Here is a 57,671-nt window from a genome sequence, read left to right on the forward strand (position 1 = left end):
TCTGCAAAGTTATCATCGTAGATAACAAGGTAATCTGAGAATCTGTCTGTCTCGATTGTCAGTGTCTCATCGTTATCATCAAGGTCTCTAAGGATTGTGCACTCGCCATCATGGTTTCTGATGATGAAGAATGTTCTTCCGCTCTGTACAAGGTTTGCAGGTACATCGATTGCGATTCTTACTGCATCCTCTGTCTCAGGAATGTACTGCCAAGCACCGTTGTTACGACGCTTCTCAAGTGAAATGTCAAGGTATTCGCCCTTTGTAAGTCCTGCAAAGCTGTCCTGAACTGCTACCATTGCATCGTCAAACTGGTTCTTGTGCTCCTGGGAAACATTCTCTTCGTTAGGATTGATACGAAGTCTGATCTCCATTGTATCGCCGTTGTTTACGTAATTGAGCTCTGATGCTGTAAGAACTGATGCTGCAAGTCTGTCTGCGTTCTCAAGTGTGTAGCTTACCTGTGACTCGTTTGCTGCAAGGTTCTTATTTCTTGCACTTGAATCTGTCCACATTCCCTCACCTGACTCTGAGTTTGCAAGCCATGACTGAACGTTGATGAGGATTGCGCCGTTACCTAATGTAGCCTTTGCTGTCTCTGTGATTGAAGAAGCAATCTGGTTTACAGTCTTCTCAAGCATTGCAAGAACATCTGTCTTCTCGTTTTCTTTCTTTGTAAGGTTGTTGAATATTTTCTCTAATGCATTATCATTCTCTTTGCGAAGCTTAGAGTCGTCAGTTGTTTTCTTTGATGAGCCGTTTTCGGTTGAATGCTTCTTTGTGTTGTGTTCTGTCTTTGTCTCTACTACTACAGGCTCTTCCTTCTTAACTTCTTTCTTAGGAAGGAATACAGGGTACACTTCCTCTGGTCCATCGTATGTATCCTCATATGCTACATAAGCCGGTCTGTTGAGCCAATCCTTCTTTCCAAGGCTTGATAAGTCAACCTTAATAGTCTTGATTGTATTTCCGAACCTGATGGAGATTGTATCGTCGCCATTTAAATAATCAAGAGTTCCGTCTTCAACAGTACATCCACCTACTAAATAGTCTTCATTGCCAATTTTAAGACTAACATCCAGATAAGTTGCGATATCCTTATCTGAAAGTTCTAAGCCCTCTAATCCAACCTTGTCAAAAGCACCTTCTTTAGCTTTTGCTGTTAAACTATCTGCTGTTACTTCAGTCTTAAGATATGTATAGACTCTTCCGAAGATGTTACCACTAAAAGCCTTCGCGCCTGCGTAGCCACACCAGTATCCCATTAAACCATTTATCTCATATGTGACACCATTAGTTGTTACCTTATAACTACCATCTTTTCCCCAATCAAGCTGATATAATGCTCCAACTCTACAGCCATCAAATCCTGTACCCTTTTCCAGAACAAAAACGTTGTTTACTTCGCCACCCTTGCTAATGTGCTGGTCATTTAACTGATCATGTGCATATGAGTTTGAAGTTTTAAATTTAGCCGGATCACCTTCACGAACAGTGTATCCTGATCCTGTCGGGAGATTTGCTGAACTTGTTGAAAGCCTTGCTGTTCCGGTTGGTACACCTATCATTGCATTTTCATCTGTAAGTGCATTATATGTATATGGTACAAAATAATATTCATTCACTTTGGTTGTATCAATCTCATGCACTTCTGTAAACTCATAGTATACTGTTGTAGATGCTTCCTTAACTTTTACAATATTTATTTTTCCGCAATCAAGGTCATATTCTACTGTATAGCCTTCTCCAATCCCTGAAAGATCGAAGTCTTCCTCTTTAAGAGTTATATTTGAATCATCATTGGTATGAAGAAAAATAGTTGTTATATCATCGCCTGTTGTTGATGTGTAGTGATTAACTGTTGTTGTATATCCTGCAAGCCTGCCTGTTCCTTCTGTTCCGTCACTTACTGTTGCGCCGGACTCTGCAGTAGTATCCCATGCAAACGTAATCTTAGGTGCCGGAGCTGGCTGCTGGACATTATTCTGATCATTATTATTTATGTTGTTCTGGTTTTCATTACTCTGATTATTATTGTTTACATTGTTCTGATTCTGGTTGTTCTGTTCATTATTGTTCTGATCGTTATTATTTGTATTATTCTGATTCTGGTTGTTCTGATCGTTATTATTGTTGTTCAGATTCTGGTTGCTCTGATCGTTATTATTAGTGTTGTTCTGATTCTGGTTGTTCTGATCGTTATTATTTGTATTGTTCTGATTCTGGTTGCTCTGATCGTTATTATTTGTATTGTTCTGATTCTGGTTGCTCTGATCGTTATTATTGTTGTTCAGATTCTGGTTGCTCTGATCGTTATTATTGTTGTTCTGATTCTGGTTGCTCTGATCGTTATTATTGTTGTTCTGATTCTGGTTGCTCTGATCGTTATTATTGTTCAGATTCTGATTGTTCTGATCGTTATTATTTGTATTGTTCTGATTCTGAATATTCTGTTCATTGTTGTTTGTATTGTTCAGCTCATCCTCGCCCACAGCGTAAGATGTAACTGATCCTGCAAACATAAGACCAAATGAAAGGAAGAAAGCAGCAAGGATATATGCAAATGTAAGCTTGCCGGTTCTTCCATTATTTGTTCTTGACTCTTCTCTACCGTTTGATGATAAATACTTCATAATGTGTTCTCCTTTACTAGGTCCTCATCCGTGAGTGAACATGTTTCGTAAACCGATGAGAACACATTACAACTGTGACAGTCACAAAAGAGTCATAAAATAGTGTGTTTTTTGTAATTTGGGGTTGTTTTTATGATTGTTTTAGAATTAGGATATTTTTTGGAAACAGATTCTGACATTCTGTTTATAAATTTTAGAATTTGATTAGTTTGAGAGCTCTACAAAACGTCCAAAAACCAAAATATGATTATAACCTTCACGACTTTTTTCCTTATACCCCACAAAATCATCGTATCTGTAGCTTGTATAAGGCTCGGCGCAATCCGTAGCAAACTCAAGTATATCGCCGTCTGCAGATGCCCCATAGCAACATCCGTCCTCTGATATAAAGAAACATCTCTGGGTATAGGAATCCCACAGAAGAGAAATCGTTCCCTTTTTAGTCACCTTTCCAAATACAGCGCTCTTACTGCCGGTTATCATATCTACCATATAGACCTGTTCTTCATTACTGTCGTAATACCACAGAACAGATCCGTCATCATTTATGGCATATCCGCCGGGATATCCTTCGCCAATGGGATTTATGGTAGTTATATTGCCATCAAAGTCCACAATATTATATGAAAGCGCATTCCCATCATAATAAACGCAGATATCCTTATCCTCCAACCTGTTTACCAGAAGCGCTCCATAGGTATCATCATCAACATACACGGTCTCCATATTGTCTTTTAACATATAAAGGCCATCAGTGTTCTCAATCATAGCCCCGGTAAGGGTCTTAGAGGCATACAGGTACTTATTCACATGCTTTGGTGATACTCTCTGCCTTTTTCCGGCAATGCGAAGGCTCAAAGCCTGGCCGTCTACCAGCATTTTGGGCTCATCCATCCCGGGTTCAAAGCAGTATACACCATTTTCTCTTTCATATAAGAAGAAACTGCAATCCCTGTTAAAATGCATGGAGACAACAAAATCATCCGCCAACTGCACGATATTGCCATCATCCCAGCAAAGCAAAGTCCTGTTTCCATCCATATAAGTACTGTAAACGATCATCTTTCCATCATCGGAAACAGCATAGATTTCGTCCACATCCCCCGTCAGAACCGCAGGCTTTAAGCCCCATCCGCTGATAGTAAGGAGCTTTTTGTTATAATCAAGCTCGTCATGCTTGATGTACGCAATATATTCACCGCTGGGAGACATGACCATTTCTGTGGTATCTGTTTCCTCAACTTTATATTCATCACCTGTTTCAACATCATATAAGTAGAGATATTTATTAAATTTCTGATCTATTATTTTGTAAAAGACATAATCCCCGCTGTAGGAAAGTCCTGCATCGTATACGTTCTCTGCCAGCGGAACCGTATTCAGATCCGGAGTTATGTAAAGGCAGATTTTTCTTGAATCGTAGAGCACACCGGCACTTTGGGCCTCATTGACGTAAAAATCTCCAACCCTTGATTCTCCGTCATAAATCCCTGTAATCACTCCACCCTGATCATTGTAAATGATCTCATCAACCATCATGAGCTTATCGCCGGGTTCTCCCAATGCACTTAGGCCTTGGAATTCTTCCTCCTCTGTCTCTTCATCCTCCTCATCCTGAACTTCCACAGCATTCATCTCAGACTTAAACTGCTTTTCCACAATCATATATTTAATAATCTGAGGCAGGATATACGCAGTAACCAATAATCCCAGCAAAACAAATAGAGCCGCCAAAAGTAGCACGACTCCTTTTCTCTGTTTAGGCACAGTTTCTGTAATCTCTACGATCTCATCTTTAGGCACGATAAAGAAACCACACACGTTGCAGTATCTGGCTCCGGGTTCAATTTCATTTCCACAGTTGCTGCATTTCATCCGGTAGTCCCCTCATCGCATCATTACAAGCATTACTATCAAACAGTCCCCTGATAGCCCTTATCCTTAAACAGCTTCATCATCTCATTGGTCAGGCTGTAATCCATGGGCTGCAGAACTATCTCCTCAGGAGCATTCCACTCAGCATATTTCAGCTCCTGATTATCCATCTTTATCTCTTTATCCCCTGTCACATCACAAAAAAATCCCGCCAAAATGTCACTGGCAATGCCCCAGGGCTGTGACTTGTAATACCTGATATTGGCAACCTCAAGGCCCACTTCCTCCATAACTTCACGCTTAACGGTTTCTTCCAGAGTCTCTCCGATCTCCGTAAATCCCGCCACCAACGCATTGTGACCAAATCCGGTCCTGTACTTGGTGAGGATCAGCCTGTTGCTCTCCTTATCTGTGACCCCGATTATAACTGCCGGATTTATCCTCGGATATATCTTGTTTCCGCACTTAGGGCATACTCTTGCCCTCTCGGCCTTGTCATTTTCATTTTTCGCGCCACATTTTCCGCAGAACCTTGTGACATCGTACCATTCCGCGAGCTGATACGCTGTGAATGCCGCATACACATATTGTTTCGGGGAAAAGAGCTTACTCCTTACCTCCGCAAAGCCGGCAAAAGCAAACTTCTCCTCATCGAAAGAAATTGAATCCACTTCGCCAAGATACATGAAAAACTTCTCTTCACCTATCCCGAAGATGTATACAAGTTCCTCTAAATTAGTACCCGTTATCTCCGGAAGGCGCGGATATGCCATCTCTCCGGTCTCTTCATTTAAATGTAGTAAAATGTCTTTTCCCTTAAAAACAACAATAAGACTCTCATCATCCGCCTTAATTGCCGGGTCATAGTGGTTATTTAGCTGCATCGGACTGATATCCTGAATCATATATGTACCTCTTTAATCAAAATCTGCGTAATCATCGGAATCTTCACGCTCGTCATGTTCCTGCCTTCTTCCGCCGTCAGCCTTCTTTTTCTTGATAATATGATAAATCTGGCGTCCGTGATGCAGCGCAAACACTGCGATCAGCAGGAACACATGGGTATAGAACACGCCAACTATATAGTAATTTCGCTCCAGCAGATATCCGGCGCTAAATCCAAAAAAGCTAAGGCCTCCAGAAATCGCCAGCCCCAGCACCAGGAGCGGCGTTCTTACTATAGTTCTCTTCATTGCCGCGATAAAATCCATGAAGGATGCATCAAAATAGACAAAGCGACCGACCATAAGCCCCAGATAGTACATCATTACGGGGGCGTACTCGCTCTCATCACCGATAACATTAAGATACAACAGTACTATGATCGCGTAGAACATACCCAGCATCCTGACAGACGCAATCTGGTCTCTTGTAAGGCCTTTGACAGGTATGATGAATTTATCAAGCAGCGAATTCAGCACACAGGAGAGGCAGATCATAAGAAGAAGCACAAAGTCCTTCCAGTTCTCCCATGCGTAGAGAAAGGTTCCCAAAAGTCCCGGCTGATATGATCCGTGGTACAGGTTGTACACGTGGTTTAGCACCACATAAGCACAGGCAAAAGACATAACGGAAGTAGCGGAGATTATCAGCTCGTAAAAGTACTCAGACATGCGGTAGTAATTGTCTTTTCTGCGTCTGTCCGCCCCTTTTCCCTTGCCCGGCTCTGCTATCTTGTTCCATGCCAGGATCAAAAGATTTCCAACTACTATGGCCAAAACCGCCACAATAAAGAAGATCAGCTTCTTGGGCCACGTAAAATCAGGATTCATATAAGCTTCAATTGTCATTTCAAATCACGTCCTTTATATAGAAGATATACTTAGTCCATAACCTTCATGGGCTTAAATTTCAGATAATCCCCGGAAACCAGGCTGTACTTGACACCGCCTACCTTCCCCAAAAGGCTGTCATGGAATCTCTCCTCCCCGTGACAGTGGGCATAAATCACCTGCTCCACCCCGTAGGCCGATGCCATAAAGGTAAACCGGCTTGTCTTTTCCCCGATTCCGGTGGGCGGATAGTGCAAAAACATCACAAATTTCTCGAATCCGTCGGCTCTTGCTGCCTCAAAGGACTCTTTTAACCGCTTTGCCTCACGCTCAACCAGCATGGCAGCATGTTCGCGGGTATCAAATCCCTCATAGCAATAGCCCTTGGTGCCAACTATTGCGTAATCCCCGTAGGGGAAGTAGTTGTTCTGTAAAAAGAAAAGTCGCCCCTTGTACATTTCATTGAGGCGATTTGTCTTTTTTGCCTGCCAGAAGGTGTCGTGGTTGCCCCTTATAAGCACCTTTTTCCCGGGAAGGTTTTCAATAAACTGAAGGTCCAACTGGCAGTCTTCAAGCCTTCTGCCCCAGGTGTGGTCACCAACAAGGACCAGGGTATCGTCGTCTGTTATAAGCTTGTTACAGTTCTTTTCTATCTGCTTGTCATGATTTCTCCAGACCTTGCCAAAGATGTCCATGTTTTTGTCGGACTGGAAGGACAGATGCAGATCTCCCAGGGCATATAAAGCCATCAGGTTTCTCCTTTATCAGAGTATCTTCTTGACCTTGAAGAAAGTAAGGCTTCCAACAACAATGAGAATACTCAGGACAATAACTATCGGATATCCGAGCTGAGATTCCAGCTCAGGCATGTATTTAAAGTTCATTCCATACCAGCCAACGATGAGGGTCAGGGGCATGAAAATTGTGGTAACCACGGTAAGCACAGTCATGATGCGGTTCTGACGCACATCGAGCTGTGACTGGTAGAGGTCGTTCAGCTGAATGGTGTAGTCACGAAGGTGAGTGGCTGTATTGTAGAGTCTGTCCACACGGCCCGAGAACATGCTAAAGTATCTGAGGTTCTCCTCTTTAAAGAAGCCGTTCTCATTCTCCTCAAACTCCTGAGCAAGGTCCAGCAGCTGCTCATAATGGATACGAAGGTCTCGTATATCGCCTCGAAGCTCGTTGTTTCGCTGTATCTGAGCTTCCTCAGCGTCATTCATTATCTGTTTCTCAATCTGATCAAGCTCCAGCTCGTATTTTTGCATTATCTGGAGATCATTATGGATTATGAGTTCCAAAAAGTCATATAAAAAGCGCTCAAGACATGGCTTTTTCCATTTCTTGAATCTCTGGATCTTCTTGATTATGTTAAGTACAGTTTCTCCCCGATCGATAAAGACAATTCCGGTTTCATCCAGAACATAAGAGAATCTCTGCAGTTCTGACGCCCCTGAGGATTGTGTGGGAATCACAAAGGTTCCTGTCAGTGAATCGTAGTTAACCTCTGCCTTGGTGGTCATGACCTCGTCATTGTTGAGGTCAAAGTCAATGCCCATGTCGAAGTTTTCACTCTCACTTGCCCACTGTTCCGGAGTAAGTACGGCCACAAATGCGGAATCAGCATCGTGACACTGTTCTGCGCTGCATTCCTCCAGTATGTTTCTTATTAAAAAATACATCCCGTTCTTCCCCTTTCATACACATATACTTTATAATAGCATAATATGGAGAAAAAGGAGGTCAAAGTATGAATGAAGTAGCAGCAAAGAAGGTTTACTCAAGATTCGGATTCAGTTATACCGCCCTCTATCTTGTATATGTGGCGTTCATAGCTCTTTTTCTGCTGATAAGCAACGTTGCATTTTCTGAGGGTGCACTTAGCGGACAAACTCAGATGATCATCTATTTCCTGATCAGATTTGTCATTATATATCCGCTGATGTTCCTAGCTATCAGTAAGCTTCCCAAGTTTGAGATAAAGAAAAACAAACTCGGAGTCGGGGGATTTATTGCCTGCGTATTCATAACTTACTTTGTTATGGTAGCAGCCAACGTAGTCGGAATGGTACTTAACTCCCTTATAGGTGGCGCCACGGGGAATGGTGCTGTCAATCCTCTTATGGATGTAGTGGAAAATATGTCACCGGTCATGATGGTACTATTTGCAGCGATCATTGCACCAATATGGGAAGAGCTGCTGTTTAGGAAATTTCTCATCGACAGGGTAATAAACTACGGCGAAGTAACAGCAATGCTGATGTCCGGAGTTATGTTCGGACTCTATCACGGGAACCTCGCGCAGTGTTCCTACGCATTTGCAATAGGATGCTTTTTCGCCTTCATTTACATGAGAACAGGCAAGATTGGCTATTCCATCGCAATACACATGATAGTCAACGGATTTAGTACCTATTTGAGCAAGTTTATGCTTAGCGGAGTCAACATCTCTGAGATGCAGGGATATCTTCTAAACGGAGATACTGAAGGCTATATGAATTTTATTCAGGAAAATTTGGCTGCTCTGGCAGGCATGGCTACTGTGGGATTATTTGTTATCGTAGCTGTTTTCGCAGGCCTGATCCTGACAGCACTGCTGCATAAGAAATTTGTGTTTGAATACCACGAAGAAGAGATTGAGAAAGGCAAAAGATTTAAAACTGCCGTCCTCAATCCCGGAATGATAGTGTATTTTATCTACTGGATCGGAACAATCATCCTGACCCAGCTTGGTATCAGCTTTGTAAATACATTTTTGGCAAAGCTTGGCGGTTAATACTTATAGACCCTCGCTTCGTAGGGTTTAAGCCAATTGTCCTTAAGAGGTTCATCGGAGTAGTTGCAAAGAACCATCTCTCCGGTGCATCCCTTGTAGGAATCAGGGATCCTCATCCTGTGCGGAAGCCTTGAAAATGAGCACACTATAAGATATCGCTCGTTATTTAGAACTCTCTCATAGGTATAGAGTTCCTTGTGTTTAGGGAAGTACTCGTTGTACTTGCCGTATATAAGTGTTTCAGAGCTCTTTCTGAGGGCGATGCAGCGTCTGTAGAAGTTTAAGATGCTGTCATCGTCCTTTTCTTCTGCAGCAACATTTACCTTCTTATAGTTGGAATTTACAAAAAACCAGGGTTCTACTGTGGAAAATCCTGCGTGTGGACTGTCATCCCATTGCATAGGTGTCCTTGAGGAGTCTCTGCTGGAGACATGGATCCTCTGAAGTCTCTTTTCTACGCTCTCCTTTAGATGATAAGTGTTGTAATTGGTCTTGCTGGAAACATCCACGTACTGATCAATTGAGGTCAGCCTGATGTTCATCATACCGATCTCCTGCCCCTGATAGATAAAAGGCGTTCCCTGCTGGAAAAGATATGAAACAGCCAGCATAGTTCCGCTCTCGCGCCAGTGATGCTCGCTTCCGTAGCGGCTGATGATCCTTGGATGATCGTGGTTCTCGATATAGAGCGCATTCCAGCCCTTTCCATCAAGAGCTTTCTGCCACTTGGTAAAGGCTTTCTTTAGTTTGACCAGAGAAAATGGTCTGTGCATGTACTCTGTGAAGAAACAGTCAGCCATCATATGGTCAAATGAGAACATCATGTCGAGGGACTTTGTTGGTCCTGTTAAATAATTAAGTGCAGATTTAACAGTTGTCATTGGCCCTTCGCCAAGCTGGAAACAATCATACTCATCACAGACTTTTCTGAATTCTGCAAGGTACTCATGGATGTGAGGACCGTCTTTGTAGTGAGACATTCCTTTTGCTGCCGGCAAAAATGGCAGACCATTTGGAAGACCCTCTTTTTTGGAAATGAAGTTGATGACATCCTCTCTGAAACCATCAACACCCATATCCAGCCAAAACTTCATTATAGATTTAACTTCTTCCCTGACCTTAGGATTATCCATGTTCAGGTCGGGTTGCTTCTTGGCAAAAATATGCAGATAATACTGTCCTCTTACCTTGTCATACTCCCAGGCTTCGCCCTCAAAAAGGCTGTCCCAGTTGTTAGGCTTATCGCGCCAGATATAGTAATCGCTGTAGGGATTGTCCTTACCCTTGCGACTCTCTATAAACCAGGGATGTTCATCTGAAGTGTGGTTGACCACCAGGTCCATTATTACCTTAAGTCCCAGTTCATGCGCTCTTGTCAGAACCTTCTTAAACTGATCCAGATCGCCGTATTCCGGATGAATATTCTTGTAGTCTGAAATATCGTAGCCAAAATCGGCGTTGGGAGAAGGATAAATCGGCGAAAACCAGATTCCGTCCACACCCAAGCTCTTTATATAATCAAGCTTGTCGTATACGCCGTACAGGTCTCCGATACCGTCTCCGTTACCATCAGCAAAGCTCCTTATCCATATCTGATAGAAGCTCATTCTCTTATACCAGTCTCTATTCCTGACCTCTGTCGATGAATTCATCGATCTTCTCCCTTATTTCCTGAAGTCCATCCCGAATCTCACTTTTTACATCGTGAAGTCCGTCATGAATCCCATCTCTTACATCGTAAAGTCCATCTCTGACTTCACGAACCTCGTCTTTAAATTCTGCAAAGTTCTCTCTCATACCCTCCTGAATACTTCTGGAGGTGTTAAATATCTCTCCTGTTCCGCTTATTATCTTGGATGCAGAATCAAGAAGGAGCTCAGTTCCGGACCATTTCTTTCTTGGAAGTGTGCCGTCTCTGAACATCTTTAGGATCTCATCATACCGGTTTCTTGCATCCCTGACGCTTTCATCCCAGGAAATGTAGATCTCATCCATTGCGTTTTGACCGACCTGAGCCAGGTGAGATAGGTCTTTTGACGCCTCTTCCAGTAATGCAGCCATGGAATGAGGATCTTCCTCGATGATAAAGCCGTTTCTGTCATGGGTTATACCCTCGGCAGCGCAGGAATCCTTGATCAGGACACTTGCAAGTCCGCAAGCTGCAGCTTCTCTTACAACAATTCCATTGGTGTCATAGACAGAGGGGAACAAAAACAGATCAGCCCTGGTGTTCCAGGCTCTTAGTTTGTCTCTCTCGTGAATGGGACCTGTAAAAATAACATTGTCCGAGATGCCATATTCGCGAACCTTTTCCTGCATCTCTTCCGCATCAGCTCCGCCTCCCACAAATACCATGCGATATTTTATGTCTTTATCCGACAGCTCTTTCAGCGCATCAATGATAAGGGGAATTCCCTTATATTTCATGATTCTTCCCACGAAAAGAAATACCGGAACTCCCTCAGGGAGATCGAAGCCGGCAGTAGTCTCTTTTACCAGCGCATCACTTGTCTTTCCTTTCTGGAAATCCACACCGTTGGAAACAACACGGTATTCACCTTCATAGCCAAGGGACCTCAGATTCTCTCCGGCGCCTTTTGATACAACCCAGACATCGTCGCAGGCAGAGATATTGGATACCATAGCTTTTATGGTCTCCTTCTTAAGAAAGCCCTCGCCCACTGCCCTGGCAATATCAACATCAAATTTGGTGTGGTAAGTAAAGACAATCGGCACATCCAGCTCTTTTTGAAGAACTCTTGCCATGATTGTAGAAGAAGCCGGACAGTGAGTGTGTATTATCTCCGGCTTAAAGTCCGAGAGCCTGCTCACTCCGCTTACAGAAAGCGGATTTCCTGTCCTGTAGCCCTTAACAAGATCTGTGGTATCTACACTAGAATAGGCTACCACCTCGTAGGGGTAGCCTGTATAATCAACATCCGGGTAGCGCGGAGTTCCGACAATCACCTGATCACCCAGGTTTTCAGTCATTATCCTCGCATAATTCATTACAACATTTGCAACTCCGTCTATGATAGGCGGAAAAGAGTCATTTAAAAGACAAACTCTCACCTTATTTTCCCTCCAGATCAGCCACTCTCACAGGTTCTCCGTTAAGAAGGATGTATCCCTTTGGAAGTTTGGACGCATCAGCCATTGAAGTATAATGATTCTTCTCATGCTTATGAGGCATTGTACCGGAATCATTTCTTGGAGACTTCTTGTTGTAGGTCTCATATACATTGGCCGGCTTGTGCTGATGGGGCATAGCGCCGGGGTTACTAGTATTTATCTTATTAAACTTTTTCTTCCTGCCTATGATCACAACAGCGATGATCACTACATATACGGCTAAACTTAATAAGCCTTCCATCTCTTATCCTCCCTGCGCCTTCAAAATCCATGCAGTTACTTCATGGCATCTTCTTCAAGGTCGTAGCTTATCTCATCCAGCTCAGCATGATAGAATTCAGACCAGCTGTACTGGTTCATGTAATCACCCATGTATTTGTATTTCGAATCGTTGCCGTTATCAAGCCAGTCATAGAGATCGCACTCTATCCTGTCCTTGGCAATAGCCATGCTTCCGCGCTGCTTTAAAAGGATACCGTCAAGTTTCAGCTTATTAAAGGTGTTCTGAAGATCCTGACGGAGATTGCAGAGGTATGAAAGCTTCTTCTCGGGATCGCCGTCATCCTCCCACAAGGAAGCGATGATCTCGCCGTTTGTGGTCTGGGCTCCTCTATTGTTGATAAGAAGCGCCACAATCTCTTTTGTCCTCTTATACTTAAATTCTACCGGCTGTCCGTCAACGAAAAACTCGAAGTTACCAAAGGTCTGGGCAAAAACTCTCTTGAATTTCTTGCGCATCTCAGGATAGCGCAGAGATTCAAGCTCGCCCTTAACATCCTTGTCGTTTCCGGGTTTTTTCAGGTATCCACTGGCATGAAGCTTCATAGCCTCATACGCATAGTTGGTATCCTCAGTGAGGTATATTAAGTTGACATAAGGATTAAGCTCTTTTAGATATCTTCCAAGATCTATTCCTGAAAGCTCCGGCATTTCCACTTCGAGAAAAGCCACATCTATTTCTTCCTCACGAGCCTTGGCAAGAGCTGCCAGAGATTCGTCGTAAAAATAACATGTGGTATCAGGCAAAGCCTTTGCCAGGATATTCTTAATCTTTTTTAAGGAGGTATTGTCGTCATCTACTGCCAGAATTGTCACTGTGCACCTCCTGAAGGAAATGAAACTGATTTAACCTTCTGGTTCTTGCGCTGCTGAGCAGTCATGTGAAGAGGATCAGCCTCTCCAACCACCAGAGTGTCTCCATCATTAAGAGCAGCATCATGAAGCGGGCCACAGTTCATGTCGGCCAGCACCAGTGCTGCGAATCTGTCATAATTATCGTCGTCGATAACCGGGAAATGGTACTTCATACGATACCAGTGCTCCGGATCGTAACCTGTTCCTCCGATATAGAGCCTGTCGGCTGTATCAGCAACCTCGTCCACCCCCGCTTTATCGCCGGGCTCAAGACCTGCTTCTTCGCAAAAGAGAACGCCGTAAGCCTTTAAGATTCTGTCTCTTACGGTCTCATCGCTTCCGCTCTTATTCTTCCTTCCGGTCGGAGTATCCATGACTTGATAATAGAATTCTTTGGCTTCATCACTCTCGTCAAAGTGAACTATCGCATCATAAAACAGCTTAGGATCAAGATCTTTTGCAATCGATGCCATTTTTTATCCCCCTTTATGCCCAAGAGTAACCCATGCTAAAGATATTTTTGTTATCCTTTCTTTCATAGGCTGTCTTGTCCATACTTTTTTTCACGATAAATATACCCAATCCGCCAATCTCTCTTTCCTCAGCGGACAAGGTTACATCCGGATCCTCTTTTGCCAAAGGATTGTAGGGGATTCCCTCATCGGTAAAAGTAATCGTTACATACTGATTTCCAGAGTCAACATCCACCTCAATCTTGCAGTTGCCTTCTTTGCCTTCATAGGCATAGCTTGCAACGTTGACGAAGATCTCCTCCACAGCAACATCAATCTGCATCATGCCCTTCATGGAACATTCGGCTTTTTCAAGCTCCTCATCCACAAATGAAAGGACCTGAGGCAGGTTATCGACTTTTGCATCTAATACGATTTCTTTCATATCGTTATCCTATTAAGAAATAGGCAAAAGACATAAACATGCCTTTTGCCTGTACCATATGCAACAAAATTATTCGATTGTAAGAATATCTACGAAACCTGTTACTTCAAAGATCTCGTTGATCTCCTCGCTAACGTTCTTAATAACCATGCTCCCCTGCTTATTCATGGTCTTCTGAGCTGAAAGCAGCACTCTGAGTCCGGCAGATGAGATGTACTCAAGATCAGTAAAATCGAACTCAAGCTTCTCTACTCCGTCAAGGCCCCCCTTAAGCTCATCATCAAGCTGCGGTGCAGTTGTAGTATCAAGCCTTCCTGCTAAAGAAATAATGAGATCCTTTCCATTTGCTACTTTGTTAATTGTCATTGTGCTATTTCTCCTCTCTTGAAACTCATGAATTGAGCCCATATACCATTGTAATATCTATTCTATCACCTTTTACGCCAACAAGTACGTCCTTGGCAAGACTTGCAACGATAGATTTTTCAAGCTCATCCCAAGCCTCTTTTGCACTGGGATCATTCTCCTGATCGTTTCCAAGTGACTCCCTGTAGTCGCTCAGTGACCACATAACTCCGGGATCGGAGCTACCTTCCATGATACCATAAATACCCATAGAGCCAAAGCTCACATATCCGGTTCCGTACTGCTGCTGAAGCTTCATAACCTCAGAGTAGTTCAAAAGTCCGTTCTCAACGACATCGCCGATCTTGCTCATAAAGCCTTTAACAGCGCTGTTGTCTCTGTCTGAAGCCACCTGGATCAGGTCTTTCTTCTTGCCTGCATCCATTAAAGTCTTCGCTGTAAGCTTAAGGCAGCATACGTTCTTGTATTTCTCAAACCAGAGCTCTGCCCTGAAGTCTGCTGTCATTGCCTTGAGCATTCCAATAGTCTCTTCAAACAAAAGCTTTAAGTGCATTGCATCCTTGGCGGATACATCAAGCTCTTCGATAAGTTCGTCTGCTCTTGCGTATACCTTGCCTTCATCGATCTTTTTGCTGTCAACAAAGGTAAAGTCGCTCTTTGCAACAGGAACTCTTGATCCGATAGCTCCCAGAGCCTCTGAGAAGTCCTTGGTAACTATCATCTCGATATTGTCCTTGCCAACGCCGACTTCGATATCATCTGCAAGGTTGGCTACCAGTGATCTTTCAAGATCATCCCAGGCTTCCTGAGAATATTTATCCTCTTCCTTCCTGCGTCTTAACTCTTCCTGATAGTCCTTCAGTGACCACTTTGATGTGGTTGGAGCATTTACTACAAAGAGTGATCTGAGCTTTCCAAAGAACCCCTGCTCAACCTTGTTCTCTCCTGTTGATGATACGGAGATCAGCTCGTCCTCTTTGCTCTTATCCATATGGTTCTCGGCTGTGAGGTAGATCTTGGTTACCCTTGAGTTACCCTCAAGCCAGAAATTCATGATTCCATAACCTATAATTGATTTGGCCAGACGAAGCACTTCTTCTGAGAGAAGCCTAAGTCTTAAGGCATCCTTGCCCTTTATCCCTGTATCAAAGATGTAGTTCTCAACAACTTCCTGAGCCACGTCCATCTTAGACTCAAGATTGGCAATTTTAATCTGCTCTGATTGAACGAAACGCATTTCCCCCTCCTCTTAACATGGATACTTACTATAAATTGTACATCTCTTTTCGCAATTCTGCCACACTTAAATCATGCTCTTCCTGGTCTGTTTGCCCTTCTTGCTCTTCTCTTATATTTTACAAGATTTACGAAGCAGATTATCGCAAGAATAAATGAAATAAATGCCACTATAACAATTCTGAGTACAAGCTTGTTTACATTTATTGCTTCATAAGCAATAGCATATTCTGAGAATCTGTCGGTTCTGAATGTGATTGTATCAGGGTCATTTCCTACATCTTCAAGAATATCAACCACGCCGTTGTGATTTCTTATCACGAAGAACTTTCTGCCGTCCTTTTTGTACTGCTCAGGGATTGGTACTACTACTTCGAGATCTGTCTTTGTCTGGTTGATCACTGTGGTTGTACCATTGCTGGTCTTCATGATGAGGAAGTCAAAGTAGCTTACCGGCTTATAACCGATCTTTTTCTGCATAAGCTCTTTTGTTCCCTTATCAACGGTATCTGTATTCTCAGTAATGTCGATATTGAAGGAAATAGGAGTTCCTGTAAGAACCTGGTATTTTTCCTCCGATGTAAGAGTCTCAGCAATTACATCTTCAAAATTCACAAGTGTCGGCTGGCTGTAATAAAGCTGAACTGCTGTCTCCTGCTGATCTGCAGCATATGTGTTATTTACTGTGATCTGAAGAGTTCCGTCCTCAAATGCCTCTCTGAGCATCGGAAGTACAGCGTCATCCTCGATGAGAATTCTAAGAGTAGTCTCATCCATGTTGTGCTTTGCCATTACGCTGCTTGATATAGCTTCTGAAGTATCTGCCATAGCTTCAGCTTCTGTAGCTTCGGTGTATACATCCTCTGCATGCTGCTCATCATCAAGAACCTCTACCTGCTCAGGAATCTTCTCCTCAACAACCTTCTGCTCTGTAACAGCTCCTTCTGCAGCTGTCTTTTCGTTGAATTCAGTCTTTTTCTGAGCCCCTGCTACAGCCGGATTATTGTCTGAGTTCTTCTTGGTGGTCTGGCCGGTTGTATTTGATTTCTTGGGAGCTTCCGGAATCTTCTCAAAGCTTGCTGTTATGCTGTGCCCACCTCTTACATTGTTGAAGGTGTAGCTTGTAACAGCACCGATGTTCTTGCCATCTACCATAACTGCAGTGATCCTGTATCCTGCCTGAGCCATGATGTTGTAAGTTACACTGCTTCCCTCTGGGATGTTGAAATCACCGCTTGGAGAGATTGTTCCGCCTGTAGTTGCAATTCCTGCAGTTACCCTGTAGGTTGTTGTGTTTATCTTCATGAAGTTGGCAACTACGTTGAGATCGCCCTTGATATGATCAATTACATACTTATCATCTTTTGAAACTATCTGGCTGTTAACGCTCCATCCTACAAACTGATATCCGTCATAAGCCTTTGCTCGAAGTGCTACCTTATCACCCTTGTTGTAGGTTCCGGCGCCTTCGTACTTACCTGTATCCTGAGGATATACGGACACGTTAACTGTGCACTTTTCACGATTGAAAACAGCTGTTATGTTTCTGTCTGTTGTAATATTGTTAAGCTCGATTGAAGAAGCGGTGCTGATGGTCTTGTTGTCCTCAACAAATCCTGCAAAGCTGTATCCGTTGTTAGCCTTGGCTGTTATGGTCATTTTTCCGCCGTATGGTACGCTCTGGCTTGCTGTGATTGTTCCGCCGTCTCCGTTGTTAACTCCTGTTCTTATGTAGCAGGACTGTCTCTCAAACTTGGCAACAAAGGTGTGATCTGAAGTTATATTGTTGATGGTTGTCTGTCCGGTGCTGGAAATAAGATTTCCGCCCTCGTACCAACCTTTGAATACGTAGTTGTTATTAGGTGAAGCTGAAATTGTACAGTTTCCGCCATCTCTTACTGCTCCGCCTCCGGCAATTGCTCCGCCCTCGGCAGGGTCTGCCTTGATGCTGATAACATGATCAACAGTTGCTACTGTTATGACTCCTCTGTCTGATTTTGAAGGATCCTGAGCGGATGTAGCTACTACTGTGAAAGAAGATGCTGTCTCATTGGGACTTACATATACTGTTCCGCTTCCGTCAACAGTTGTTCCGGTACTCTGGTTTCCTGCCAAAGACCAGATTACGGAAGGATCATAATTATTTCCACCACTTACATTTGCATCGAAGTCAAAGCTCTTTCCTGTAGGAACTGTTGCTGATGCAGGAACTACATCAACGCTTGTGATATATGGTGCAGCGTCAACAACTGTGATTGTTACGTCAACAATTGCTGTATGGTGTCTTCTATAATCGTTCTCTGAAAAGAATGTATATCTTGCTGTATATGTTCCGGGCTTAAGTCCTTCGTTTGGAGCTACAGAGAAAAGAATTGAATCCTGAGGCTTCATAACATTGGTTGGAGATATAGATCCAACATCAAATGCTGTGTATGGATCAACTTCTTCCCAGGTAAGAGGGAAAGTTGTGGTTCCAATATTAACGATCGCAAACTGTCTTGCATAAACCACATCACCCTGATTTACCTTGCCGAAATTGACGCTTGGAGTGTAGCAGACAAGGTTATAGTCAAAAGGATCCGGCTGTACAGGATCGGGATCCGGATTCGGGTCAGGATTCTGATCAGGACTTGGATCAGGATCTGCTACAAATCCCGTATCCTCCTGCTCAAATGTCTCATTCTGATCTTCTTCAGCAAAGACCTTTACGATCTGTACTGCTGTTGCGCTTGTCAGTACAAAACAGATAGTTAAGAGCACTGCACAAACTTTCAATAAAATCTCGCTTTTCTTCATAATTCCCACCTCTTCATTTAATCTGTTATTTTCATGATTTACTTTATTCTACTAAAGGCTCTATCACAGTTTTGTCACACTGTGGTAAGATAATGAAAAAGAGCTTTCGGAGTCTTAACATGTATATAAGTGTCAAAAAACACATTCTATCTAAAGCAATAATGTCCGTAGCCGTGATCAAGCTGATTGCCGCCGTCGTTGAAGGAGTATTACGCTTTTTCATCCAAAGGGCCAATACCTCAAGTCCCGATATGCTGGACCTTAAGCTCTGGCACAGCCAGCTTGCGATTTCTTTGGTTCAAATTTTAATAACGGCAGTTATTTTCTATGTTACCTGGGACAGACTCAATCGCTATGTAAGCGTTGTTCCCCCGGAAGATCGCAGAAGTATGGGCGATCTTCAGAAGGAAGTTTTTGGCGATAACATCGCTTCTTTGTCTGTTTCTTCCGTAAACAGGCTTCTTCAGCTTTGGGCCGTTATTTTCGTAGGAGCTGAGCTCATCTATCTGTTTACATCCATAATGTACAGAAGATTCATCGGAATGCTCATGGATGCCCTATCCTCAGGCGAAGGCATGACCGATGGTACTTTTATCATGCTCTACAACATGACTCACGGCTTTAAATACCTGGAGATCCTTTCCGCCATACTTCTCGGAGTGGTAATGACAGGTATCTTTTTAAATGACCGCTATATCAAGCTGGGGTCGCTGGCAATTCTTTTGCTGTTTCTTGTTTCTTTTGGGGCCATCCAGATGCAGACTGTATATCTGATGGGAAGAGAGATCGGCATAGTGTGGACATCCCTTATCTATCACATAACTGAAACCTTGGGACTGTTCCTTCTTTCACTCTACCTGTCTATAAGATATAAAGGGCTTTAAGCGCCCTGTATCCCCTGTTCTTTTTCCATAGTCAATTTCTTTATCATTTTTGCTGAACGCAATATACCAACCAGCATTATTATTACCGTCACATCAACCATAAATGCTGCTATAGTTGTGTCATCAAGGCTGAAATTCGACAGATCTCCGACCTGCCCACCATATCCCAATAAATTGATTATGCCGAATATCAACAAAACGACCGTCACCCAGAGATATCCTCGTTTTTTACTTCCACTGCTTGCTCTTATAGCTCCAAGTCCTACATAGAGATGCAAAAGAACTACAGCAACAGCAGCAATACCAATAAGGGTGAAATAAAATGCTTCGAAAAACACCAAAGCTTCCGGCTCTATTTCATAAGTGTCAACGATTTTTTTGACGGATAATTCCCCTACAAAAACGCTCATAACAACCTTGATGGCTGACCATATTCCAAAAAGGATATAGCCACCCCCCGAAGTAGAGAGCTCTTTTTTATAGCGCCTTAGTGAGACGTCAATAGCACTGTTTTCTGCCGTTAGCAATTTTATTTCTCCCCTGCGGTTGTTTTTGACAATAAAATTTTAACACAGTTAATGCACCAAACTTGCAGTTTAGAATAAATTAAGAAATGGACGCCCTCGAAATGTCTTCATTCAAGGTCGTCCATTATTCTCTCCGCCGCTCTGCGCCTGGATATTCCCTCGTTCATAGCCTCACTTCCGATAAATCTGTGGGCTTCATCCTCGGTCATACCCTTCTTTTCGATCAAAAGAACTTTTGCACGGCTTATTATCTTAACTTCCTCCAGCTTTTCTTTTGCCTGGGAAATCTCTTTTGAAAGCTTCTGCAGCTTATTCTGCACAGAAATCAGGTATCTTATGGATTTATTCAAAAGACCTCTCTGAAAAGGCTTCTGAATAGCCAAAACCCCGACGTCTGTGACTCTCTCCAGCACATCTCCATATATATCCGGCGTGGTTACGATCAGAACGCTGATGTTGGTGTCCTCAGCAATGTCCAGAGCCAGATCAATTCCGGAATCATCCGGCAGAGGCGTATTTATCACGACAATGTCGTAGTACCTCTCTAAGATGTTTCTCCTGGCCGAACTTGCGCTCCTAAGAAAGTCCACCGTCATGTAGTCCCCTTCAGGGAGCGACCTTTTCACCACCGGGTCAAACTGCTCCGACCCTGATACCACTAATATGGAGTGTTGAAAGTCATCCTTTCTCGGCATAACAATCCTCCAATCAGTGGCCCATATACGCTCCTATCAGGTCTTCAGGTACAAATTCTTTTACGAAATCGCTCTTACTTGCAAGCTCTTCAGCTTCCTTCTTGGACTTTGGCAAAAGAAGCCCTTCCTCATTGGTCTTCTCCGACAATTCCATACGATTTTTGATGCCGTAAAGCCCTGCCCTTATCAGCAGTGCATACACTAAATAGGGGTTACTCAGCGCATCCGGTGATCGCAGCTCCACGTGGGTTCTGCCCTTGTAGGTCTCAACAAACATAAGCTCGGATTCTCCGGCATCTGACCAGTTTACTTTATCAGGAGCCATGTTATTTCCAAGTCTTGCGTAGGATTCATTACTGGGATTCAGGAAAAGAGTGATCTCTCTTATCTTTTCCATGATTCCTGCCGCAGCAAAGCCCGCCACATCATTGCCGTCCTTATCAACGGCATAAATGTTGATGTGATAACCGTTTCCGGGCTTTCCGGGAAGTGGTACCGGCGAAAAATCCGACACCAGTCCGTATCTGTCAGCTATGGTACTTACCACCATCTTGAAGGTTGTCATCTGATCTGCAGCCTTTAAGGGCTTTCCATAGTGGAAATCTATCTCGTTCTGTCCCGGTCCATGCTCGTGATGGCTTCTCTCAGGAGTAAGCCCCATCTTTTCTATAGTCAGGCATATCTCACGCCTTATGTTCTCGCACCTGTCAGCCGGAGCAATGTCCATGTAGCCTGCAGTATCATAAGGAATCCTGGTGGGATTTCCGTTTTCATCCTTGTTAAAGAGGTAAAACTCCGTCTCAGAACCGAACCTGAACTCAATTCCGGCTTCCTTGGCAGCATCGACAGCCTTTTTGAGGACATTTCTGGTGGATGATAAAATCTCCTCTCCATCAGCGGTATAAACATCGCAGAACATACGCAGCACTCGTCCGCTGTCAGGTCTCCATGGAAGAACCGCCAGCGTTGAAGGATCCGGCTTTAAGTACAGCTTGGCATAAGGGCTTCCTCTGAATCCCGCAATCTCCTTGGCACTTATGGGTGCTCCGTCCTCAAAGGCCTTCTTGAGCTCCCCCGGCATTACCGAAATATTTTTCTGCACGCCAAAAGCATCGCAAAATGCAAGCCTTATAAACTTGGCATCTTCCTCCTCAACGTACTTAAGAACATCTTCTACTGTGTACTGCATGAGTCCTCCTTAAAGCTTCTTTATTCTCTCTATTGCCTCTAATGTATTCTCTCTGCTTCCAAAGGCTGTAAGCCTGAAATAATGCTCACCGTGAGGTCCAAAGCCCGATCCGGGTGTTCCTACAACGTTAGCTTTTGTCAGGAGATGATCAAAGAATTCCCAGCTGGTCATGTTATCCGGCGTATGGAGCCAGATGTAAGGCGCATTTACACCGCCTGATACCTCGTATCCGGCGCTCTTTAAACCGTCGTAGATGTATCTCGCATTCTCCATATAGTATGCAATCTGGGTCTTTATCTGCGCTCTTCCCTCTTCTGAATATACAGCTTCTCCTGCCTTCTGCACAATATAGGGTGCTCCGTTATACTTGGTTCCGTGCCTTCTTGCCCAGAGGTCCCAAAGCTTAACGCCGCCTGCCTCGAGCTCTTTTGGAATAACGGTAAATCCGAGCCTTAAGCCAGTGAAACCTGCGGTCTTGGAAAAAGACCTGAACTCGATAGCGCAGGTTTTTGATCCCTCGCACTCATAGATGCTGTGTGGAACGTCTCCTTCCGAAATATATGCTTCATAGGCTGCATCATAGAGAATGATGGCCTTGTTCTTGTTTGCATAATCAACCCAGGCCTGAAGCTGATCCTTTTTGATCACAGCTCCTGTAGGGTTGTTTGGAAAGCACAGGTAGATAAGGTCCGGAGTCTCATCAGGGAACTCGGGAACGAAGCCATTATCTGCTGTACATGGCATGTATACTACATCTTTGTAGCTCTGTGCGATCTCATCATAGATTCCTGTCCTTCCGGCCATAACGTTTGAATCCACATAAACCGGGTAAACAGGATCGCAGACAGCAACCTTGTTATCAAGGCTGAATATCTCCTGAATATTGGAGCAGTCGCACTTTGCGCCGTCGGAAACGAATATCTCATCAGGAGAAATATCACATCCCCTGCCCTTAAAATCAACCTCGGAAATCTTTTCTCTAAGGAAGCTGTAGCCCAGATCAGGCGCATATCCCTTAAAAGTCTCAGCGCTTCCCATCTCATCAACCGCGCTATGAAGTGCCTTTATAATGGCAGGTGCAATGGGCTGTGTCACATCACCGATTCCCAATCTTATCACCTTAACCTCAGGGTTTTTATCCTGGAAGTCCCTTACCTTTTTCCCAATTGTGGAAAAAAGGTAATTTCCGGGTAATTTTAAATAATTCTCATTAGCTTTAACCATTGTATTTATCTCCAATCAAAGATTAGTATATCCCATGAGATATTCATCTATCTCTTTTGCACACTCTCTGCCCTCGCAGATGGCCCAAACAACAAGAGACTGGCCTCTGTGCATATCACCTGCGGAAAAGACCTTGCTCTCACCCACACGGTAGCTCTCAGCGCCTGTAACTACAGTACCTCTCTTGTTTAACTCAAGCCCGAAATCATCAGCCACGTAATTCTCGCATCCTATAAATCCGGCTGCAATAAGCAGAAGATCGCACTTTAAAGTCTTTTCAGTACCTGGAACTTCAACAAGTTTACCGTCCTTAAACTGTACCTTCACGGTCTCAACCTGCTTGATATGTCCCTTTTTATCTGTCTTTACGCTCTTTATCGTGGTTTCAAAGACTCTTGGGTCCTCTCCATAGAGGTAGATTGCTTCCTCATGGCCGTAGTCGGTCTTAAGGACCTTGGGCCACTCAGGCCATGGATTGGAAGAAAGCCTCTCTACAGGCGGCTTTGGCATCATCTCGATGGCTGTAACGCTCTTTGCTCCGTGTCTTATAACGGTTCCGATACAGTCATTTCCCGTATCGCCACCACCTACTATAATAACATTCCTGCCCTCTGCATCGATATACCCTTTTTGAGTTTTTAAAGCAGCTACAGACCTGTCTCCTGCTTTTAAAAGAGCTTTCGTATTCATTGTAAGGAAATCAACGGCGTTATATACACCCTTTATCTTCTGTGGATCAGCAACTGCAAGGGGTCTTGCCTTCTTGGCTCCGCAGCACAAAACCACTGCGTCAAAACCATCAAGAAGCTCCTTCGAATGCTTGTCCTGCCCGATATTTACACCTGTGTGGAAGATGACACCCTCCTGCTCCATAAGGTGCTTTCTGCGAAGGACAACGCTCTTATCCAGCTTCATGTTGGGTATTCCATACATGAGAAGACCACCGATCTCATCTTCCCTCTCAAACACCTCAACGCTGTGACCTCTGTGATTGAGCTCATCGGCAACTGCAAGGCCTGATGGTCCGCTTCCGATAACTGCCACCTTTTTGCCGCTTCTTATCTGCGGTATAACAGGTGTTATGTATCCTTTTTCATAGGCCTTTTCTATAAGATAGAGCTCATTGTCGTGTACGGTTACGGAGTCTCCGTTCTGTCCGCACATGCAGGCCTTTTCACAAAGAGCCGGGCAGACCCTTCCTGTAAACTCAGGGAAATTGCTGGTCTTATGCAGCCTTGCAAAGGCGTGCTTATCATGCCCTCTGTAGATCTCATCATTCCACTCGGGGATGAGGTTGTGAAGGGGACACCCTGTAACCATTCCGCCAAGGTTCATAGCCGACTGGCAAAACGGAACTCCGCAGTTCATGCACCTTGAAGCCTGTTTGCGCCTTTCTTCGGAATCGAGAGGGACATGAAATTCCTCAAAGTTTTTTATCCTTTCCTGTGGCGGAACATCTTTGTTGTTTGTCCTGTTATATTCAAGAAATCCTGTTTCTTTTCCCATCTTAAACTTCTCCCATTATTGATAACGTTTGTTATGCCAATTCCTTGAAAGCCTCTAATACAGCGGTTTCATGGTCTATTCCCTGTTCTTCAAACTTGCTGATTGCCGACAACATACGGTGATAATCGTTTGGCACGATCTTCTTGAAATCAGGGATGTATTTATCAAAGTTTTCCAGGATCTCTTTTCCGAACTGTGAACCTGTCTCTTTTACATAATCCTCAAGGATTGTCTGAAGCTCAGCGATATCGTATTTCTCTGTGAGCTCGGTAAGACTCGCCATATCCTTGTTCATGCGAAGGTAAAGAGTGTGCTCCTTATCGAGAACGTAGGCGATTCCGCCGCTCATTCCCGCTGCAAAGTTCTTGCCTGTCATACCAAGGATAACCGCTCTTCCGCCGGTCATGTACTCAAGGCCGTGGTCTCCGCAGCCCTCTGAAACTGCCAGAGCACCGGAATTTCTGACGCAGAACCTCTCTCCTGCAATTCCGCAAACATAGGCTTTTCCTGCTGTTGCTCCGTAAAGTGCAACGTTACCGATGATGATGTTCTCGTGGGCCTTATAAGTAGCTTCCTTGGGAGGTGCAACGATGACCTTTCCGCCGGATAAGCCCTTTCCGAAGCCGTCGTTGGCATCGCCTGAGAGCCTTAAGGTTATTCCCTTGGGAAGGAATGCGCCAAATGACTGTCCGCCGCCTCCTGTTGCCTCAACAGTGATGGAATCGTCAGCAAGTGAATCTGCAAAATCCTCAGTTACCCTACTTCCGAGAAGTGTTCCAAAGCTTCTGTCCGTGCTGGATATATCCACTTTTACACACATCTTGGAATCAGGTTTTTTCTTAAACTTCTCGTATGCAGGTAAAAGAGCCTTATGATCAAGTGTCTTTTCCAGACCAAAATCATAAACATCCTTGGGATCAAAGTGGTTCTTGGCCTGTCCCACATAGCTTGTATCAAGGATTCTTGAAAGGTCCGCAGCATCCTTGCAGCGCGCATTCGGAATGGTCCTCATCTTAAGGCAGTCGGTTCTTCCCACCATCTCCTCGATAGTTCTAAAGCCCAGCTCGCTCATGATCTCACGGAGCTGTCTTGCAACAAAGAGCATGAAGTTCATGACATGCTCGGGTTTTCCTTTAAATCTCTTTCTGAGTTCCTCATTCTGGGTTGCGATGCCCACGGGGCATGTATCCTTGGAGCAGACGCGCATCATCATGCAGCCCATGCATACAAGGGGCGCTGTGGCAAAGCCGAATTCCTCGGCTCCGAGAAGTGCTGCTATGGCAACATCCCGTCCGGTCATGAGCTTACCGTCAGTCTCAAGAACCACGCGGCTTCTAAGGCCGTTCTGCAGAAGAGACTGATGAGCTTCGCTAACTCCCAGCTCCCAGGGAAGTCCTGCGTGATGAACAGATGAGGAAGGAGCTGCTCCCGTTCCGCCATCGTAGCCTGAGATCAGAATTACCTGAGCTCCTGCCTTGGCAACACCTGAAGCTATGGTACCAACACCTGCCTCAGATACCAGCTTTACTGATATCCTTGCCTTATCGTTTGCATTCTTAAGGTCGTAGATGAGCTGTGCCAGGTCCTCAATGGAGTAAATGTCATGATGAGGCGGCGGTGAAATAAGGGCTACGCCCGGGGTTGAGAAACGTGTGCTTGCAACCCATGGGTAAACCTTCTTGCCTGGAAGATGTCCGCCTTCACCGGGCTTTGCACCCTGTGCCATCTTTATCTGTATCTCTTTTGCACTCTGAAGATATCTGCTGGTGACACCGAATCTTCCGGATGCAACCTGCTTAACTGCGCTGTTTCTCTCTGTTCCGAATCTTGCAATGTCCTCTCCGCCTTCGCCGGTGTTACTCTTTCCGCCAAGCCTGTTCATGGCTGTAGCAAGAGTCTCATGGGCCTCCTTGGAAAGTGAACCGTAGGACATAGCTCCCGTCTGGAAGCGTTTTACGATCTCCTCAGCAGGCTCAACCTCTTCAAGAGGCACCTTCTCTCCTGCAGGAACGAAGGATAAAAGAGCTCTCAGAGTATGTGGTCTGTCCTCATCATCAACAAGCTGTGTATATTCCTTGAATCTCTCGTAGTCACCTTCCCTTACGGCTCTCTGAAGAGTAACTATGGTCTTTGGATTATACATGTGGTCTTCCATGTCTTTTCCGCTGCGAAGACCGTGGAATCCAAAGGAATCAAGGCTTGTATCGGTGGCAAGTCCCAAAGGATCGAAGGCCTTGTTGTGACGAAGCTCAACATCCTCACCGATCTCATTAATGCCGATTCCGCCCACTCTGCTGGTGGTTCCGGTGAAATATTTATCAACAAACTCTTTTGACAGGCCGATGGCCTCAAATATCTTGGCGGACTGATAGGACTGGAGGGTTGAGATGCCCATCTTGGCTGCAATCTTAACAACTCCGCCCAGGAGCGCCTTGTTGTAGTCAGCAATTGCTGTGTGATAATCCTTATCAAGGATTCCGATATCTATGAGCTCTGCGATGCATTCATGAGCCAGATACGGATGGATAGCACGAGCACCAAAGCCCAGAAGCGTTGCGATCTGATGAACGTCCCTCGGCTCTCCGCTCTCGAGAATAAGGGATACTGCCGTGCGCTGCTTGGTCCTTACCAGATGCTGCTCGACGCTGGATACAGCCAGAAGCGAAGGGATAGGCATGTGGTTTTCATCAACACCCCTGTCTGAGAGAACGATGATGTTAACGCCCTCTGCAGTAGCCCTGTCCACTGAGATGTTCAGCTGGTCCAGAGCCCTCTCCATAGGAGTGTTCTTGTAATACAGAAGGGATATCTTTTTTACATGAAAGCCCGGCTGATCCAGAGCTTCGATCTTCATGAGATCAACGCCTGTAAGAATTGGGTTGTTAACCTCAAGAACACGGCAGTTGTCGCTCTTTTCCCCAAGGAGATTTCCGTCAGAGCCGATATAAACTGTGGTATCGGTGACTACCTTCTCGCGAAGCGAGTCGATAGGCGGATTTGTAACCTGGGCAAAGAGCTGTTTGAAATAGCAAAACAGCATCTGATGATGCTTAGACAGCATGGCAAGAGGGACGTCAGTTCCCATGGAAACAGTAGATTCTATGCCGTTTGTAGCCATTAACATAATCTGCTGTTTGACGTCCTCGTAGGAATACCCGAATACCTTATAGAGCTTGTCTCTCATCTCCTGGGTATGGGTAGGTATCTTTTTATTTGGAACCGACAGCTTGTTAAGGTGCAGAAGATATCTGTCAAGCCACTCGCCATAGGGCTTTGCCAGTGAATATCTGTCCTTACACTCCTTGTCGGAGATTATGCGTCCTTCTTTTGTATTGACCAGTAGCATGTGTCCCGGTGAAAGCCTTGATTTCTCAAGGATATTCTCCTCCGGGATATCCAAAACGCCAACTTCGGATGCAAGAATCAGTCTTCCATCCTTGGTCACATAATATCTTGATGGCCTGAGTCCGTTACGATCCAGCGTTGCTCCAAAGAGCTCACCGTCCGTGAAAAGAACTGCAGCCGGTCCGTCCCAGGGCTCCATCATTGTTGCGTAGTAGTGATAAAAATCTTTTCTGTCCTGAGACATGAAATCGTTGTGCTTCCAGGGCTCAGGTATTGTGATCATCATAGCAAGAGGGAGATCCATGCCGTTCATGTACAGGAACTCCAAGGTGTTATCAAGCATAGCTGAATCAGATCCGGAGGATGCAATGACGGGGTAGACCTTGGAAAGCTCCTCCCCGAATACATCTGACGACATGGTCTCCTCACGGGCCAGCATCCTGTCGCTGTTACCCTTTATGGTGTTGATCTCACCGTTGTGTGCGATCATGCGATATGGATGCGCCCTCTGCCAGGAAGGTGTGGTATTAGTGGAAAATCTGCTGTGCACCAGCGCGATAGCGCTCTGGTAATCAGGTGATAACAGGTCCTCATAGAAGTTTCTAAGCTGCCCCACCAAAAACATTCCTTTATAGACAATGGTTCTGGATGAGAATGAGCAAATATAAGTATCCTCAGAAGATTTCTCGTACTCTCTTCTGAGGCAGTATAACTTTCTGTCAAACTCTATTCCCTTTTCCACATCGGATGGCCTCTCAATGAAGCACTGACTGATGTGTGGCATGCAGTTTCTTGCAACCTCACCAAGGATTTCGGGATGTGTTTCCACATCCCGCCATCCGATGACCTTAAGGTTTTCTTTTTCTGCAATGACTTCAAGCATTCGCTTTGCGAACATGCGCTTCATGGAATCCTGCGGCAGGAAAAACATTCCTATACCATAGTCTCCAGCTCCGCCTATCTTAAACCCGAGCTTTTTAGCCTCTCCGGAAAAGAACTTGTGAGAAATCTGTACTAAAATTCCCACGCCGTCTCCGACTTTTCCGCTGGCATCTTTTCCTGCTCTGTGCTCAAGCTTTTCTACGATGGAAAGGGCATCGTCAAGCACCTTGTTATCGGGCTTTCCATTTATATTTATAACCGCTCCTATTCCGCATGCATCATGTTCGTTCATCCAGTTTTCCATTGCTTTCATACCTCTATCGTATTCTTTATGTCTTTTTATCTAAGTGAGAAGAGCATCTGGCCGTATGTAGGATAGCTTAAGTATTCATCAGGGATAACGGCCTCAGCTTCATCCGCATATTTTCTAAGCTCATCCATATCCTTAAGGATTGTCTCCTGGTAAAAGCTTGCCTGTCCGAGAAGATCATCCATGCCTTCTGCTTTCTTGGTGTCATCATAGAGTTTCTTGAGCGCTCCGCTGATTCCTGCGGATGCACCATCCAATGTCTTTAAAAGTCCGCATTCCAGCTCACACGCTGCGCCCTCAAGAACGCTCTTTTTCTGGATCACCTCTTTTGTAAGATCCTTCTCATAAGCGATGATTCCTTCTGTCAGGTCTTTTCTCACCATCTCCTGCATTGTCAGGGACTCGATGTGGATTGACTTTGAGTAGTTCTCTAGAAGAATGTCATATCTTGAGTGGATCTCTTCCTTGGTGAAGATTCCGTGCTTTGTAAACAGCTCGATTGACTCATCCGAAATCCAGTAAGGCATTGCATCGGGAAGTGACTTAAGGTTCGGAAGACCTCTCTTTTCAGCCTCAGCAACCCATTCTTCTGTGTATCCGTTTCCGTTGAAAAGAACTTTCTTATGAGCTGAAAGCACTTCCTTAAGTACCTCCATTACCTTCTCTTTAAGAGCATCAGCAGGTGTTCCTTCAAGCTTTGCGTAGATCTTGGCGATCTCCTCTGCAACTGCTGTGTTGAGAACGATGTTTGCGTTAGCTACTGAAACTGCTGAACCGGGCATTCTGAACTCGAACTTGTTGCCGGTAAAAGCAAAAGGTGATGTTCTGTTTCTGTCTGTGTTGTCCTTTGTAAAGTGCGGAAGAACAGTAGCTCCCATGGCCATCTGAACCTTGCCCTGGCTCTCATAGGCTGTACCCTCCTCAACACTCTTAAGTACTCCTGCGAGCTCATCGCCGACAAAGATTGAAATGATAGCAGGTGGTGCCTCATTTCCGCCAAGTCTGTGGTCATTTCCTGCAGATGCTACGGAGAGTCTCAGGATCGGTGCATACTCATCAACTGCTGCGATAACTGCCATGAGGAATACCAGGAAAGGAATGTTCTCACCGGGCTTTTTGCCGGGATCAAGAAGGTTCATTCCTGTATCTGTGCAAACAGACCAGTTGTTATGTTTTCCTGATCCGTTGATTCCCTCGAAGGGCTTCTCATGAAGAAGACATGCGTAGTTGTGCTTGTCTGCCACCTTCTTCATAACTTCCATAGTAAGCTGGTTGTGATCTACAGCGATGTTTGCTGTCTCAAATACAGGAGCCAGCTCGTGCTGCGACGGAGCAACCTCGTTGTGCTTGGTCTTTGCAGGAATTCCGAGCTTCCAGAGCTCTTCGTCAAGATCATGCATGTATGCTGATACCTTGGGCTTGATCACACCAAAGTAGTGATCTTCCATCTCCTGGCCCTTGGTAGCCGGTGCTCCGATCAGTGTCCTTCCGGTAAACAGAAGGTCTTTTCTCTTCTTGTAGTAGTCCTTATCGATCAGGAAGTACTCCTGCTCTGAACCGATTGTTGTATTTACCCTCTTAACATCCTCATATCCAAGAAGGTGAAGCATCTTGACAGCTTCCCCTGAAAGAGCCTCCATTGAACGAAGAAGAGGTGTCTTTTTATCAAGAGCTTCTCCGCCGTATGAGCAGAATGCTGTAGGAATGTAGAGTGATCCGTCCTTAATAAATGCAGGCGATGAAGGATCCCAGGCTGTGTAGCCTCTTGCCTCAAATGTTGCACGAAGACCTCCCGAAGGGAAGCTTGATGCATCAGGCTCGCCCTTTACAAGCTCTTTTCCTGAGAACTCCATGATCACTGAGCCGTCATCAGTAGGTGAAATGAAGCTGTCGTGCTTCTCTGCTGTAAGACCTGTCATGGGCTGGAACCAGTGTGTAAAGTGTGTGGCTCCGTTCTCAACAGCCCATTCCTTCATGACTGCAGCAACAGTATTTGCTACATCCAGCTCAAGGTGAGTCCCCTGCTCAATGGTCTTGTGAACCGCCTTGTAGATATCCTTTGGAAGGCGCTGCTTCATGACTCTGTCGTTAAAGACCAGACAACCAAATTCTTCTGTAAGTTTTCCCGCTTCTACCATTTTCTTATCCTCCGTTTTTATTTACTCTCCGCTGGCGCCGTAGTTTGACAGCACTCTTGCGGATGGATCGTTAACATTGCATCCTTTCCAGGATTTGTTTGGCATCCAGAAATCTACAACCATGTGTGACTGGCCTTCGTAGTATTTCTCAAATATCTCTCTGTAAAGGAGAGACTCTTTTGTAAATGGTGTCGCATGAGTATAGGCTTTTCTCTTAGTTTCATACTCTGCGTAAGTATATGTATTATCTGCATATTCCATGAGGTCATCCCTTAGGGAATGTCCGACTGCATCGGAGAAAGCTGCTTTTTCTCTCATCAGGATCGACCTTGGAATGAATTCATCTTTTTCAAAGGCTTTTCGCAAAAGAAATTTTCCGATTCCGTAGGTATTTAGCTTCTTCTCAGGATCAATGCTCATTACGTAATCTACAAAGTCCAGATCTCCGAAAGGAACTCTTGCCTCTAAGGAGTTGACGCTTATGCATCTGTCAGCCCTTAGTACGTCGTACATATGAAGCTCTCTGACGCGCTTTTTAGCCTCTTCCTGGAAGGCTTCGGCATTGGGAGCAAAATCCGTGTACTTGTAACCAAAGAGTTCGTCTGAAATCTCTCCTGTAAGGATTACCTTGATATCTGTGTTTTCGTGGATCCATTTGCACAGAAGGTACATTCCGATGGAAGCCCTGACTGTGGTGATATCATAGGTTCCAAGAGCATGGATCACAGGTTCTACGGCATTTATTACATCCTCTTTTGTGATGATCACCTCGTGGTGATTACTGTGGATGTACTCTGCAACTTCTCTTGCGTACTTAAGGTCGATGGCATCTATGTCCATGCCGATTGCAAAAGTCTCGATTGGTTTATCTGAGAGACTTGCTGCAACTCCGCATACCAGGGAGGAATCAAGGCCTCCCGATAGCAGAAACCCAACCGGTGCATCTGCGCTGAGCCTCTTTTTGATACCGCGGATCAGCTTGTCATGTATGTTTTCCGTGATGGTCTGAAGGTCATCTGTCTTTAACTCTTTTACCTCGGTCATGTCTCTGTAGCAGATAAATCTGCCATCCTCGTAGTAATGTCCCGGAGGGAAGGGCTTTATGCACTTGCAGACATCAGTTAAGTTCTTGGGCTCTGAAGCGAAAAGGATATATCCTTCGTCGTCGTAGCCGTAGTAAAGCGGCCTGATTCCTATCGGATCCCTCGCTGCCACGAAGTCATTCTTTTTGCTGTCATAAATGACACAGGCAAATTCTGCATCCAGAAGGCTGAACATCTTGGTTCCAAGCCTCTCATAAAGAGGAAGAAGTATCTCGCAATCACTGTCACTCTTAAAGCTGTATCCCAAAGACACCAGATAATTCTTAAGGAAAGTAAACCCGTACAATTCGCCGTTACAAACTACTGCGTTACCATTCAGAGTAAAGGGCTGCATTCCGCTCTCTGTAAGCCCCATGATCGAGAGTCTGTTAAATCCCATATAACCCTTTATTGTCTGCAGGGTCCTTGTCATATCAGGGCCTCTGGAAGTTGTCTTTTCCAGGATCTCTTCAAAGAAATCCTTTGATACATCTGCTCTTGCGTATGTCAGTATTGCGCACATACTTCAAATCCTCCTAAATGTTCCTATTTACTCAACGTCAGCCAAAGCTGCTGCACCCTCTTCTCCGGTGCGGATCTTGACTACGTTGTCGAGACTGTAAACGAAGATCTTTCCGTCTCCGATATGGCCTGTGTAAAGAGTTCTCTTGGCTGCTTCAATAACATCTTCAACAGGGATCTTGCTAACTACTACTTCCAGCTTGATCTTAGGAAGGAGTGTTGCATCCATCTCAACTCCACGGTACATCTCTCCAGACCCCTTCTGAACACCGCAGCCCATAACCTGTGTAACTGTCATTCCGGTTACGCCCAGAGCATTCATAGCCTTGCGGAGCTTGTCGTAGCGTGAGAGTTTAGCAATGATAACAACCTTGTGGATTCCTGATGTATTAGGAACCGGTGCTGTAACAACCTTTACAGCTGCATCCTTCTGTACCTGTGAAGCATTGTCGTACTCGCTTACACCAAGATCTGTGTTCTCGTTTACGCTCATGTTCAGAGTGTTTGAAACATCCATGATGGCAAATCCGGAATAAGCAGACGCAAGACCATGCTCTGTTGAGTCAAGTCCGAGAATCTCTTCTTCCTCTGTTACACGAAGTCCCATAATGGCTTTAATTAAGAAGAATGTGATTGTAATAGTAATAACTGTCCAGGCTGCTGTAGAGAACATTCCTACGAACTGGATTCCAAGGAGCTTAAGTCCGCCGCCGTAGAAAAGACCTACCATTTCGTTACCTGCTGCATCAGCTATTGAATAGCCGGGAGCTGAATTTGTAGCAAAAAGACCTACTGCAAGTGTTCCCCAAATACCGTTGAGGCAATGTACCGAAACAGCTCCGACAGGATCATCAACATGAAGCTTGTAATCAAGGAACCAAACACCGAAGCAAACAAGAAGGCCTGCTACGATACCGATCACGATTGCGCCAAAAGCATCTGTTACATCACAGGGAGCTGTGATGGCTACAAGACCTGCCAGTGAAGCGTTCAGACACATTGAAACATCGGGCTTACCATATTTAACCCAGGTAAATACCATACAGGTTACTGTTGCAAGCGCAGGAGCAATTGTTGTTGTTACGAATACGCTTCCGAGCTGCTCTACGGTTGTACATGCTGCGCCGTTAAATCCGTACCAGCCAAGCCACAGGATAAATACACCGAGGGAAGCTGCTACAAGGTTGTGTCCCGGGAAAGCATTTACTTTTGTAACCTTTCCGGAAGCATCCCTTTCGAACTTACCGATACGTGGTCCAAGCATTGATGCGCCAACAAGAGCTGCAATACCACCTACCATGTGGATGCAGTTGGATCCGGCAAAATCATGAAATCCCATCTGAGCAAGGAATCCGCCGCCCCAGGTCCAGTGCGCTTCGATCGGATAAATGATTGCTGAGATAACTGCCGAGTACACACAATAGGATAAGAATTTAGTTCTCTCAGCCATTGATCCTGAAACGATTGTTGCTGTTGTAGCACAGAACACAAGGTTGAATACGAAATTTGACCAGTCGAAATTTGCATAATTTGTGAAAATATCAAATCCGGGTCTTCCGATTATGCCTGCCAGGTCTTCCCCAAGAAGCAGGCCAAAACCGATGAGAATAAATACTACAGTTCCGATACAGAAATCCATCAGGTTCTTCATAATGATGTTTCCTGTATTCTTTGCTCTGGTGAAGCCTGCTTCACACATTGCAAATCCGGCCTGCATCCAGAAAACTAAAGCTGCGCCGATCAAAAACCATACGCCAAAAACACTGCCGTTAATAGCATCTAAGATTTCTCCACTCATACGTTTCTCCTCCTTTTTGTGCCTTAAAGCACAAAAAAACGACGCACTGGCACACTACTTTCGTAGTTTGATGCGCCATTGCATCGTTTGCTTTTTTGTATTCGTGTATACACTTTACTTATTCATGGATTGTACTCGGATGTTTAAGGCCTGTCAACAACTTTTTAAAAAATTTTTCAACATAGCCTTTCCATCAGGGGTCATGATGGATTCCGGGTGGAACTGAACCCCGTAAATAGGGTATTCTCTGTGCTCTATCGACATGACTTCGCCATCATCGGTAACACCCGTTATCTTTAGGCAGTCCGGAATTGTGCTCTTTTCAGCCGCCAGAGAATGATATCTTGCAACGGGTGCTTTCTCAGAAATACCCTTAAACAAGGTGCTTTCAGTATCGAACTTAACCACTGACTGTTTGCCGTGCATAAGCTCTTTTGCATAAGTGACCGTAGCCCCAAAGGCCATACAGATTGCCTGATGTCCAAGGCACACGCCAAGCGTCGGGATCTCTTTTCCCAGAGTTCTTGCAGCCTCAACGATAATACCTGCATCCTCAGGCCTTCCGGGACCGGGTGAAAGAATGATCCGCTCAGGCTTTAGTGCTCTTATCTCCTCTATTGTCATCTCATCGTTTCTGATAACCCTGATATCAGGGTTGATCTCGCCTATAAGCTGGTAGAGATTGTAGGAAAAGCTGTCGTAGTTATCTATAAGAAGTATCATCTCTCCACCTCCTGTGCCAGCTCCAATGCACGAAGCGATGCTCTTGCCTTATTGAGGCACTCCATGTACTCTTTCTCAGGGTCGGAATCAGCAACAATTCCCGCTCCGCTCCTTACAAAAACGGTATCGTTCTTCTTGTAAATGAGACGGATCGCTATACAGGTGTCCATATTTCCCGAAAAATCAATGTATCCGATGGCTCCGCCGTAGATTCCGCGCTTGTTGTTTTCAAGCTCTCCGATCAGCTGGCATGCCCTTATCTTGGGCGCGCCGGAAAGTGTTCCTGCCGGAAGCACTGCATTTATCGCATCAAGTGCATCGTTTTCCGGCCTAATCTCGCCTCTTACCGTCGATCCGATATGCATAACATGGGAATATCTCTCGATGGAATGGAGCTTCTCAACCTGTACAGTGCCGAATTTACTGATCTTTCCAAGGTCATTTCTGCCAAGGTCCACCAGCATGTTGTGCTCCGCCAGCTCCTTTTCGTCTGCCAGAAGCTCTTTTTCCAGAGCCTTATCTTCCTCATCTGTTGCGCCTCTTGGCCTTGTTCCTGCCAGCGGGAATGTATGAAGAATGCCCTTTTCAAGCTTAACCAGCGTCTCAGGAGAAGCACCGGCCACCTCAACGTCAGTACCTGAGAAATAGAACATGTACGGAGAAGGATTTATGGTGCGCAGAACTCTGTATGTATTGAGAAGGCTCCCTTTAAAAGGTGCTGAAAGCCTGTTTGAGAGCACGATCTGGAAGATATCACCCTCTTTGATGTGCTTTTTGCCGCTCTCAACCATGGCACAGTACTCCTCTTTACCAAAAAGAGGTGTAACCTCGCCCATGAGCTTTCCTCCCTCACAGGATTTCTCTGTATCGGCATATATCAGCTCTTTTAGCTGTGTAAGCTCCTCTATGGCCTTTTTGTAGCCTTCCTCGATATTCTCGGTCCTTGCGTTTGCAATAAGAACAATCTTCTGTTTCACGTTATCAAAGGCAATGACCTTATCAAAGAGCATGAGATCCAGATCCTTGAAGGCATCGTTATCGACACCCTTCCAGGCTGCACTTGGCTCACAGTAGCCAAAGTAATCAAAGGCAAAATATCCCACAAGTCCACCAGTAAACGGAGGAAGCTCCTCAAAGGTCGGACTCTTATAATGTGAAAGAATCTCCCTCAGGATTGTCCATGGCTCTTTTGTCTGCACTGTCGTATCGCCAAAAGACATCTCGCCGTCCTTAAGTGTGATTGCAAGCTTCGGATCATAACCGACAAACGTATATCTTCCCCAATATTCGTTGGCTTGTGCTGATTCCAGCATATAGCAGTGTCTGGATGCAGCTTTTAGTTTCCTGACCAGTTCGATGGGTGTAATAAAGTCCGAGAGGATCTCACAGCCCACCGGTATAACGTCATATTTGCCGCTATTTGCGATTTCTTTTGCCTTATCAAGGCTAATTGTCACATCCAATATAAACCTCCCCAAATAAGCCTCTACGCGTATTTTGCACATTTGCATAAATATTAGCGCATAAACCGCATAAGCGCAACAAAAAAGGGCTGAACAATAATGTTCAGCCCTGAAATTTTTATATTTATACTTATTTAACCTTGTTTCCACCCCACTCAACAACGGTAAATCCGTCTCTTGAAGGTGTATCCAGAATCTGAGGTTTGATCCTGATATGGTACTCTGATGGATACCACGCCATGAATACTCTGATCAGGTTATCAGGTTCAGGGGTAACGGTAAGTTTGGCACCCTTGTTGTAGGTCCTGCCCTGGAAACTGATCACATTGTAGGGATTGCCCTCCATATCTGAGAGCCAGAACTTAAGGAATTCTGCAATCTCGGCATCGTTTAGTCCCTGCTGGGCAAGTTTCTCTTTGAGGAAGCTTTCCGTATCCTCGCCCTTTACACAGTAGCCTGTGTAGAAGTCGTACTCGAACTTCGGAACCCCCTCCCAGAACAGGTAATCATACTCCTGTCCTTCAAAAGTGATCTTGCCGTCCCTGTCTGCTGTGACATTCCATGTATTTTCTGCATTGAACTCCGGGATAAGATCGGTGATATCTCCGTTGTAGTCAAGGCTTACTGAAATCTGGCTTCCATCCTCTTGCGGATACAGGTAAATTACAGGCTTAAGATCAACTCCCTCGGGAGTATTACTCTGAGCCGCTCCGCCGGAGCATCCAACAACCGACATTAAGGCGATTGTCATTACTATTCCCACAATACTCTTATTCCTCATAGGCTTATACCTCCTACACCATCATTATAAACCATTGACAGTAAAGTTGTGTACAAGTTAACAGAAATTTAACATTGTTCACAAATTAGTGCCAAAATACCTCAAGTGTAGATTCCTGCGAGGGTTTCGTCAGCTCTACAGACTCGGAAACGGGTCTGAATTCTCCCGGTCCATCATGAACATTCATACGATAAACAGGAGTGCCTTCTCCTGCCATAAATGCCTCTTTATAATCCTCTATGGAATTAATGGGAAAAGAGAACCTCATTCCGCCCATATTTCCCTGGGAAAAATTGTGGATGTCAGAGCCACCGGCCATTCTGAAGCCTCTTTTAACCGCATACTCGTATGCCAGGCTGTTCTGCCAGTCGGGATTGGCTGCGTTGTATACCTCTACGCCGTCACTAATATCAGGTGTTATGTTAATCTCGGAAAGATATCCTCTCTCCCTGTAAGGATGAGCCTGGATCATGATTGCTCCGGCCTCATGCACCATTTTGTAAACCTCGTATCGATCCCTGGTTTCAAACCCTGGGTGGTCAAGGAGCCACTGTTTATCAAGGCCGTAGAGCATAAACTCATCGCCGTGGAAATTGTATTCGATGCCAAACAGGACCGTGAAATCGCTTCCTGCCGCCTCTTTTGCGTGCTCGAAGCCACTGCAGTACTTTTCAACCCTCTTCTCCCAAGGCCAGTCCCTTGGCACACAGCTGTTACCCGTGAAATAATGGTCGGTTACAATGATCCCACTGTATCCAAGGCCCTTCATATAGGCAATATAATCCTCTCCGGGCGTGGAAGAGCAGGCGCTTGCTTCGATTGTGTGTAGGTGTGTCTCGTAAATGTACTCCAATTCTGAAACCTCATTTAGTTAATATTTTTTTTATAAAATCTTTAGACGCAGATTAGTTACTGTACACATTTTTCGCTTATGATGTTGAAAGTAATTTTTTTATGGATTGGAGGAAAACGATATGGACACATTAAACTCTTTTGAATCTTACAACAAAGTAAATGAGCCCAAGGTCGTAGACACAGTGAACCTTTTCGGCAAGTACGTTGACGCTGCTTCCTTCAAGATCAAGGTTATTACCGCTTCAGCATCAGCACTTTTTATAGGCGGACTTACTGCTCTGGTAATCCTGCTCTGATATCACTTTCGCCAACAGGCGTATTATATGTGTTATATATCTTATATGATAATCGATGGGGTTATGCCCCATCTATTTTATTGTCTTGATTTATGATATGCTTTTTTATGTAAATTGTTAAATTTAAGGAGAAAATTATGGATACAAAAATGATCATCGAAATGGTCGGCTACGTAGGATCAGCACTGGTGCTGGTTTCCTTCTTTATGTCCTCCATTTTTAAGCTCAGGGTAATAAACACTATCGGAAGCCTTATTTTTACCGTATATGCCTTTATTATCCACTCATACCCAACGGCAGTCATGAATATCTGCCTGGTTGCCATCAATATCTATTATCTGATCAAGCTCAGCAATACAAGCAAAGAAACAAGGGAATACGATCTTGTGAAGGTATCCCTTGATGACTCCATGCTTAAATACTCTATTGATAAAGCAAAAGACGATATTCAAAAGTGCTTCCCGGGATTATCTCTGGATTTTTCTGATGCGACAACTTCCTATATGGTCTGCTATAACGGCGCACCGGCAGGAATCTTTATCGGAAAAGAGACTTCGGATAAAAATCTGGATATTCTCCTGGACTACTCACTCCCGGAGTACAGAGACTTCTCCATAGGAAAATTTCTTTTTTCAAAGCTTCCTTCATACGGAGTTAAATCTCTTACCTACAGTGGTCCGGATGAGCATCACAAGGATTACCTTAACAAATACAGTTTTGTTAAAAAAGACGGCAACTACGTAAAAACCTTCTGATAAAGCAGGTTATCATTTCATAGCTCCCGGATCGGACATCATTTTGATAGTCTCAATATCATTGGCTGTAAGCTTAATGTTTGATTCTATCTTCCTGCCGTCCGGTGTTGTAACCGTAACGCCAAGAACGGTTCCTTCCTGCAGAGCATTGTCCTTAATGGCCATAAGAAACGGTACAAATTTGGGATGATCCTGCTGGAAAGTCTGTATTCTTTGCTGTAATTGCATAAACATCATTGGATTCATATTCATATTTTTGTCACCTCTGCTAAAATTTAGCATAAAAATTGAGTGAAATCAAATTTTTTTATTTTCCTTTAGTCTATAATGACATTCGCATAAAAAATGTATGCGCTTACAAAAGTGAAAAACCGTTGTTTTTTAAGGAGGAAAAATAAATGTACGGATTTGGTGATATGATCCAAAAACTCAAACAGGACCCTAAGACAATCGTATTCCCTGAGGGTTCAGATCCACGTATTCTTGAGGCTGCTTCAAGACTTCTTGCAGGAAACTTCATCAAGCCTATTCTTCTCGGAAATGTAGACGAGATCAATAAGTCAGCTGAAGAGGCAGGTTACAACATCCGCGGCGCTCAGATTATCGATCCCGAGAACTATGATAAGTTCGACGAGATGGTTGATGCTTTCTGCGAGCTCAGAAAGAGCAAGGGCATGACACCTGAGAAGGCAATCCCTATTCTTAAGCAGACCAACTACTTCGGAACAATGCTCGTTAAGATGGGTCTTGGCGACTGTCTTCTCGGCGGAGCAACATACTCAACAGCTGATACAGTTCGTCCTGCTCTCCAGATCATCAAGACAAAGCCTGAGAACACCATCGTTTCTTCATGCTTCATTCTTGTTCGTCCATCTGCTACAGGTGACAACGAAGTTATCGCAATGGCAGACTGCGGAATCAACATCAATCCTAACGAGGATGAGCTTGTTGAGATCTGTGGAGAGACAGTTAACTGTGCAAAGCGTTTCGGCGTAGATCCTAAGGTTGCTTTCCTTTCATTCTCAACAAAGGGATCAGCTAAGGATGACACAGTAACCAAGATGCAGAACGCAACCAAGAAGGCTCAGGAGAAGTATCCTGATATTCCTATCGACGGTGAGCTTCAGTTCGACGCAGCAGTTTCACCTCGTGTAGCTAAGCAGAAAGCTCCCGGTTCACCTGTTGCAGGACATGCAAACACCTTCATTTTCCCTGACATCAACGCAGGAAACCTTGGTTACAAGATCGCTCAGAGAATGGGTAACTTCGAAGCATACGGCCCTATTCTTCTTGGTCTTAACGCACCTATCAACGATCTTTCAAGAGGCTGCAACGCTATTGAGGTTTACTCAATGTCTATCATTACTGCAGCACTTGCATAAAAAAGTTTACTGAGACGTTAAAAGAGTAGTCACATGTGACTACTCTTTTTTGTTTAAGTATTATTTGCGTGACGACGTTCATGGCTCTTATAGAACATTGACTTGTCTTTGTACATATTCTCGTCAGCGCTTTTCATGACTTTGTTTACATCTTTGGAGGTTCGTGACCACTTATGGCCTATAGCGATTGAAACCTTCCTGGTTTTGCCCTTGAGTTTATCTACCAGTTCGCTGAACTTTTCTTCCTCTATATCGGGAATTACTGCTACAAATTCATCTCCGCCGATCCTGTAGCAATATTTTTTCTTAAACACCGATCCTACCAGTTCAGCTGTATCTTTTATCAGCTTATCACCTTCCTGATGTCCCTTATCGTCGTTTATAGCCTTAAGGCCATTGATATCTGTGTAGCATATACCAACAGGTACAGACATTTCTGAAAGCGACGTCAGAGACTGATTAAGCGCATATCTGTTTCCGAGTCCCGTAAGGGCATCATGTCCACCCAGGAACATCAGCTCTTTTGTCAGATCATTGTTTCTTATCTGGCCTGCGATAAACGCAGAAACCGTCTCCATCATTTCAACCACATTGACCTGGATCTCAAGTGAATGATTATCTACAACAAGAAAGCCTATGAGTCCGTCTTTATCCTTAAGGGTTGTCACCAGGAATCTGGAGATTTTTCCCGCCAGAAACTCGTTGTACAGCTCCGGACTTGAATCCTGTATCACAGTAACATCGGTCATATGCAGAACATTACCGCCCTCTAGATCCCTTAGCCATATATTGATCATATCGGTCTTTTCAAACATCTTTTTGGAAGGAAGCTCTGTAGAGCAGGATTTGCTCACCCATTCATGAAGCTCTTTTATCTTCTGGGTCTCAGGCTCAATTCTCATCACGTAAACGCGATCTGCTTCCATGGTCTGACCTATACGGCGCAGAACTCTTTTAATTCCCTTGTTAAAATCAGGTGTCGCGATAGCCTTGGCGCACTCGATCACAAGGTTATTGGTATTGGTATTAAAAGTCTGAGTTTCCTCATTTCGCTTATCCGCTGTTACATCATGAATAATAAAAGCACAGAACCCCTTCTGATATACGGGAACAACCCAGAATTCAAACCACTTGTTGAACTGGCTGTTGTAGGTCCTGTTAATGGAAGACTGCCTTAGAACCGCTGCCTGATAACTGAATTTGATCCAGTCCTCATCCTGATTCGACACGGTCTGGTAATAGGTACTTCCTATAAGCTCAGCAATGGGACGTCCCACCAGCTGCGCATATTTCTCATTCGCATATAAAAAGAGCATATCTTTTACGGTTCCGAAGGGATCCGTCAGAACTTTGAAGATGCAACATGCATCGGGAAGGTCCCTTAACATGTATAATATGTCGTTAGCAGTGAATTCAGTATCTGTTGAATAGCCAATTTTTCCTTCGCTGTTAGTTTCAGGCATATGCTCACCTCTTTTTAATTATGCTATATATTCTGTGCCATTTTAATTATACTATAAAGTTAATCATATTATTATCTATTTTTAATAAACAAACAAACTTATTATGATAGTATTGTATTGTTACGGAGGTTTGCTATGCACAAAAGTAGGACTTTTCTATCATTCATAATGGCTGCATGCGTGTGTTTCCTTGCTGTGGGATGCGCATCTTCCAAGGAATCCGTTCAGTCTCAGGGTTCTTCTGAAAGCACAAAAACCTTAACTATCGCAGCCAGAGACGGATCTCATGCAGATGTAATAAATGCTGTAAAGGGAAAGTTTGAACAAGAGAATAACTGCACCGTTGAGGTCATTCCCTTAAGTGCAGATGACATACGAAAAAATGTGATCGAAGACATATCAAACCCTGAGGGCAAATATGACATCATAATGATAGACGATCCACTAATGCCTGAATACATAGAGAAAAACGTACTTCAAAACCTCACTCAGCTCGGATACGCCGATGACGAGGACTTTGTCGACAAATCAAGACTTCTGGGAAAAGACCCTTATCCACTGGGCGCCACTTATGCTCTGCCCTTCTCGGGTAACGTTCAGCTCATATTTTATAATCCCGACTTAATTACCGATTCCGGATCTCTAAATACATGGAGTGATATTCTGACAGCCTGTGAAGAAGTACAGGCATCAGGGAAAAAAGGCTACGCCATAAGAGGACAGGCAGGTAACCCTATTGTTTCTGATTTTCTACCCATACTTTGGGCCTTTGGCGGAGATCTTTTTGACGAGAACAACAAAGTCATTCTGGATTCGAGAAAAAGCCGTGAAGCTCTTGAATTCTACTGCAAATTGTACAGTACCGGTGATAATTACGATAAAGACGGACTTATAAAAGCCATAAATGACGGCGAAGCAGCGATGGCACTTGGATGGCCTTCCTGGTTTATAACCGGAAGCGGAGCCACAGCTTCCATAGCTCAGATTCCCGGCAAATATTACAGTATATCCGAAACTTTTGCCACAGGAGAAATCGGTAACTGGCTCCTTGGAATCACAACAAATTCCAAAGATCCCCAGCTGGCACTTAAACTCTCAATCTATTTAACCAGCGCAGATGTTCAAAGAGAAGCTCTGGAATACGGCGGAGTTCCCACAAGGAAGAGTGTATTTAAAGACGATTCAATAATTGCCAAATATCCATACTTCCAGCAGCTATACAGCGGAACCAACAACTCCAGAGTCCGTCCAAGAACCACTAAATGGTCACAAATTGAGACCGTATTCGGAGAAGAGCTGGTAAAGTGCATAGAAGGCAGCCAATCCGTCGATGATACAATCAAAAACTCACAGAAAGCAATTTCCGATCTTATGAACGAATAATTCAGCTCTTTTTTGCAGCAAGCTCCCAGAATGTGACGGCGCTTGCTGCTGCTACGTTAAGGGAGTCTACTCCGTTAGACATCGGGATCTTAACAACATAGTCGCTGTCATTAATGGTCTTTTTCCTGAGGCCTTCTCCCTCTGTGCCCATTATTATTGCAAGTTTTTCTTCTTTTGCCAGGTTCTTGTCATTTATGCTTACGCTGTTATCAACCAGAGCCAGAGCAGCTGATCTAAAGCCAAGCTTATGGAGCACACTGATTCCTTCTTCATACCACTCATCACCTATAAAAGTCCATGGAACCTGGAAAACGTTGCCCATGCTGACTCTTATTGCCCTTCTGTAAAGGGGATCACTGCATCCACCGGTAAGTATCACTGCATCAATGTTAAGGGCAGCTGCAGAGCGGAATATTGCACCGACATTGGTTGGATTTTCCACATCCTCTAAAATGACTATTCTGCGCGCATTCTTTACTATATCCTCCGGTGACAAAAGCTCTTTTCTCCTCATGGCGCAAAGTGCACCTCTTGTGAGTTTAAATCCGGTTATCCGGGATAAAATATCCTCTGTTGATGTGTAAATTGGAATATCTCCAAGCCTTGGCAGAATCTCCTCCATCTCTCCGGTAAGCAGCTTATCCTCCACAAGTGCAGAAACCGGCTCAAATCCGGCGTCCAAAGCCCGTACAATAACTTTAGGGCTTTCCGCAATGAAAAGCCCTAAGTTCGGTTCATATATTTTCTTTAATTGATTCTCGTTTAAAGAATTGTAGATTGCGACATCTTCGCAGTTTAAATCCTTAAGATTAATTATTTCGCTCATTTTCCACCAGTTCGTTTTTCAACTCTATTAAAGATTTACCTGTTCGTCTTGCAATGCCTGCCAGGTCTTCGTATTCATATTTTTCACGCTTAATTCCGTGTCCGTAAGATCTCTTCACCCTGACTTCACCGTAAGGCGTGTCAATCTTCTTGATCTCTCTGAGCATGGTGTATCTGTTGTACGTATGCTCACGAACACCAAGAGTAGTGGTATATTTGAACATCACACTAAGGAGTCTCTCCTTGTCATCCTCGTTGCAAAGGACTGTCAAAAGGAATCCCGGGCGGTTCTTTTTCATATCAACTGATATTGTAAAAACGTCGAGTGCTCCTCTCTCAAAGAGCATCTCTGTTGCAAAACCAAGCTCCTCTCCGGTCATATCATCGATGTTGCAGGCGAGCTCAATTATCCTCTCGGCCTCTTCTGATGAATCACCGATCATCGCTCTTACGCAGTTGGCCTGGTCGAAATCTTTTTTACCCATGCCATAACCGATAGCATCTACCGTCATCACCGGCTGCGCGCCAAAATCAAAGGCAAAATACTTGACCAGAGCAGCACCTGTGGGAGTACAGAGCTCACCTACAGTCTTCTCCGGAGAATATGTTGGTATACCTTCCAGCAAAAGAGCTGTCGCAGGCGCAGGAACAGGAAGAATTCCATGCGCGCATTTAACCGTGCCATTTCCGACATTTATTGGTGAAACGATTATTTTATCAGGATCAAGCTCGTGAAGCAGATAACATACAGCAGTTATATCAGCTATGGCATCCATCTTACCGACTTCGTGGAAATGGATCTGAGAAACCGGCTCTCCATGAACCCTGCTCTCTGCCTGTGCAAGGATCTGGTACACTTCCCTTACGTCACTCTTGATTTCCTTTGAAATGTTAAGTCCTTCTATAATTTCTTCTATGTCATCAAGAGTGCTGTGATGATGATCATGGTCATGCTCGTCACCTTCTTCAATTCCATCTATCAAAACCGTAATATGATCGCCCAAAATGCCGCATTTTTTGATCTGGTCGAGTTTATATACCACATTGGGTATATTTATCGCATTTAAGGCCTCTATAACGCTGTTTTTATCTTCAAACAGTCCAAGTAACGAAGAAGCCATCATGTCACCGGCAATACCCATTTTGCATTCCAGATACAGTGTTTTCATAGCAGGTTTCCTTTCTATTACTCCTCAATCACAACATTATTCAGCACAACCCCTTTTCCCTCAATTATGTGGGCTTTTCTGCCTCCACAGACAGGACAGAGGTATCCGTTTTCTCTTGACGGAAAATATTCGTTGTTGCACTCCTCACACAAAGCCTTCACCGGAACCTCAACGCATATAAGCTCTGCTCCCTCAATTATTGTTCCCTTGGAAGCTTCCGGGAAATACTTTTGCATATAATACGGCATTACGCCACTTGTTTTTCCAATGTAAACTTCGATGCTCTTTACCTTTTTCGCCTCATTTTCCATGGCAACTTCAGCCGCCATAGAAACCATTTTAGCGATATAACTCATCTCATGCATCTAAACTTCTCCGCTCAATTTCTCATGTTTTACTATATTTTATTACAATTTAATTGATTATGACTACTTTTTTGTCGATAATATAAAAAGGAGGTGTGATATGGCTCACAATGTGGTTATAACCTGTGTTGGATGCGGTCGTTCTTTTGTAGCTCATAACAGCATGAATCCATTTTGCTGTAAAACCTGCAAAATAAGATATTCATACCACTACACTTTCAAGTGTCGTGAATGCCGAAATGCGTCCTGTGAGGTAAGAAATAACGCACTGGCAGGCTGTGCAACAGACTGTCCCAATCTAAAATGGGCTCCGTAATTATATAAATACAGCAAATCCGCGGCTATTACACCGCGGATTTTATTTATGTTATATAACATGTATATGATATATTATTTGCCCTGTAGATGTGTTATAAACTGCTGGGCAGTTCTTCCGGAAACGCCTCCATGACTGAGTTCCCATCTGTCTGCCTCAAGTCTTAGTTCTGATTCCTCCATCACAATACCGTTTCTCTCAGCCAAAACCTTAACGATATCATAGAATTCCTGCCTTGATGGCTTGTAATATCCTATTGTTACGCCGAATCTGTTAGCCAATGAGAGTTTCTCCTCCATGGTATCTGATCTGTGAATATCGCCATCCTGCTCGATATCCCTTCTATCCTTCCAGGTCTCCTTGATAAGATGACGTCTGTTGGAGGTTGCATAGATCAGGATATTGTCAGGTTTGGTCTCAACACCACCCTCAATTACGGCCTTCAGGAACTTATAATCGGATTCATCCTCTTCAAAAGAAAGGTCATCCATGTAAATTATGAACTTGTAGTTCCTGTTCTTGATCTGCGAAATAAGCTGTGAAAGAAGCCTGAACTGATACTTATAGATTTCTATCATTCTCAGTCCGTCTGCATAAAACTCATTGACTATAGCCTTTATGCTGGTGGACTTACCGGTTCCGCTATCACCAAACAGCAGGACATTATTGGCTTTTTTACCCTCAACAAAAGCCTTTGTATTGGCAATAAGCTTCTCTTTCTGAATCTCGTACCCTACAAGATCGTCCAAAACAACGCTATCCATGTTGTTGATAGGGTTAAATTCAACTTTCCCGTTAGGCAGCTCTCTGAGCCTGAATGCCTTATTAAGACCAAATTCTCCGACTCCGATTCTCTTGTAAAATGATGTTACCAGAGCAAAGAACTCGTCGTCAGACTGAGCGTTTTCAAGGCTTTCACTTAAGGTTCTGACCTTCTCACTGACATTTTGATTATACATAAGCTCCGGCTTATCAATTGCCTTATAGTTTGTTATGCAACTAAAGCAGTCAATCCCCAGAACTTCTTCAAGTTCTGAAAAATCGAAGTCAAAAAGCTCTTTAAACGCATGGAAATCGTTTATTGCAAAGTGATTGACACTGCCATCCTTACTGCCTACCTTCTCGCAGGTAAGACTGAAAGGATTCTCATCCATAATCAAGAGATAAGTCAGGTAATTGTGCCAAAGATTCTTGTCAAATGCACAAGACGTTCCCAGGACTAAAAGACGTTTAACCTGCTTGTAGCAGCGTGTAATAAGATCTGCATTAGAATAGCTTCCGCTGTGATAATCTTTGTAAACCTCGGAAAGCTGAATGAGGATTGAATCCTTTGGTAAATCCCCGTAAATAAGCAGTTTAGCGACAATTTGTTCCATCTGCTCCTCCGTCAAAAGAAGTTATCTATGTTATATAACACAAATAACATATATGTCGATTTAATTCTCTAAAAGTTTCCTCTCAAGCTCTTCAAAATCATAGTCTGTGCGCTGTGAAAAGTTATTGAAAGAGTTGTTCTTAGCAGCTTTTGACTTAGATTCTGTATTGTAGTAACCCTTCTTAATGCAGTCCTTGATAAAAGCTATAGGAACATCAATATCTGTTCCGTAATTCTGCATGTATTCGTAAGCCTTTTTTATCTTGGAAATATCATAATCAGCCGCCTCAGCGATTTCTCTGATCTCCCTGAGCTTAAAGTCATCATGCATAAGGTCAATAAGTTCATCTAATATCTCATCTCTGTTAGCCTGCACAATCTGTACAGTCTTAGGCGCCTCAAGATCCTTCTTGGTTACAAAAAACCTGATTCCAACTGCCTTACGCCCGCTCTTAATAGGCTCATAATCAACAACCAGGCTGGTCTTGTTATTAAGCTCTTCCTTCGCCTTTAATAGGACATTTCTGTTAAAGATCTTAAATTCCTTGTATTTATTCTGACCGGTCTTCTCTGCCAGTTCATCAATTCTGTCATAATCAGGAGAATCCTTCTCAAGCTCAGCTTTGATTTCCTTACTTCCGCCGGAATTGATGATACCAAGCTCTAATTTGAGCTCGGGAAGAAGATACTCAAACACCATATCTCCCTGTTTCTTGGTAACTGCAGATTGATAGTCGTATGCAGATTTAAGCATCTCATAAAGCCTTAACGAGTATACACTCTTAAGGCTTAGTGTTTCTGCCAAGCTGAGGACTGTGTAATCCTTCTGCAAATTGACAATTTTATCTGTCAGAGAGTTATTATATCTAAGGGTAAGCGTTCCATTCTTAAAAGATGCATCGGTTACCACCTGATGGGCCTCAATTTTACCGTTTTCCTTGTCTTTCATGAGAAGATTCCAGTCAAATATAGTTGCTCCCTTGATCTGTCTGTCACAGAGAGCCTCTATATGCTCATATAAAGAACCTGAGCTGGACTTGAACATCTTCCTGAGGTCCGTACCATAAATAGTTGCAACAACATTGTTGGTCTCATCAACATGTATATGCTGCATTCCTATGGCAAAAAGCTTCTGGCTAAGAGCTGTACCCTTACCCATGGCATTAATAAGTTCATTGGATTTCTTATAGCTCTTATTTACAATGAGCTGATCTCTCTTCTCTTTCTGCATCTTAAACCGGTTCCTTTTTTGTTCACCTATTGGTATAATAAGTTATTCCTTTTTTCTTCACCTTTAGGTTGTCAGTGTTTAAATAACATTCCCTTTTTATAAACCTTATCTATATTATATTCCCTTTCTTGTCACTTACAAGCTTTTTCTTACAATATTTTGTAGGTAATTATCGATTTTACCACTATTAATTGTTGGCTATTCCAGTCAACGTCTGCTATTCCCTATTTGTACACCTTTCAAAAATAGCCATTCCCTTTTTGGTACCTTTAACCATTTTGGATAAACTAATACGGTCAATATTATACCCTTTTTAATCACCTTTAACGCCCTTTTACATACCCATATTCTCCCGGATTATCAGAAAGCCCATTAATACTGGCTTTTTTGCTACTATAGCTGTACTCCATGTTCCCTTTTTAGTCACCTTTAATTCCCTTGTTGTGCACCTATATTAGAAATGTGAGATAAAATACCTGGTTTTGCTGCCTTTAAAATCTCTTTTTAAACTAATGAATGTTACCAAAAGCATTCTCTCAAGATCAGAAATCCTTATTTTCGCCATAATAACACCTTTTAGATTCATTCCCTTTTTAGTCACCTCACTATTCCCTTTTAGGTCACCAATCATAAGTCAACATGCCTGAAACGCCCTATTTATCGCCCTTTTACGGATATAAATAAAAATTTTACTCCATTCCCTTTTCAGTCACCTTTATTCCCTTTTTTATACCTTTACATACCTAAAACAGTCCCCTGAAAGTTATTTCCTACATCCCTAATAAAGTCACTGCAAAAGCCCTATTAGTACACCATCCATCCCCTTTTCCCCTACTTTTTATCCCCTTTTTACTCACCTTAAAGCTCTTAAACCCGCAATTTTACTGGCTTTTGCCCTACTCTTAATTAATAACAAGTGTAAGTATTAATAAATACAAATAAACAACACAGTTTGTAAGTAGAAATTATGTAAATCCGGAACTAAAATAAATTTAGGTAAATATAAAAAGACTATTTTAATGAGATATATAAGAATGTAAGAAAAATGAAGATAGAGATGATCCGGTAAGGAATGAGTAGAATCTTAACCAGGAACAATTAAATCAAGAATCTAAAAGAAATAAAGAAATAAAGGAACGAACAATAAGAAAAGAATAAGAAGAATAATTAAAATTCATTGAAGCATAAACGAATTAAAAGCTGCAAAATGCTAAAATATAACAAATTAACAGAAATTATTGAATTTAATTCTAAATTTAATAACAACTGAAACGAAACAATTTCAATAAAATATAATTAAAATAAATAAAGAATTATACAGCAGAATTATACAATAAAAATAACGTACGATACATAAACATATCATACGTTTATCTCTTTTATCAATCTGATAATGCTACATGCATTGATAATATTCTATGAAGACATTATGACAGATATAAAAATCCTGCAAAAATGAATAATGACTAATCAAGTCAAACATCTATGTTGAAATTTCGTTTATCGAACTTAATCAAGTAACATATTAAAATCAAAATTAATAATATATTATATACCCGATAAAATATGATTGTATAACATGCGATATATAAAACGTTCAACCAATCTTCCATCTACCATTATGCAATAAAACTTGCAACTTGATGAATTTTACATCCAGATCTATTTTTGATTACCTTAAATCCCCTTAAAATGCGCATCTTAAACGATATCTGATGTTTTAGAACAAAATTGCACCTTCGCGATTGCAAGTTTATAAAATCTTTATAATTTATTAATCGATTTTTCAAACATATTCTACGTAAATTATTACGTCTACAGGTCCTGAAAATCTAAAATAGAGTTAAAGGATTAAAAACGCTCTTTTTATTGATGATAATTAATGTTTTCAACTATTTTACATATCCTGGCAGTGGATTTCATAAACTTTACCGGCCCGCGAAATAATAAGAATGAATTTCAAAGTAAATCAGATAAAAATCAATTAAAAGATCCGGCTACCAGGGAGGTAAAAGCTCAACAGAAAGTATAAATTAAATAAACAATATAACACATATAATATAAAGAACACATATTACAAATATATAATATCATAAATATCTAACATATTCAAGTAATATATTATAAATGTAAAATATAAAATATTAAACTAATATAATATATAATACATATATTTAAAATATGAAAAATATGGAAAATATAAAGAATATAAATGATATATGATATAGTAAATATACAAGATATAAATATTATATAATCACATAAGATATATAACATGAATAAAAACTATAACATCAATAATGTATAGAATATATTGAATGCATTTAATATATAGAATAAATATATAATATAAGAAATATATGAATTATAAAATAAATATGATATATAACATTAATATAACTACGATACATAAGAAATATAATTCATTTAAGATATATAACATATAAATATTGTAAAGATAAGCATTTGCCAGGCGTATATAAGACATATAACAAATATAAATCAAGAATTAAATGATGTGACCGTTATGTTCTGCTAAAGGTCCACCAGGACAGATAGAATTAACACGATTTTTACCATTATAAGATATATATGTTATATATCATGTAAGAGAACTAATTCTATTAGGCCAGTAAACATGCATGTTTCCGGATTGCAACATATTTAATAATAAAACTCCCTGTAATAGCAGATATGTCTAAATTAGAAAACTGATATGATCAGAAACTAAATAATATAATGTGATAGTATTTATATATGATATATAACAATGCCTGAGCTAAGATAATATTCCTTGAAATAGTTAATCACCCGGATCGCAAACATTGAATCAAGTGATGCAATATAAAAGATATATGTTATATAACATCAATAATAGAAATTTAAAAGTTAAGAACGATATAAGCTTCTATAATATCTATGAAATAAATATGTTATATAACATACACATGTCAATAGAACTATTAAATATGCTATATAACAAATATAATATAAATAAGATTAATGCAAAAAATGAAATTATTAAAAAAGCATATAATATATATAACATATAGATGTGAAATATAATATATTTATCATATTACTTATTGAATTTAAATGTACCAAGATATATAATTAAGAAAGGATTGAATGTATAAAATTTATAACAGATATATGTTATATAAGTTTGGGAGGAGCCATGCGAATAGTAGCATTTAGTAATCAGAAGGGCGGAGTTGCGAAGACAACATCAAGCTACGCTCTTGCGGTAGGATTGGCCAACAGGGGATACAAGGTTCTTGTAATAGATGCCGATCCTCAGGAAAACCTGTCTATGACAGCAGGAATCAATTTAAATGAGATCGATCCCGATCCTGAGGATATTGAAGCACTTACACCGGAACAACAGGAATATTTCTTCAAAAACGTCCCTGCTAAATTATTTGAGGTCATGAAGGGGGAAAAGGACATTAATCGCGCCATTATTCCAATAGGGGACAATTTGGACCTTATAGTAGGTGGAATCGACCTTGCATCCGCAGATATGACCTTTGGAGACCTGGGACGAGAGAGACTGATCAAGAATGCAATCGGCAAGCTCAAGAAAGACTATGATTTCTGCATATTTGACTGTAGTCCGGCTCTTGGCGTTGTTCTTATGAACATACTGACCGTGGCAGATGAGGTAATAATACCGTTGGAGCCAGGCGCATACTCACTTCAGGGATTATCAAGGCTGTATAAATTTATAGATCAGATTCATGATTATACTAATGATAAGCTGGTAGTTGACGGTATTCTCGTTACTAAGGTAAGAAATACAGCCAATTCAAAGATCTGGATCAATGATATTGAAGAGAAGGCGGAATTACTTGGCACTAAGGTGTTTAAGTCTAAGATAAGATTAAATGTATCTGTTGAAGAGGCACAGACCATGAAGATGGATATATTCGAATATTCCGGTGGTTCAGCAGCAGCTAGAGACTATGATGATTTCATTGATGAATTCTTGGGGGAGGATGAGTGATGGCAAGTAAAGCGAACATGTTAAAACAGGGCGCCAATAAAACTGGTATGGGTTTATTTGCAGGAATGTCAAGGCTGGATGCCAAAGAAGAAGCGCCTTCCAAGGCTGTTGAGATAACAGAAGATATTGTAAAAGAAGAAAAACCGACCAAAGTAGTCAACGAAACAAAGAAAGAATCTGTTCAGGTAAAGGTGGCGGAAGTGCCTGTTGAGGAGCCGGTAGTAGAAGCCCCTGTAATGCCGCAGCCACAGGTTCAAACACCTGTTATTGAAGAAATTCAAGAACAACCCGAAGTTATTAATGAGAGAATTAATAAAGCGGAAAAAGTTGATAAAACCGAGACTTCTGCCAAGGGCAACAGCAGATACGAGAAAGAGAAGTTCCTCCTTCTGGATATCAGAGGCTACAGAGACTATGTTGAACATATGGCTAAGGCTGCAAATATGTCAGCAACAAAGTACATCAGAAACCTTATCCAGCAGGATATGGACAAAAATAACGATATTTACCTCGCTCACAAGGAATTAGAGGAAAAGCTAAGAGGAAGATCAGGAAACTAAGAAAAACGTCTAAAATCGCCTTTAAATGCATTTTAAAAGCCCCCGGACATAAGTCCGAGGGCTTAAATAATGTCTATTAAATTATTTCTTCTTTCCGTTTACAGCATCCTTGAGTGCCTTACCAGCTTTGAATTTAGGAACTGTAGCTGCAGGAATCTTGATAGCTGCGCCAGTCTGAGGATTCTTACCTGTTCTAGCTGCTCTCTTAGCTGTCTCGAATGTTCCGAATCCAACGAGCTGAACTTTGCCTTTCTTCTTAAGCTCTTTTGATACAGCGTCTGTGAAAGCCTTAACAGCCTTCTCTGAATCCTTCTTTGAAAGACCAGTCTCTTTTGCGATAGCATCAACAAGTTCTGTCTTATTCATGGTATAATACCTCCCTCAAAATGAGTAATTTTTACTACAATGAAAATTTTACACCTTGTTTTGGGCATTCTCAATAGATTAAACACGAAAAAATGCCAAAATTCATTGTGTTTTTTAGTGCAGAATTCTGAAAAAGCGCTAAACTATTGACTTTTTACAAAAAGAGTATTACAAATTCACAGTTTTGCTACTGTTTGGCGGTATACTTTGAGGAAATAGTAGGCAGAAAGGGCAAGTGAAGCTACCTCTGCGATAGGAAATGCGAGCCAAACGAGGTTTATATTGCCGGTCTTAGACAAGAGCCATGCAGCCGGGATTAGTACAACAAGCTGTCTGCCTACGGATATGATCAGAGAGTAAATGCTCTTTGAAAAGGCCTGGAATATGGATCCCATGGTTATGCACAGGCCTGCAACAGGGAATGACAGGCATATAGTGCGAAGCGCCGGAATACCTATATTGAGCATGTCTTCATCTGCATTGAATATTCCAAGGAGCTTATCAGGTATGCTGAAGAATACAATTGCACCTATAAACATGATGGAAAGGGCAAGTGCAAGTGAAAACCTGAGAGCTTCATTTATGCGGGATTTCTTTTTGGCACCATAGTTGTACGCAAGTACAGGTATAAGTCCGTTGTTTAAGCCAAATACCGGCATAAAGATAAAGCTTTGAAGCTTGAAATAGATGCCGAATACTGCTGTGGCAATAGGTGATAGCATGATGAGAATCTTGTTTAGCAGATAAGTCATGATTGAGCCGATAGACATCATGAGTATTGAAGGCACGCCAACGTAGTAAATTTCTCTGATAGTTTCAAGCTCCGGGTGGAGTATCTTTTTCCAGGAAAAGACAATTTCCTTATTGAACTTCAGATTACAGGTGAGTCCTATCGCAGCTCCGATAAACTGACCCAAAACTGTGGCATAAGCAGCTCCAGCGACGCCAAGTTCGGGGAAAGGCCCGATTCCGAAGATAAGAAGCGGGTCAAATATAATATTGATTATTGCACCTGTTGCCTGAGAAACCATGCTGAATATGGTCTTTCCTGTGGACTGAAGAAGCCTTTCAAAGGTCATCTGGAAGAATATTCCGGCAGAAAACAGGCAGATAATTCTTAGGTATTTTGTGCCGAATTCCATGATTATTCCACTGCTGTACTGAGAGGCAATAAATGGACGGGCAAAGAAAATACCTATGATAAAAAAGAGTACGAAATTGAGGAATGTCAGAAACAGACCATTATTGGCTGCAGCATCGGATTTATCAAATCTCTTTTCGCCGAGTGATCGTGAGAGAAGAGCATTAATACCGACTCCGGTTCCGGAGCCCATAGCAATCATCAGGTTTTGCATTGGGAAAGCTAAGGTAACGGCGGTGATGGCTTCAGTTGCGTGATTGGGAATACGGGCTACGAAGGCACTGTCTACTACGTTATAAAGAGCCTGCACCAGCATGGAGATCATCATGGGCAGGGACATAGAAATGATTAGTTCTTTTATGGGCATTACGCCCATTTTGTTTTCTTGATTCATGGATTTTCCTTTGGATTTTTCTTTTTTTCATTTATTATACATGATAATATAATAAAAAGACCTTTTTAGTGATATGTATTGATGTGAAGGAGACTATATGCGTAAAAGAGTACTTATTGCTGATGATACTACACTGATGAGAGAGATGATTAGAGGAGCGCTTCCGGCTGAGGACTATCAGATTGTCGGAGAGGCGACATCCGGTGATAAGGCAATTGAACTTTATCAGGAGACTAAACCGGATGTAATGATCCTTGATATAAATATGCCTAAAATGAACGGCATTGACGCACTTACAGAGATAATGAAGATTGATCCCAATGCCAAGGTTATCATGTGTTCAGACCAGAAGTATGAGTCCATGATCATGATGGCCCTTAAAAAGGGAGCTAAGGACTTCGTAATAAAGCCTTTTACATCGTATGATGTGCTTCTTGCGGTCAAGAAGCTCTTCGATGGGGAATAAATACAGAAAGAGAGACAGTTATGTTAGACCAGGTTTCAATTTACGCAGAGAACAAGAAAGGATGCTTTCAGAACATCACAGGACTTCTTAATTCCAACGGAATCAACATTTTAGGTTCTGTAACCAATGATTCGGCAGAATACGGAATTATCAGAATGGTGGTTTCAGATCCGGCAAAGTGTCTTGAGGTCCTTAGAGGAGACGGCTATATTTGCAAAACTACGCCGGTTTTAGCCGTTGAATGTCCGGATGAGGTCGGAGCCCTCGACAAGATATTAAAGACGCTGTATTCCAGCAATATTAACGTTAATTATATATATCTTTCATTCAACAGAGAATCGGGACTTCCAATCATGGTTATGCATACTGATGACATATATCAGGTGGAGAACATCCTTACAAACAAAGGATATAACTGCATTTGATCCTGATAAAGCGAGAATATAGATATAATAAATAAGTCATAGATGTTATATAACATCTATGACTTTTCTTTTAATTATTTAATGCCCAACCATCGACCTTGGCAGTATGGATAACCAGTCTTTTTCCGCTTCCGGATCTACCGCTACAGGTGGAGAGAGTAAGGATAGAAGGGAATTCGTCAAGGTTTAGATCTGCTGGCTTTTCATACAGATTGTTGCTTGCAATATATTTAATGAAATCGTTGTACTCCTGCTCGGAGGTTACAACCGAATATGAGTCACTTCCGACGTTCGTTACGTAATAGGCGAAAACGCGGTACTTATAGACGGCATTTTCTGTGTAGATATAGACATAAGGATTTGAATCGATAATTTCCCTGCCACCCTCCTGGATGAGCTGTTTGAACTTACCGAACATTGCACCGTTTCTCATGTTGTGGCCGAAAATGATATCGTGCATTCCGGTGAAATCCGTAGTGCTGAGAACATCGGTGAAAAGACATCCTGAGCTGTTGTACTTGCCTTCAAAGGTCTTTTTGATGTACTCGTCGATCTCTTTTTCGTGAACAACAGGGTAGCTTAAGTCAAAGCATGGCATGTAGATCCAGGCCACAAAGTCGCTGTTTATGCCCTTTAACTGGGCATAATCAATCTGAAGAGGCGGATATGTAGCGCCATCCGGCATTTCTGCCTTATTTGCTACGGATATGGAATCCTCAACCAGCTCCTCATACTCGGTGCCTGCTATGTTATATTCCTGCTTCTCTCTGTAAATACCTATGGACTCATATATTATTATCGCAATACAGATTAGGATTACTATGAGCCTGAAGGCTTTACTGCGAATAATCTTCATGAAAATCCCTCTCAAAAAATAATAGTCTTCTATTTCATTCTATTACCCAAATATCGCTAAATCAAGAAAAATGCACTATAATTGATATTGTTATGCCGGTTCATTTTACAGGGAGGATGAAGCATGCCAAGAAGTGCTAATCAGAAACTAAAGCTATATTATCTCTACCGGATTTTACTGGAAAAAACCGATGACAATCACACTATAACCATGCCCGAGATACAGCAGCAGCTTGAAAGTCGCGGCATTGCAGCTGACAGAAAGAGCCTTTATGACGATATGGATGCTCTTAGGATGCTGGGATTTGATGTTATCGGTGAAAAAGACGGAAGAAACTTCTGTTATCACCTTGGCAG

General features: G+C 42.8%; 49 protein-coding genes (2 of these 49 cut by a window edge). 11 read left to right on the forward strand and 38 right to left on the reverse strand.

All coding sequences use genetic code 11. The features are described from left to right. The 6 genes from G589_RS21080 to G589_RS0108285 form a co-directional block, all read right to left on the reverse strand. Positions 1–2,633 carry the 5' portion of a hypothetical protein gene (locus G589_RS21080; protein ID WP_051192265.1) on the reverse strand. It extends 169 nt beyond the left edge of the window, so the window shows 2,633 of its 2,802 coding nt (coding positions 1–2,633); its start codon is at positions 2,631–2,633; its stop codon lies beyond the left edge, outside the window. Between the two features lie 204 nt (positions 2,634–2,837). After that, a complete protein-coding gene (locus tag G589_RS0108265) occupies positions 2,838–4,508 on the reverse strand; it encodes a zinc ribbon domain-containing protein (protein ID WP_026521776.1) in 1,671 nt (556 codons plus the stop codon). A gap of 38 nt (positions 4,509–4,546) precedes the next feature. Beyond that, complete coding sequence (nudC, locus tag G589_RS0108270) at positions 4,547–5,413, reverse strand: NAD(+) diphosphatase (RefSeq protein ID WP_026521777.1); 867 nt, start codon at positions 5,411–5,413, stop codon at positions 4,547–4,549. Positions 5,414–5,425: 12 nt separating this feature from the next. Then, positions 5,426–6,298 (reverse strand): hypothetical protein, encoded by an 873-nt coding sequence (locus G589_RS0108275; protein WP_026521778.1) that lies wholly within the window; start codon positions 6,296–6,298, stop codon positions 5,426–5,428. Between the two features lie 32 nt (positions 6,299–6,330). Further along, positions 6,331–7,029 (reverse strand): metallophosphoesterase, encoded by a 699-nt coding sequence (locus G589_RS0108280; RefSeq protein WP_026521779.1) that lies wholly within the window; start codon positions 7,027–7,029, stop codon positions 6,331–6,333. Between the two features lie 15 nt (positions 7,030–7,044). Further along, positions 7,045–7,962 carry a magnesium transporter CorA family protein gene (locus G589_RS0108285; protein WP_026521780.1) on the reverse strand — a complete coding sequence of 306 codons (918 nt, stop codon included), beginning with the start codon at positions 7,960–7,962 and terminating at the stop codon, positions 7,045–7,047. 68 nt (positions 7,963–8,030) lie between these two features. Between G589_RS0108285 and G589_RS0108290 the strand changes: the two genes are divergently transcribed. Further along, on the forward strand, positions 8,031–9,056 hold the full coding sequence (locus tag G589_RS0108290) for a CPBP family intramembrane glutamic endopeptidase (RefSeq protein ID WP_026521781.1): 1,026 nt from the start codon (positions 8,031–8,033) through the stop codon (positions 9,054–9,056). Here G589_RS0108290 and G589_RS0108295 read toward each other — a convergent pair. The 9 genes from G589_RS0108295 to G589_RS0108335 all read right to left on the reverse strand — a co-directional run bounded on the left by G589_RS0108295 (position 9,053) and on the right by G589_RS0108335 (position 18,617). Next, a complete protein-coding gene (locus tag G589_RS0108295) occupies positions 9,053–10,708 on the reverse strand; it encodes an alpha-glucosidase (RefSeq protein ID WP_026521782.1) in 1,656 nt (551 codons plus the stop codon). The genes G589_RS0108290 and G589_RS0108295 overlap by 4 nt on opposite strands. After that, a complete protein-coding gene (locus G589_RS19325) occupies positions 10,680–12,128 on the reverse strand; it encodes a glycosyltransferase (RefSeq protein ID WP_051192266.1) in 1,449 nt (482 codons plus the stop codon). Before G589_RS19325 ends, G589_RS0108295 begins: the two co-directional genes overlap by 29 nt. Position 12,129: 1 nt before the next feature. After that, complete coding sequence (locus G589_RS0108305; RefSeq protein WP_026521783.1) at positions 12,130–12,429, reverse strand: hypothetical protein; 300 nt, start codon at positions 12,427–12,429, stop codon at positions 12,130–12,132. Between the two features lie 35 nt (positions 12,430–12,464). Then, the gene (locus tag G589_RS0108310) at positions 12,465–13,283 is read right to left on the reverse strand and encodes a response regulator (RefSeq protein WP_026521784.1); all 819 of its coding nucleotides are present in this window, start codon (positions 13,281–13,283) and stop codon (positions 12,465–12,467) included. Further along, positions 13,280–13,795, reverse strand: coding sequence for a hypothetical protein (locus G589_RS0108315; protein WP_026521785.1), 516 nt, complete (start codon positions 13,793–13,795; stop codon positions 13,280–13,282). Before G589_RS0108315 ends, G589_RS0108310 begins: the two co-directional genes overlap by 4 nt. Positions 13,796–13,808: 13 nt before the next feature. Further along, positions 13,809–14,219 carry an ATP-binding protein gene (locus G589_RS0108320; protein ID WP_026521786.1) on the reverse strand — a complete coding sequence of 137 codons (411 nt, stop codon included), beginning with the start codon at positions 14,217–14,219 and terminating at the stop codon, positions 13,809–13,811. Between the two features lie 69 nt (positions 14,220–14,288). Continuing rightward, positions 14,289–14,585, reverse strand: coding sequence for an STAS domain-containing protein (locus G589_RS0108325; protein WP_026521787.1), 297 nt, complete (start codon positions 14,583–14,585; stop codon positions 14,289–14,291). 25 nt (positions 14,586–14,610) lie between these two features. Further along, a complete protein-coding gene (locus G589_RS0108330) occupies positions 14,611–15,822 on the reverse strand; it encodes a hypothetical protein (RefSeq protein WP_026521788.1) in 1,212 nt (403 codons plus the stop codon). 71 nt (positions 15,823–15,893) lie between these two features. Further along, positions 15,894–18,617, reverse strand: coding sequence for an InlB B-repeat-containing protein (locus tag G589_RS0108335; protein ID WP_026521789.1), 2,724 nt, complete (start codon positions 18,615–18,617; stop codon positions 15,894–15,896). 119 nt (positions 18,618–18,736) lie between these two features. Between G589_RS0108335 and G589_RS0108340 the strand changes: the two genes are divergently transcribed. After that, a complete protein-coding gene (locus tag G589_RS0108340; RefSeq protein WP_026521790.1) occupies positions 18,737–19,501 on the forward strand; it encodes a hypothetical protein in 765 nt (254 codons plus the stop codon). On the opposite strand, the gene G589_RS0108345 is transcribed toward G589_RS0108340, so the two are convergent. The 13 genes from G589_RS0108345 to G589_RS19330 all read right to left on the reverse strand — a co-directional run bounded on the left by G589_RS0108345 (position 19,498) and on the right by G589_RS19330 (position 38,539). Further along, complete coding sequence (locus G589_RS0108345; RefSeq protein ID WP_026521791.1) at positions 19,498–20,028, reverse strand: hypothetical protein; 531 nt, start codon at positions 20,026–20,028, stop codon at positions 19,498–19,500. The two genes, G589_RS0108340 and G589_RS0108345, sit on opposite strands and share 4 nt — an antisense overlap. Positions 20,029–20,135: 107 nt before the next feature. Then, the gene (locus G589_RS0108350; protein WP_026521792.1) at positions 20,136–20,723 is read right to left on the reverse strand and encodes an ANTAR domain-containing response regulator; all 588 of its coding nucleotides are present in this window, start codon (positions 20,721–20,723) and stop codon (positions 20,136–20,138) included. Between the two features lie 13 nt (positions 20,724–20,736). Next, positions 20,737–21,912 carry a glutamine synthetase family protein gene (locus tag G589_RS0108355; protein ID WP_026521793.1) on the reverse strand — a complete coding sequence of 392 codons (1,176 nt, stop codon included), beginning with the start codon at positions 21,910–21,912 and terminating at the stop codon, positions 20,737–20,739. Positions 21,913–21,921: 9 nt separating this feature from the next. Beyond that, the gene (locus G589_RS0108360; protein ID WP_026521794.1) at positions 21,922–23,136 is read right to left on the reverse strand and encodes an LL-diaminopimelate aminotransferase; all 1,215 of its coding nucleotides are present in this window, start codon (positions 23,134–23,136) and stop codon (positions 21,922–21,924) included. Positions 23,137–23,151: 15 nt separating this feature from the next. Beyond that, complete coding sequence (locus G589_RS0108365; RefSeq protein ID WP_026521795.1) at positions 23,152–24,642, reverse strand: glutamate synthase subunit beta; 1,491 nt, start codon at positions 24,640–24,642, stop codon at positions 23,152–23,154. 31 nt (positions 24,643–24,673) lie between these two features. Further along, a complete protein-coding gene (gltB, locus tag G589_RS0108370; protein ID WP_051192267.1) occupies positions 24,674–29,173 on the reverse strand; it encodes a glutamate synthase large subunit in 4,500 nt (1,499 codons plus the stop codon). Positions 29,174–29,208: 35 nt separating this feature from the next. Next, positions 29,209–31,317, reverse strand: a complete 2,109-nt coding sequence (locus G589_RS0108375; RefSeq protein WP_026521797.1) for a glutamine synthetase III family protein — start codon at positions 31,315–31,317, stop codon at positions 29,209–29,211. Positions 31,318–31,338: 21 nt separating this feature from the next. Continuing rightward, entirely contained in the window at positions 31,339–32,922 is a 1,584-nt protein-coding gene (gene asnB / locus G589_RS0108380; protein ID WP_026521798.1) for an asparagine synthase B, read from the reverse strand. Positions 32,923–32,949: 27 nt separating this feature from the next. Beyond that, positions 32,950–34,719 (reverse strand): ammonium transporter, encoded by a 1,770-nt coding sequence (locus G589_RS0108385; protein ID WP_026521799.1) that lies wholly within the window; start codon positions 34,717–34,719, stop codon positions 32,950–32,952. A gap of 153 nt (positions 34,720–34,872) precedes the next feature. Next, a complete protein-coding gene (locus G589_RS0108390) occupies positions 34,873–35,442 on the reverse strand; it encodes an anthranilate synthase component II (RefSeq protein ID WP_026521800.1) in 570 nt (189 codons plus the stop codon). Further along, a complete protein-coding gene (trpE, locus tag G589_RS0108395; protein ID WP_330366666.1) occupies positions 35,439–36,899 on the reverse strand; it encodes an anthranilate synthase component I in 1,461 nt (486 codons plus the stop codon). The genes G589_RS0108390 and trpE overlap by 4 nt, the downstream gene beginning before the upstream one ends. A 136-nt stretch (positions 36,900–37,035) precedes the next feature. Then, positions 37,036–37,686 carry a hypothetical protein gene (locus G589_RS22225; RefSeq protein ID WP_026521802.1) on the reverse strand — a complete coding sequence of 217 codons (651 nt, stop codon included), beginning with the start codon at positions 37,684–37,686 and terminating at the stop codon, positions 37,036–37,038. An 85-nt stretch (positions 37,687–37,771) separates the two neighbouring features. Then, positions 37,772–38,539: a PHP domain-containing protein gene (locus G589_RS19330; RefSeq protein WP_051192268.1), complete on the reverse strand. Its 768-nt coding sequence runs from the start codon at positions 38,537–38,539 to the stop codon at positions 37,772–37,774. Positions 38,540–38,660: 121 nt separating this feature from the next. On the opposite strand from G589_RS19330, the gene G589_RS21860 reads away from it, so the two are divergent. Next, a complete protein-coding gene (locus tag G589_RS21860; RefSeq protein WP_022767691.1) occupies positions 38,661–38,837 on the forward strand; it encodes a hypothetical protein in 177 nt (58 codons plus the stop codon). A 137-nt stretch (positions 38,838–38,974) separates the two neighbouring features. Then, positions 38,975–39,592: a YgjV family protein gene (locus G589_RS0108415; RefSeq protein ID WP_035775700.1), complete on the forward strand. Its 618-nt coding sequence runs from the start codon at positions 38,975–38,977 to the stop codon at positions 39,590–39,592. A 12-nt stretch (positions 39,593–39,604) separates the two neighbouring features. Here G589_RS0108415 and G589_RS0108420 read toward each other — a convergent pair whose 3' ends face one another. Continuing rightward, positions 39,605–39,844: a hypothetical protein gene (locus G589_RS0108420; protein ID WP_051192269.1), complete on the reverse strand. Its 240-nt coding sequence runs from the start codon at positions 39,842–39,844 to the stop codon at positions 39,605–39,607. 146 nt (positions 39,845–39,990) lie between these two features. On the opposite strand from G589_RS0108420, the gene pta reads away from it, so the two are divergent. Further along, positions 39,991–40,974 carry a phosphate acetyltransferase gene (gene pta / locus G589_RS0108425; RefSeq protein WP_026521805.1) on the forward strand — a complete coding sequence of 328 codons (984 nt, stop codon included), beginning with the start codon at positions 39,991–39,993 and terminating at the stop codon, positions 40,972–40,974. A 53-nt stretch (positions 40,975–41,027) separates the two neighbouring features. On the opposite strand, the gene G589_RS0108430 is transcribed toward pta, so the two are convergent. After that, positions 41,028–42,437, reverse strand: a complete 1,410-nt coding sequence (locus G589_RS0108430; protein ID WP_026521806.1) for a sensor domain-containing diguanylate cyclase — start codon at positions 42,435–42,437, stop codon at positions 41,028–41,030. A 135-nt stretch (positions 42,438–42,572) separates the two neighbouring features. Here G589_RS0108430 and G589_RS0108435 point away from each other — a divergent pair, with 135 nt between their 5' ends. Further along, on the forward strand, positions 42,573–43,820 hold the full coding sequence (locus G589_RS0108435; protein WP_026521807.1) for an extracellular solute-binding protein: 1,248 nt from the start codon (positions 42,573–42,575) through the stop codon (positions 43,818–43,820). A 1-nt stretch (position 43,821) separates the two neighbouring features. On the opposite strand, the gene G589_RS0108440 is transcribed toward G589_RS0108435, so the two are convergent. From G589_RS0108440 to G589_RS0108460, 5 genes are all read right to left on the reverse strand, one after another. Then, positions 43,822–44,646, reverse strand: a complete 825-nt coding sequence (locus tag G589_RS0108440) for a TrmH family RNA methyltransferase (protein ID WP_026521808.1) — start codon at positions 44,644–44,646, stop codon at positions 43,822–43,824. Beyond that, the gene (larC, locus tag G589_RS0108445) at positions 44,630–45,814 is read right to left on the reverse strand and encodes a nickel pincer cofactor biosynthesis protein LarC (RefSeq protein WP_026521809.1); all 1,185 of its coding nucleotides are present in this window, start codon (positions 45,812–45,814) and stop codon (positions 44,630–44,632) included. Before larC ends, G589_RS0108440 begins: the two co-directional genes overlap by 17 nt. A 17-nt stretch (positions 45,815–45,831) precedes the next feature. Further along, the gene (locus G589_RS0108450) at positions 45,832–46,179 is read right to left on the reverse strand and encodes a hydrogenase maturation nickel metallochaperone HypA/HybF (protein WP_022767683.1); all 348 of its coding nucleotides are present in this window, start codon (positions 46,177–46,179) and stop codon (positions 45,832–45,834) included. A 390-nt stretch (positions 46,180–46,569) separates the two neighbouring features. Then, positions 46,570–47,871: an ATP-binding protein gene (locus G589_RS0108455; RefSeq protein ID WP_026521810.1), complete on the reverse strand. Its 1,302-nt coding sequence runs from the start codon at positions 47,869–47,871 to the stop codon at positions 46,570–46,572. A gap of 60 nt (positions 47,872–47,931) precedes the next feature. Further along, entirely contained in the window at positions 47,932–49,101 is a 1,170-nt protein-coding gene (locus G589_RS0108460; RefSeq protein ID WP_026521811.1) for a replication initiation protein, read from the reverse strand. Between the two features lie 3,178 nt (positions 49,102–52,279). Between G589_RS0108460 and G589_RS0108470 the strand changes: the two genes are divergently transcribed. Beyond that, complete coding sequence (locus G589_RS0108470) at positions 52,280–53,107, forward strand: ParA family protein (RefSeq protein ID WP_022767680.1); 828 nt, start codon at positions 52,280–52,282, stop codon at positions 53,105–53,107. Continuing rightward, a complete protein-coding gene (locus tag G589_RS19340) occupies positions 53,107–53,667 on the forward strand; it encodes a hypothetical protein (RefSeq protein ID WP_035775703.1) in 561 nt (186 codons plus the stop codon). The genes G589_RS0108470 and G589_RS19340 overlap by 1 nt, the downstream gene beginning before the upstream one ends. Before the next feature lie 81 nt (positions 53,668–53,748). Here the strand turns inward: G589_RS19340 and G589_RS0108480 are convergent, their stop codons facing one another. Then, positions 53,749–54,033, reverse strand: a complete 285-nt coding sequence (locus tag G589_RS0108480; RefSeq protein ID WP_022766405.1) for an HU family DNA-binding protein — start codon at positions 54,031–54,033, stop codon at positions 53,749–53,751. 176 nt (positions 54,034–54,209) lie between these two features. Beyond that, positions 54,210–55,568, reverse strand: a complete 1,359-nt coding sequence (locus G589_RS0108485) for an MATE family efflux transporter (RefSeq protein WP_026521812.1) — start codon at positions 55,566–55,568, stop codon at positions 54,210–54,212. A 97-nt stretch (positions 55,569–55,665) separates the two neighbouring features. Here G589_RS0108485 and G589_RS0108490 point away from each other — a divergent pair, with 97 nt between their 5' ends. Beyond that, the gene (locus G589_RS0108490) at positions 55,666–56,034 is read left to right on the forward strand and encodes a response regulator (protein ID WP_022767677.1); all 369 of its coding nucleotides are present in this window, start codon (positions 55,666–55,668) and stop codon (positions 56,032–56,034) included. Between the two features lie 20 nt (positions 56,035–56,054). After that, entirely contained in the window at positions 56,055–56,459 is a 405-nt protein-coding gene (locus G589_RS0108495) for an acetolactate synthase (protein WP_022767676.1), read from the forward strand. 70 nt (positions 56,460–56,529) lie between these two features. On the opposite strand, the gene G589_RS0108500 is transcribed toward G589_RS0108495, so the two are convergent. Next, on the reverse strand, positions 56,530–57,315 hold the full coding sequence (locus G589_RS0108500; protein ID WP_026521813.1) for a class B sortase: 786 nt from the start codon (positions 57,313–57,315) through the stop codon (positions 56,530–56,532). A 123-nt stretch (positions 57,316–57,438) separates the two neighbouring features. Here G589_RS0108500 and G589_RS0108505 point away from each other — a divergent pair, with 123 nt between their 5' ends. Beyond that, a protein-coding gene (locus tag G589_RS0108505) for a helix-turn-helix transcriptional regulator (protein ID WP_026521814.1) crosses the window boundary here: on the forward strand, positions 57,439–57,671 show its start. 757 nt of this gene lie beyond the right edge of the window; only the first 233 of its 990 coding nucleotides appear in the window; the start codon lies at positions 57,439–57,441; its stop codon lies off the right edge, out of view.

This window comes from Butyrivibrio sp. VCB2001 (genome assembly GCF_000423965.1).
Classification (GTDB): Bacteria; Bacillota; Clostridia; order Lachnospirales; family Lachnospiraceae; genus Butyrivibrio.

Excerpts from the sequence above, each read along its gene's own strand:
- G589_RS0108350 (WP_026521792.1), bottom strand. The coding sequence starts at position 20,723 with ATGCCGAGAAAGGATGACTTTCAACACTCCATATTAGTGGTATCAGGG.
- G589_RS0108275 (WP_026521778.1), bottom strand. The coding sequence starts at position 6,298 with ATGACAATTGAAGCTTATATGAATCCTGATTTTACGTGGCCCAAGAAG.
- pta (WP_026521805.1), top strand. The coding sequence starts at position 39,991 with ATGTACGGATTTGGTGATATGATCCAAAAACTCAAACAGGACCCTAAG.
- G589_RS0108415 (WP_035775700.1), top strand. The coding sequence starts at position 38,975 with ATGGATACAAAAATGATCATCGAAATGGTCGGCTACGTAGGATCAGCA.
- G589_RS0108470 (WP_022767680.1), top strand. The coding sequence starts at position 52,280 with ATGCGAATAGTAGCATTTAGTAATCAGAAGGGCGGAGTTGCGAAGACA.
- G589_RS0108290 (WP_026521781.1), top strand. The coding sequence starts at position 8,031 with ATGAATGAAGTAGCAGCAAAGAAGGTTTACTCAAGATTCGGATTCAGT.
- G589_RS0108435 (WP_026521807.1), top strand. The coding sequence starts at position 42,573 with ATGCACAAAAGTAGGACTTTTCTATCATTCATAATGGCTGCATGCGTG.
- G589_RS0108330 (WP_026521788.1), bottom strand. The coding sequence starts at position 15,822 with ATGCGTTTCGTTCAATCAGAGCAGATTAAAATTGCCAATCTTGAGTCT.
- G589_RS0108385 (WP_026521799.1), bottom strand. The coding sequence starts at position 34,719 with ATGAGTGGAGAAATCTTAGATGCTATTAACGGCAGTGTTTTTGGCGTA.
- gltB (WP_051192267.1), bottom strand. The coding sequence starts at position 29,173 with ATGGAAAACTGGATGAACGAACATGATGCATGCGGAATAGGAGCGGTT.
- G589_RS0108360 (WP_026521794.1), bottom strand. The coding sequence starts at position 23,136 with ATGGTTAAAGCTAATGAGAATTATTTAAAATTACCCGGAAATTACCTT.
- G589_RS19340 (WP_035775703.1), top strand. The coding sequence starts at position 53,107 with ATGGCAAGTAAAGCGAACATGTTAAAACAGGGCGCCAATAAAACTGGT.
- G589_RS0108295 (WP_026521782.1), bottom strand. The coding sequence starts at position 10,708 with ATGAATTCATCGACAGAGGTCAGGAATAGAGACTGGTATAAGAGAATG.
- G589_RS0108500 (WP_026521813.1), bottom strand. The coding sequence starts at position 57,315 with ATGAAGATTATTCGCAGTAAAGCCTTCAGGCTCATAGTAATCCTAATC.
- G589_RS0108460 (WP_026521811.1), bottom strand. The coding sequence starts at position 49,101 with ATGCAGAAAGAGAAGAGAGATCAGCTCATTGTAAATAAGAGCTATAAG.
- G589_RS0108325 (WP_026521787.1), bottom strand. The coding sequence starts at position 14,585 with ATGACAATTAACAAAGTAGCAAATGGAAAGGATCTCATTATTTCTTTA.
- G589_RS0108390 (WP_026521800.1), bottom strand. The coding sequence starts at position 35,442 with ATGATACTTCTTATAGATAACTACGACAGCTTTTCCTACAATCTCTAC.
- G589_RS0108320 (WP_026521786.1), bottom strand. The coding sequence starts at position 14,219 with ATGAAAGAAATCGTATTAGATGCAAAAGTCGATAACCTGCCTCAGGTC.
- G589_RS0108490 (WP_022767677.1), top strand. The coding sequence starts at position 55,666 with ATGCGTAAAAGAGTACTTATTGCTGATGATACTACACTGATGAGAGAG.
- G589_RS0108280 (WP_026521779.1), bottom strand. The coding sequence starts at position 7,029 with ATGGCTTTATATGCCCTGGGAGATCTGCATCTGTCCTTCCAGTCCGAC.
- asnB (WP_026521798.1), bottom strand. The coding sequence starts at position 32,922 with ATGTGCGCAATACTGACATACGCAAGAGCAGATGTATCAAAGGATTTC.
- G589_RS0108355 (WP_026521793.1), bottom strand. The coding sequence starts at position 21,912 with ATGCAGTACACAGTAGAAGATGTTCTTAAGTACGTTGAGGAGGAAGAT.
- G589_RS0108305 (WP_026521783.1), bottom strand. The coding sequence starts at position 12,429 with ATGGAAGGCTTATTAAGTTTAGCCGTATATGTAGTGATCATCGCTGTT.
- G589_RS0108265 (WP_026521776.1), bottom strand. The coding sequence starts at position 4,508 with ATGAAATGCAGCAACTGTGGAAATGAAATTGAACCCGGAGCCAGATAC.
- nudC (WP_026521777.1), bottom strand. The coding sequence starts at position 5,413 with ATGATTCAGGATATCAGTCCGATGCAGCTAAATAACCACTATGACCCG.
- G589_RS0108420 (WP_051192269.1), bottom strand. The coding sequence starts at position 39,844 with ATGAATATGAATCCAATGATGTTTATGCAATTACAGCAAAGAATACAG.
- G589_RS0108440 (WP_026521808.1), bottom strand. The coding sequence starts at position 44,646 with ATGAGCGAAATAATTAATCTTAAGGATTTAAACTGCGAAGATGTCGCA.
- G589_RS0108340 (WP_026521790.1), top strand. The coding sequence starts at position 18,737 with ATGTATATAAGTGTCAAAAAACACATTCTATCTAAAGCAATAATGTCC.
- G589_RS0108375 (WP_026521797.1), bottom strand. The coding sequence starts at position 31,317 with ATGGTAGAAGCGGGAAAACTTACAGAAGAATTTGGTTGTCTGGTCTTT.
- G589_RS0108285 (WP_026521780.1), bottom strand. The coding sequence starts at position 7,962 with ATGTATTTTTTAATAAGAAACATACTGGAGGAATGCAGCGCAGAACAG.
- G589_RS0108430 (WP_026521806.1), bottom strand. The coding sequence starts at position 42,437 with ATGCCTGAAACTAACAGCGAAGGAAAAATTGGCTATTCAACAGATACT.
- G589_RS0108485 (WP_026521812.1), bottom strand. The coding sequence starts at position 55,568 with ATGAATCAAGAAAACAAAATGGGCGTAATGCCCATAAAAGAACTAATC.
- G589_RS0108450 (WP_022767683.1), bottom strand. The coding sequence starts at position 46,179 with ATGCATGAGATGAGTTATATCGCTAAAATGGTTTCTATGGCGGCTGAA.
- G589_RS22225 (WP_026521802.1), bottom strand. The coding sequence starts at position 37,686 with ATGAGGAATAAGAGTATTGTGGGAATAGTAATGACAATCGCCTTAATG.
- G589_RS0108480 (WP_022766405.1), bottom strand. The coding sequence starts at position 54,033 with ATGAATAAGACAGAACTTGTTGATGCTATCGCAAAAGAGACTGGTCTT.
- G589_RS0108315 (WP_026521785.1), bottom strand. The coding sequence starts at position 13,795 with ATGGCATCGATTGCAAAAGATCTTGATCCTAAGCTGTTTTATGATGCG.
- G589_RS0108495 (WP_022767676.1), top strand. The coding sequence starts at position 56,055 with ATGTTAGACCAGGTTTCAATTTACGCAGAGAACAAGAAAGGATGCTTT.
- larC (WP_026521809.1), bottom strand. The coding sequence starts at position 45,814 with ATGAAAACACTGTATCTGGAATGCAAAATGGGTATTGCCGGTGACATG.
- G589_RS0108365 (WP_026521795.1), bottom strand. The coding sequence starts at position 24,642 with ATGGGAAAAGAAACAGGATTTCTTGAATATAACAGGACAAACAACAAA.
- G589_RS0108455 (WP_026521810.1), bottom strand. The coding sequence starts at position 47,871 with ATGGAACAAATTGTCGCTAAACTGCTTATTTACGGGGATTTACCAAAG.
- G589_RS21860 (WP_022767691.1), top strand. The coding sequence starts at position 38,661 with ATGGACACATTAAACTCTTTTGAATCTTACAACAAAGTAAATGAGCCC.
- G589_RS0108335 (WP_026521789.1), bottom strand. The coding sequence starts at position 18,617 with ATGAAGAAAAGCGAGATTTTATTGAAAGTTTGTGCAGTGCTCTTAACT.